At 54.4% G+C, this 57,671-nt stretch carries 40 protein-coding genes (2 of these 40 cut by a window edge); 13 read left to right on the forward strand and 27 right to left on the reverse strand.

What is annotated here, in order from left to right; all coding sequences use genetic code 11:
* Window positions 1-398, forward strand: partial view of a carbohydrate kinase family protein gene (locus tag RT644_RS16560; protein ID WP_313627353.1) — the final stretch only. Its footprint begins 595 nt before the window's first position; only the last 398 of its 993 coding nucleotides appear in the window; its start codon lies beyond the left edge, outside the window; its stop codon occupies window positions 396-398.
* Between the two features lie 3 nt (window positions 399-401).
* Here RT644_RS16560 and RT644_RS16565 read toward each other — a convergent pair whose 3' ends face one another.
* On the reverse strand, window positions 402-1,133 hold the full coding sequence (locus RT644_RS16565; RefSeq protein WP_020456173.1) for a response regulator: 732 nt from the start codon (window positions 1,131-1,133) through the stop codon (window positions 402-404).
* A 257-nt stretch (window positions 1,134-1,390) separates the two neighbouring features.
* On the opposite strand from RT644_RS16565, the gene fdhF reads away from it, so the two are divergent.
* The gene (fdhF, locus tag RT644_RS16570) at window positions 1,391-3,538 is read left to right on the forward strand and encodes a formate dehydrogenase subunit alpha (RefSeq protein WP_313627307.1); all 2,148 of its coding nucleotides are present in this window, start codon (window positions 1,391-1,393) and stop codon (window positions 3,536-3,538) included.
* Between the two features lie 36 nt (window positions 3,539-3,574).
* Here the strand turns inward: fdhF and RT644_RS16575 are convergent, their stop codons facing one another.
* From RT644_RS16575 to RT644_RS16590, 4 genes are read right to left on the reverse strand one after another with little or no spacing between them, the layout of a single operon-like run.
* Window positions 3,575-4,309, reverse strand: coding sequence for a class I SAM-dependent methyltransferase (locus RT644_RS16575; RefSeq protein WP_045511834.1), 735 nt, complete (start codon window positions 4,307-4,309; stop codon window positions 3,575-3,577).
* A complete protein-coding gene (locus tag RT644_RS16580) occupies window positions 4,287-4,997 on the reverse strand; it encodes a methyltransferase domain-containing protein (RefSeq protein ID WP_313627308.1) in 711 nt (236 codons plus the stop codon). Before RT644_RS16580 ends, RT644_RS16575 begins: the two co-directional genes overlap by 23 nt.
* Before the next feature lies 1 nt (window position 4,998).
* A complete protein-coding gene (locus RT644_RS16585) occupies window positions 4,999-5,892 on the reverse strand; it encodes a DMT family transporter (RefSeq protein WP_313627309.1) in 894 nt (297 codons plus the stop codon).
* A complete protein-coding gene (locus RT644_RS16590; protein ID WP_313627310.1) occupies window positions 5,889-6,869 on the reverse strand; it encodes a sulfite exporter TauE/SafE family protein in 981 nt (326 codons plus the stop codon). The genes RT644_RS16585 and RT644_RS16590 overlap by 4 nt, the downstream gene beginning before the upstream one ends.
* An 85-nt stretch (window positions 6,870-6,954) precedes the next feature.
* On the opposite strand from RT644_RS16590, the gene RT644_RS16595 reads away from it, so the two are divergent.
* A complete protein-coding gene (locus RT644_RS16595) occupies window positions 6,955-7,662 on the forward strand; it encodes an ArsR/SmtB family transcription factor (protein WP_240528427.1) in 708 nt (235 codons plus the stop codon).
* 307 nt (window positions 7,663-7,969) lie between these two features.
* Here the strand turns inward: RT644_RS16595 and gltP are convergent, their stop codons facing one another.
* Window positions 7,970-9,283, reverse strand: coding sequence for a glutamate/aspartate:proton symporter GltP (gene gltP, locus RT644_RS16600; RefSeq protein WP_020456165.1), 1,314 nt, complete (start codon window positions 9,281-9,283; stop codon window positions 7,970-7,972).
* Between the two features lie 684 nt (window positions 9,284-9,967).
* Between gltP and acs the strand changes: the two genes are divergently transcribed.
* The 4 genes from acs (at window position 9,968) to RT644_RS16620 (ending at window position 15,581) form a co-directional block, all read left to right on the forward strand.
* The gene (gene acs, locus RT644_RS16605; protein WP_313627311.1) at window positions 9,968-11,926 is read left to right on the forward strand and encodes an acetate--CoA ligase; all 1,959 of its coding nucleotides are present in this window, start codon (window positions 9,968-9,970) and stop codon (window positions 11,924-11,926) included.
* 247 nt (window positions 11,927-12,173) lie between these two features.
* Entirely contained in the window at window positions 12,174-12,488 is a 315-nt protein-coding gene (locus tag RT644_RS16610) for a DUF485 domain-containing protein (RefSeq protein ID WP_170956342.1), read from the forward strand.
* A complete protein-coding gene (gene actP, locus RT644_RS16615) occupies window positions 12,485-14,134 on the forward strand; it encodes a cation/acetate symporter ActP (protein ID WP_045511824.1) in 1,650 nt (549 codons plus the stop codon). The genes RT644_RS16610 and actP overlap by 4 nt, the downstream gene beginning before the upstream one ends.
* Window positions 14,135-14,285: 151 nt before the next feature.
* The gene (locus RT644_RS16620; RefSeq protein ID WP_313627312.1) at window positions 14,286-15,581 is read left to right on the forward strand and encodes a Gfo/Idh/MocA family oxidoreductase; all 1,296 of its coding nucleotides are present in this window, start codon (window positions 14,286-14,288) and stop codon (window positions 15,579-15,581) included.
* A 30-nt stretch (window positions 15,582-15,611) separates the two neighbouring features.
* Here RT644_RS16620 and RT644_RS16625 read toward each other — a convergent pair whose 3' ends face one another.
* Both RT644_RS16625 and RT644_RS16630 read right to left on the reverse strand, forming a co-directional pair.
* A complete protein-coding gene (locus RT644_RS16625; RefSeq protein ID WP_020456159.1) occupies window positions 15,612-16,301 on the reverse strand; it encodes an LrgB family protein in 690 nt (229 codons plus the stop codon).
* Window positions 16,294-16,704 (reverse strand): CidA/LrgA family protein, encoded by a 411-nt coding sequence (locus RT644_RS16630; protein ID WP_313627313.1) that lies wholly within the window; start codon window positions 16,702-16,704, stop codon window positions 16,294-16,296. Before RT644_RS16630 ends, RT644_RS16625 begins: the two co-directional genes overlap by 8 nt.
* 100 nt (window positions 16,705-16,804) lie before the next feature.
* On the opposite strand from RT644_RS16630, the gene RT644_RS16635 reads away from it, so the two are divergent.
* Window positions 16,805-17,698 (forward strand): LysR family transcriptional regulator, encoded by an 894-nt coding sequence (locus RT644_RS16635; RefSeq protein ID WP_313627314.1) that lies wholly within the window; start codon window positions 16,805-16,807, stop codon window positions 17,696-17,698.
* Window positions 17,699-17,746: 48 nt separating this feature from the next.
* Here the strand turns inward: RT644_RS16635 and RT644_RS16640 are convergent, their stop codons facing one another.
* The 4 genes from RT644_RS16640 to soxR form a co-directional block, all read right to left on the reverse strand.
* Window positions 17,747-19,393, reverse strand: coding sequence for a Na+/H+ antiporter (locus RT644_RS16640; RefSeq protein WP_020456156.1), 1,647 nt, complete (start codon window positions 19,391-19,393; stop codon window positions 17,747-17,749).
* A gap of 171 nt (window positions 19,394-19,564) precedes the next feature.
* Window positions 19,565-20,914, reverse strand: a complete 1,350-nt coding sequence (gene ghxP / locus RT644_RS16645; RefSeq protein WP_017459481.1) for a guanine/hypoxanthine transporter GhxP — start codon at window positions 20,912-20,914, stop codon at window positions 19,565-19,567.
* Window positions 20,915-21,213: 299 nt separating this feature from the next.
* Window positions 21,214-21,882, reverse strand: a complete 669-nt coding sequence (locus RT644_RS16650) for a glutathione S-transferase (RefSeq protein ID WP_313627315.1) — start codon at window positions 21,880-21,882, stop codon at window positions 21,214-21,216.
* A gap of 267 nt (window positions 21,883-22,149) precedes the next feature.
* Window positions 22,150-22,608, reverse strand: a complete 459-nt coding sequence (gene soxR, locus RT644_RS16655; protein ID WP_017459479.1) for a redox-sensitive transcriptional activator SoxR — start codon at window positions 22,606-22,608, stop codon at window positions 22,150-22,152.
* Between the two features lie 81 nt (window positions 22,609-22,689).
* Here soxR and soxS point away from each other — a divergent pair, with 81 nt between their 5' ends.
* Window positions 22,690-23,013 (forward strand): superoxide response transcriptional regulator SoxS, encoded by a 324-nt coding sequence (gene soxS / locus RT644_RS16660; protein WP_017459478.1) that lies wholly within the window; start codon window positions 22,690-22,692, stop codon window positions 23,011-23,013.
* 7 nt (window positions 23,014-23,020) lie between these two features.
* Here soxS and RT644_RS16665 read toward each other — a convergent pair whose 3' ends face one another.
* Together RT644_RS16665 and RT644_RS16670 are read right to left on the reverse strand one after the other, a co-directional pair.
* Window positions 23,021-24,592 carry an EAL domain-containing protein gene (locus RT644_RS16665; RefSeq protein WP_020456154.1) on the reverse strand — a complete coding sequence of 524 codons (1,572 nt, stop codon included), beginning with the start codon at window positions 24,590-24,592 and terminating at the stop codon, window positions 23,021-23,023.
* A gap of 342 nt (window positions 24,593-24,934) precedes the next feature.
* Complete coding sequence (locus tag RT644_RS16670) at window positions 24,935-26,338, reverse strand: sensor domain-containing diguanylate cyclase (protein WP_313627316.1); 1,404 nt, start codon at window positions 26,336-26,338, stop codon at window positions 24,935-24,937.
* 526 nt (window positions 26,339-26,864) lie between these two features.
* Here RT644_RS16670 and RT644_RS16675 point away from each other — a divergent pair.
* The gene (locus tag RT644_RS16675; RefSeq protein ID WP_160271335.1) at window positions 26,865-27,146 is read left to right on the forward strand and encodes a YjcB family protein; all 282 of its coding nucleotides are present in this window, start codon (window positions 26,865-26,867) and stop codon (window positions 27,144-27,146) included.
* A gap of 319 nt (window positions 27,147-27,465) precedes the next feature.
* Here the strand turns inward: RT644_RS16675 and RT644_RS16680 are convergent, their stop codons facing one another.
* The 5 genes from RT644_RS16680 to RT644_RS16700 all read right to left on the reverse strand — a co-directional run bounded on the left by RT644_RS16680 (window position 27,466) and on the right by RT644_RS16700 (window position 32,572).
* Window positions 27,466-28,593 (reverse strand): hypothetical protein, encoded by a 1,128-nt coding sequence (locus tag RT644_RS16680; RefSeq protein ID WP_313627317.1) that lies wholly within the window; start codon window positions 28,591-28,593, stop codon window positions 27,466-27,468.
* A gap of 104 nt (window positions 28,594-28,697) precedes the next feature.
* A complete protein-coding gene (locus RT644_RS16685; protein ID WP_313627318.1) occupies window positions 28,698-29,519 on the reverse strand; it encodes an ABC transporter permease in 822 nt (273 codons plus the stop codon).
* Entirely contained in the window at window positions 29,519-30,349 is an 831-nt protein-coding gene (locus tag RT644_RS16690; protein WP_045511793.1) for an ABC transporter permease, read from the reverse strand. The genes RT644_RS16685 and RT644_RS16690 overlap by 1 nt, the downstream gene beginning before the upstream one ends.
* Window positions 30,350-30,411: 62 nt before the next feature.
* Window positions 30,412-31,557, reverse strand: coding sequence for an extracellular solute-binding protein (locus RT644_RS16695; protein WP_020456147.1), 1,146 nt, complete (start codon window positions 31,555-31,557; stop codon window positions 30,412-30,414).
* Window positions 31,558-31,588: 31 nt separating this feature from the next.
* Entirely contained in the window at window positions 31,589-32,572 is a 984-nt protein-coding gene (locus RT644_RS16700) for an ABC transporter ATP-binding protein (protein WP_313627319.1), read from the reverse strand.
* Between the two features lie 152 nt (window positions 32,573-32,724).
* Here RT644_RS16700 and RT644_RS16705 point away from each other — a divergent pair, with 152 nt between their 5' ends.
* The 3 genes from RT644_RS16705 to RT644_RS16715 are packed head-to-tail and all read left to right on the forward strand — an operon-like array spanning window position 32,725 to window position 35,280.
* The gene (locus tag RT644_RS16705) at window positions 32,725-33,483 is read left to right on the forward strand and encodes a ribonuclease Z (RefSeq protein ID WP_313627320.1); all 759 of its coding nucleotides are present in this window, start codon (window positions 32,725-32,727) and stop codon (window positions 33,481-33,483) included.
* Window positions 33,480-34,502: a LacI family DNA-binding transcriptional regulator gene (locus RT644_RS16710; protein ID WP_313627321.1), complete on the forward strand. Its 1,023-nt coding sequence runs from the start codon at window positions 33,480-33,482 to the stop codon at window positions 34,500-34,502. Before RT644_RS16705 ends, RT644_RS16710 begins: the two co-directional genes overlap by 4 nt.
* A 10-nt stretch (window positions 34,503-34,512) precedes the next feature.
* Entirely contained in the window at window positions 34,513-35,280 is a 768-nt protein-coding gene (locus RT644_RS16715; protein WP_313627322.1) for an inositol monophosphatase, read from the forward strand.
* A 23-nt stretch (window positions 35,281-35,303) separates the two neighbouring features.
* Here RT644_RS16715 and RT644_RS16720 read toward each other — a convergent pair whose 3' ends face one another.
* The 8 genes from RT644_RS16720 to RT644_RS16755 all read right to left on the reverse strand — a co-directional run.
* Window positions 35,304-35,651, reverse strand: coding sequence for a cupin domain-containing protein (locus tag RT644_RS16720; protein ID WP_160271341.1), 348 nt, complete (start codon window positions 35,649-35,651; stop codon window positions 35,304-35,306).
* 219 nt (window positions 35,652-35,870) lie between these two features.
* Window positions 35,871-41,357, reverse strand: a complete 5,487-nt coding sequence (locus tag RT644_RS16725) for a SpvB/TcaC N-terminal domain-containing protein (protein WP_313627323.1) — start codon at window positions 41,355-41,357, stop codon at window positions 35,871-35,873.
* A gap of 51 nt (window positions 41,358-41,408) precedes the next feature.
* Window positions 41,409-48,959: a neuraminidase-like domain-containing protein gene (locus tag RT644_RS16730; RefSeq protein ID WP_313627324.1), complete on the reverse strand. Its 7,551-nt coding sequence runs from the start codon at window positions 48,957-48,959 to the stop codon at window positions 41,409-41,411.
* Between the two features lie 1,061 nt (window positions 48,960-50,020).
* Window positions 50,021-50,446 (reverse strand): immunity 26/phosphotriesterase HocA family protein, encoded by a 426-nt coding sequence (locus RT644_RS16735; protein ID WP_020456139.1) that lies wholly within the window; start codon window positions 50,444-50,446, stop codon window positions 50,021-50,023.
* Entirely contained in the window at window positions 50,443-54,585 is a 4,143-nt protein-coding gene (locus RT644_RS16740) for an RHS repeat-associated core domain-containing protein (protein ID WP_313627325.1), read from the reverse strand. Before RT644_RS16740 ends, RT644_RS16735 begins: the two co-directional genes overlap by 4 nt.
* A gap of 10 nt (window positions 54,586-54,595) precedes the next feature.
* Complete coding sequence (locus RT644_RS16745; protein ID WP_020456137.1) at window positions 54,596-54,724, reverse strand: hypothetical protein; 129 nt, start codon at window positions 54,722-54,724, stop codon at window positions 54,596-54,598.
* Window positions 54,721-56,274, reverse strand: a complete 1,554-nt coding sequence (locus RT644_RS16750) for a hypothetical protein (RefSeq protein WP_313627326.1) — start codon at window positions 56,272-56,274, stop codon at window positions 54,721-54,723. Before RT644_RS16750 ends, RT644_RS16745 begins: the two co-directional genes overlap by 4 nt.
* A gap of 12 nt (window positions 56,275-56,286) precedes the next feature.
* Window positions 56,287-57,671, reverse strand: partial view of a type VI secretion system Vgr family protein gene (locus RT644_RS16755; RefSeq protein WP_313627327.1) — the 3' portion only. 835 nt of this gene lie beyond the right edge of the window; the window shows 1,385 of its 2,220 coding nt (coding positions 836-2,220); the start codon falls outside the window, past its right edge — the gene reads right to left on this strand; the stop codon is at window positions 56,287-56,289.

Consider the following 57,671-nt stretch of genomic DNA (forward strand, 5'->3'; position numbering starts at 1 on the left):
TGGTGATCAACGAACTGGAAGCGGGCGAGTTCAGCGGACTGGCAATGCGCACAGCCGACGACGGGCCGCATATCGACAATATCGCTCTCGCCGCAGCAAAACTGCTGGCGGCGGGCGTAAAACAGCGGGTGGTGATCCACTGCCCGGAAGGTGCCTGGGGTGAAGCACCCGGCGAAGCGGGCAGCTGGGTACCTTCGCGGATGCTGAGCCAGGACGAAATTATTGGCAGCGTGGGGGCGGGAGACGCCTTTTGCGCCGGTTTTTTATATGGTTGCCACGAAAGCTGGCCGCTGCAAAAAAGCATTTTGCTGGCGCATGCCTGCGCCCGCGCCAGCCTGCTGTGCGCCAACGCCATTGACGGCGCGAAAACGCTGGACGCGTTATTACAAGAGTGCTGAGGCTCAGGCGGCTTTATCACCGTGAGAAACGTCTGCGGCAAACACGTAACCAAGCCCGCGCAAGGTTTTGATCAACGCGGGTTGGTGAGGATTGGTTTCGATTTTGCGGCGCAGGCGCATAATCAACACGTCAATGGTGCGATCAAACACATCGACGCTTTCGCTGTGCGTTAGCTCCAGCAACTGTTCGCGATTCAGTACCCGACGCGCGTTTTGCACCAGCGCCAGCAATAAGCTGTACTCCCCTTGCGTCAACGCCACGCTCTGCTGCTGCGGGTTAAACAGCTCACAGCGCTCAGGATCGAGATGCCAGCCGTTAAAGACAAACCCCGGCGTTTTTATCGCGGTGGCTTCCGCCGCCAGCACGCCGGTACGCCGTAATACCGCTTTGACGCGCGCGACCAGCACACGCGCGTTAAAAGGTTTGCCAATGTAGTCATCGGCGCCCATTTCCAGGCCGACCACCACATCCGATTCGCTGCCCAGCCCGGTCAGCATCACCACCGGCAGCGACGGGCGCAGTTTTTGCAACTGCTGTAATACCTGCAAGCCATTGATATCCGGCAACATCATATCCAACAGCACCAGCGCGATATCCGCATGCTGCGCACAAAGGTTTACCGCATCACGCCCGTTATGGCAGGCGTAGACCGTAAAGACGTGCTCGTTGAGCACATCTTCCAGCAGTGAACACACCGCCGTATCGTCATCCACAACCAGAATCGCAGGTTTCATTATCCGCTTCCGCCAGGCTTTATTTGCTCATTCTGGCTCATTCTGTTGGCTGCGATTGATAAATGCAGCGACTAAATGCCGGATTTTTAACCGGGGTCACATCCCCCTGGCCTTTCGACACGTCACTTTTGACGATGACCTGCGTTTCGTCAGTATTTTGACCAAATATCCGCCGTAATATCAGTGAATACCCCCAGCAACACTGTGGCATAGAAGATGCATAATCGGGGGCGATATTCTTAACTGGAGCGAAAGTGATGAAAAAAGTCGTCACGGTTTGCCCGTATTGCGCCTCAGGTTGCAAGATTCACCTGGTGGTCGATAACGGCAAAATCGTTCGGGCGGAGGCTGCGCAGGGCAAGACCAATCAGGGCACGCTCTGCCTGAAGGGTTATTACGGCTGGGATTTTATTAACGATACCCAGATTCTGACACCTCGCCTGAAAACCCCGATGATCCGTCGCCAGCGCGGCGGCAAACTGGAGTCGGTATCCTGGGATGAAGCGCTCGATTATGTCGCCGGTCGTCTGAGCGCCATCAAAGAGAAGTACGGTCCGGATGCAATCCAGACCACCGGCTCTTCCCGCGGTACGGGTAATGAAACCAACTACATAATGCAAAAATTCGCGCGCGCCGTTATTGGTACCAATAACGTCGACTGCTGCGCTCGCGTCTGACACGGCCCATCGGTTGCAGGTCTGCACCAGTCGGTCGGTAATGGCGCGATGAGTAATGCCATTAATGAAATTGATAACACAGATTTAGTGTTTATCTTTGGTTACAATCCGGCGGATTCTCACCCGATCGTCGCTAATCATGTGATTCGCGCGAAACAAAACGGGGCGAAAATCATCGTCTGCGATCCGCGCAAAATCGAAACCGCGCGCATTGCTGATATGCACGTTGCATTGAAAAACGGGTCGAACATCGCCCTGCTCAACGCAATGGGGCATGTCATTATTGAGGAAAAACTGTACGACGAAGCGTTTGTCGCCAATCGTACCGAAGGGTTTGAAGAGTACCGGAAAATCGTTGAAGGCTATACGCCGGAATCGGTCGAGGAGATCACAGGCGTCACTGCGCAGGAGATCCGCCAGGCCGCCCGTATGTATGCCGGTGCGAAAACCGCTGCCATTCTGTGGGGCATGGGCGTGACCCAGTTCTACCAGGGGGTGGAAACCGTGCGTTCGCTGACCAGCCTCGCGATGCTGACGGGCAACCTCGGCAAAGCGCACGTTGGGGTGAACCCGGTGCGTGGTCAGAACAACGTGCAGGGTGCCTGCGATATGGGCGCGTTACCGGATACCTACCCTGGTTACCAGTACGTGAAAGAGGAGGCGCACCGCGAGAAATTCGCCAAAGCCTGGGGCGTTGAAAGCCTGCCTGCGCATACCGGTTATCGCATCAGCGAACTGCCGCACCGCGTTGAGCATGGCGAAGTCCGCGCCGCCTACATCATGGGCGAAGATCCGCTTCAGACCGATGCCGAGCTTTCAGCGGTACGTAAGGCGTTTGAAGGGCTGGAACTGGTGATTGTGCAGGACATTTTCATGACCAAAACCGCAGCCGCGGCAGACGTCATCCTGCCGTCGACCTCCTGGGGTGAGCACGAAGGTGTGTATACCGCAGCGGATCGCGGCTTCCAGCGATTCTTTAAAGCGGTGGAACCGAAGTGGGATCTGAAAACGGACTGGCAAATCATCAGCGAGATTGCCACCCGGATGGGCTATCCGATGCATTACAACAACACGCAGGAAATCTGGGATGAATTGCGTCATCTCTGCCCGGACTTCTACGGCGCCACCTACGAAAAAATGGGGGAGCTGGGCTACATTCAGTGGCCGTGTCGTGACACGTCGGATACCGATCAAGGCACGTCGTATCTGTTCAAAGAAAAATTCGACACGCCGAATGGGCTGGCGAAGTTCTTCACCTGCGACTGGGTCGCGCCAATGGATAAACTCAACGAAGAGTATCCAATGGTGCTTTCCACCGTGCGTGAAGTGGGTCACTACTCCTGCCGTTCAATGACCGGTAACTGCGCCGCGCTCGCCGCGCTGGCGGATGAACCGGGTTATGCGCAAATCAACACGGCCGACGCTGCAAGGCTTGGCATTGAAGATGAAGCGCTGGTGTGGGTGAACTCGCGCAAAGGCAAAATCATTACGCGTGCGCAGGTCAGCGAGCGTCCTAATAAAGGCGCGGTATATATGACCTACCAGTGGTGGATTGGTGCCTGTAACGAGCTGGTGACGGAAAACCTCAGCCCGATTACCAAAACGCCGGAGTACAAATACTGCGCCGTGCGCGTGGAGCCGATCGCCGATCAGCGCGCCGCCGAGCAGTATGTAATAGATGAGTACAACAAACTGAAGACTCGCCTGCGCGAAAGCGCAATGGGTTAAGCGGTTAATGCGGGGTGTTCATCACCCCGCATTTTTTCAGATCTCTTTGGTAAAACAGCCAAACCAGAAGCCATTTTCGCGTTCGAACTTTTCATCGCCGAAAGCGCGAGTATGCTCGGAAACCACATCCAGACAGCAAACAGACAACCCCGCCAGATAGCGTTTCAGCTCATCCGCCGAATAGGCTTTTTCAATCATGTTGTCGAACTTACGTTTAAACAAGCCCGGCTCATCCAGCGTTACATCGACGACTTTATCGTTAACTACCGCCTGGTTACTGACTGCGAGGAAAAAATAAGCACCGCCCGGTTTCAGCAGCCTGACTACGTTGCTGAAATAAGCGACTCGTACCGCTTCATCGGGAATAAAGGTGATGGCGGACATAATATCGAAAATGCAATCAAAATGAGCATTCGGAAAGGGTAAATCCCCCGCCGCGTTGGCCTTGATAAGTTGTACAATACCTTTTTGTTGATAATCGCTTAGCAGCTCGGCTGTTTTATTAATTGCGACATCGGTCTGATCAATACCAACATAATTATCAGAAAAACCATGTGTAATCAGGTAATGAAGATTGCGGCCAAATCCACAACCAATTTCAAGCGTATTGACGGTAGTCGAGTCAGTTTGTATATATTCCAGACTTTCGTAAATTCGTCTTATTGCGTAACTGGGTGTGGTGCGCACACTTTGATCCGCCGATTTTTTATGTAACTCTTCCCATTTATTTTTATTTTGCTGGCTGCGCTTATTTGATGCAAAGATATCCATGGAATTCACCGTATTTCATGATCGTGGCAATTTGTTTAAACCCGACTTCCGCAAGGATTTTTCTATTTTCCCGCTCGGTGCAAGGCCGCATCACTCCTTCGAGGCTAAATTTCTTAGCGATAATCTCATCAATCGAAAAGCCTCGTGATAGCTTAAATTTTAGATAGCAAGACTCTATCATTTCATTTATTTTTGAATCGTCAATAACCTCTTTTTCAAAAATAATAAGCGCGCCTCCAGGAATTAATGCGTCGTATAATTTTTCATACGCTATTATGCGTTTAGTCAGGGGAATAAATTGCAAACAGTAATAAGAGGCGATAAAGTCGCACGCCTCCATATCGATATTTTCAATGGTGTCATGCACATATTCAATGGGTAAACTACCGGTTCTTTTTTTTGCCTGCGCGATCATATTCTGCACCGGCTCAACGCCAATAAACCGTGTCGCTGCTTTTTGACTATGACGGGTATAGATTTTATGAATCAGTGCGCCGGTGGAGCAGCCGATTTCATAAAAAACGGAACCTTCTTTAATAAAGAAATCGCTTAAAAAACCAATAAGCTCATGACCCTCCTGATAAACTGGCACCGACATTTGCACATGTTCATCAAAATGGCTGGCGACATCGTTATCAAAAGACCATTGTTTTCCGGTTGATATCGAAATACTGTTACCCACTTCCATGTTAATACTCCCGATTAAGAAGAAAGAGTGAAAGGACAATCAGGCATCCGCCGATAATAAGTTGGATGGAGAGACCATCATGCAAGGTGAAAATAGAAAAGATCGTTGAAAAGAGAGGGACCAGAAACAGAAAACCGCTGGCAAGGGTTGCGCCGCCCTGCCGTAGTGCTGAAAACCATAAACCGAACGAGCCAACGCTGGCCGGTAAAATAAGCCAAATAAACCACACCCAGCCCCAGGTTTGTAAATCACCGATATCATATTTTTCATGTCTTATCCAGGCGATGATCAACATAAACAGCGCGCCGAGAAAAAGCTGCCAGCCGGTAAATACCCAGCTATCTTTATCAAAAACAAATCGCTTACTCACGACCGTGCATACCGCCCAGCATATCGATCCTAAAAACGCATAAAATAAACCGGTTCCGCCTTTAACGCTCTCAAGCCCCAGGCAAACAATGACACCCGCAACACCGATGACCAGTGAGATAATTTTTCGCTGGTTTAATTTATCGTGCAGTAAATAATGCGCCAATATCGCAAGCCATAGTGGATTGGTAAAAAGAATAATAGAAGACATGGATGAGGTAACGCTCTCCAGCGCCAGATTGAGAAAACCCATTGTCCCTGTCGTTTGCAACGCACCGACGACCGCAGTTAAAAGCAGCCCCTTCGCGACAGAACCTTCACTGGTCGGGATGATAGCCTGAATGCCACGGGTAAATATGGGAATTAATAGCATAAAAAGCCCGGCCGCCATAAACCGCCAACCGCCCATTAAAAATGGCGGCATGTTTTCATAAGAGATTAAGTATTTCCCGGTTGGAAAAGAAGACCCCATACAGAGGGTCGCAATAACGACTTTTATCAGAAAGTTCATATTTCTCGTGGTCACACCGCTTTCCTTTTATCAATATAGCCAATGGCAAACAATAAAACGGATGAAAGAGCAATAACGAGCATGGAGAGAAAGACATAATCCAGCTGCCTGAAAAAAGCAGCAGCGGTAAACAGATACTGAATAATAACCAGCGCCAGCAGAAGTTTTCGGATAAATGCATCTCCATGCCGAACAGAAAAAAGAATACCTAAAGGTGCAAAAATAATGACCACCGGAATCGTTGCACTAAGATATTTTAACGTCTGCATATTCACATTACCGGCACTGATATTTAACGCTGTCGCAAAGATGGATATCAATGCCATCACAATAACCGCAGAAGGTGTTGCCACAGATTCGGTGCGGGAGAACATTAAAATCAAAACACAAAAAAAGACCACATCGATGCCATTACCAATCCATGACGTTACAATCCCCCCCGCAAAGCAAATAGCGATAAATAGCAGTAATCGCCAGCCTCTCGCGTGGGTAATTCCAACAGTCTGCGAAATGGTTTTTTTCCTTCGGACGACAAAAATCGCTGCGCCAAAAGCAAGCCAGAATGAGGAGAAGAAAACTTTTAAACCTGCGGATGAAAAGGGATTGGGAATATAAAATAACGCCAGCAGATAGCCTAAAAAGCTGGTTATTACACACCAGGTTATCAGAAATTTATCCACCGGTATCTTGCGGGTAAATATCGCTAAAGAGGACGCCGTCATGCCAAACGATTGCATAGCAAGGCAAAAAACAGCGGCCTCTTTCGCGGGGATCTGCTTGATAAATGTCAGTACCGGAAACGCCACCACACCACCGCCGACCGGTGTGGCACTGCCGACAAATGCGCCGACCATCATGGCGAGACTTAAAATATAATTCTCAACAATACTAACAAAGCCAGTAATATAAACCGTCAATAGAAGCCATAAAATTAAAGCAAAAAATCTGAAAAAGAGGAGGGAGTCCTTATATAGAGGTCGTTGTAAGAACATTATGACTGCCTTGTCTGTTCTGAATTGCGGTATTCTTTACGAACAAACACATAAATGTTTAATTCTTTAATGAACTATGAACGTCATGACAGAGCAACTTCCTAATTTTAGTCGATTGGCTTGTTTATTAGCAGATGCGAGCCGGGCAAGAATGCTCTGCGCGTTAATGGATAATAACCGGCTCACCGCATCGCAATTAGCTATCACCGCCGGGCTTTCCCCTCAATCGACGAGTAATCATCTGGCGAAACTCATCCATTGCCGCGTCGTTGCCTTTGATAAAATTGGCCGCAACCGTTATTACCGGCTTTATAACTCGCTGATTGCCCAGGCGATAGAATCAATGATGGTCGCCACCTATGCTGATAGCAATTTTCAGGAACGCATCAAACCCAGCGGGTTCAAGAAAATGTGTTATGCCAGAACCTGCTACGACCATATTGCCGGACATGTCGGCGTGACCATCTACGAGCACCTTTGCCAACAAAAAGTGCTCGAGGCCGCGGAGGGAAACCTTGCCATTAGCGCCGCTGGCGATACGTGGTTCAGCACACACTTAGACATTGATACTCACGCGCTTAGCCATTCACGCCGGGCGCTGGTGATCCCCTGCATGGACTGGAGCGAACAGAGTTACCATCTTTCGGGAGAGCTCGGCGCGCATCTCTTTAACGCGCTGCTCAGGAAGCGTTTTATCATCAAAACCAATGAGGCACGTATTTTGACCGTCACCCCTGCCGGGAAAGCGTTTTTGCAACGCAGCCTGGGTATTCATAACATTGATGACGAGTGATGTGCCGTTTGTCGGCCCTCACCGCCTGCGCCAGCCCGTCGCGAAATACCTTCACCGCCGGGCGCACAGGAGAAGCTGCATATGACCGATCACGTTTTGTCCCTGCACATAACGCACAATGACCCCGCCCTGCCCGCCCGTTACCATCAATGTTGAAACCCTGCTGAGCATCCGGCCGGATACATATAGAGGTAGCGTGATGGGATGTTCGATCAGAGCGTTAATGAGCGAGCGGCGTCGTTTGACAGGCAAGGCGGGTAAGCCCGCCTGATGTAAAAATCCCTCCATGAAGGAGGGATTGAGAAGGTTACTGATCGGCAGTCTTATCAAATTTGCCCAACATTTCGCGCTCGTAAGCGCGCGCTTTTTTGCGGTCAAACTTGTGTTCCCACTTGGCGATCACCAGCACCGCCAGCGCATTCCCCACCACATTCAGCGCGGTACGCGCCATATCGAGGATACGGTCAACACCAGCGATAAACGCCAGGCCTTCCAGCGGAATACCGACGCTACCCAGCGTTGCCAGCAGTACCACGAAGGAGACACCCGGCACACCCGCAATACCTTTCGAGGTGACCATCAGCGTCAGCACGAGGATGATTTCCTGCCACAGCGACAGGTCAATGCCATACAGCTGAGCAATAAAGATCGCCGCAATGCTCTGGTACAGCGTCGAACCATCGAGGTTAAAGGAGTAACCGGTCGGCACCACGAAGCTGGTGATCGACGCCGGCGCGCCATAGGCTTCCATTTTCTCGATAATGCGCGGCAGCACGCTTTCCGAGCTGGCGGTGGAGTACGCCAGGATCAGCTCATCTTTCAGGATGCGGATCAAAATCCAGATGCTCAGACCGCACACCCGCGCCACAATGCCCAGCACCACCAGCGCAAAGAACAGAATGGCGAAATAGACCAGGATAACCAGCTTTGCCAGCGGCCACAGCGAAGCGAAACCAAAGTTCGCCACCGTTACAGAGATCAGCGCAAACACGCCGACCGGCGCATAACGCATCACCATATGGGTGACTTTAAACATGGTTTCGGAAATAGAACGGAACACGGTGACCAGCGGCTCGCGGTGCGAAGCTGGCAGGGAAGAGAGCCCCAGACCAAACAGCACCGAGAAGAAGATGATCGGCAGCATATCGCCCTTCGCCATCGACGCGATGATATTGGTCGGCACCAACGATAAAATCGTCCCCATCAGGCCGTGGGCGTGGCTTTGCACATCCGCGGTGGTGCTTTGGTATTTCGAAATATCCACCGTCGCCAGCTGCGACATATCAATTCCCGCGCCTGGCTGGAACACATTCGCCATCGTGATGCCGAGAATAATCGCCACCGTAGTGATCACTTCGAAATAGATGATGGTCTTCGCGCCGATACGGCCAAGCTGTTTCGCGTCACCAACGCCTGCAATGCCGACAATCAGCGTCGAGATAACAATCGGCACGACAATCATTTTGATCAAATGGATAAAGATATCGCCCGCCGGAGACAGGAGATTCGCAATCAGCCATTCGCGGCTGTCGCTGTGGTAGTGCAGATAACTACCCAGAAGAATACCCAGCACAAGGGCTAGCAGAATCTGCCAGGCCAGGCTGATTTTCATGTTTTTCATAACTACAGACATCCTCAATGAAGCGCCATTCCAGGCAAGGAACGACACATACTGAAAGGGTATGATTAGCGTCGCACAGTATTGCGGGGTTTTTTAACGCGCATTATCAGTATCATTTGCAGGGTGTAACGCGCAACCCTATACCGGGAGGGGGTTTGACTGAATTTTTACTCAAAAACCGTCTTTTATTTCAGTTATGACAAATAACTCTTTGTTATGAAAAACTTTTCACTATCGGCAAATCCAATATTTACCATCGGAAATTATTGTGGGTAATTCGTTTATCTGCGCATTTTTTAATCACGAAAAATGTCTCATAAGCCAATTTCTAACGTTATTTCGTCTGCGATTCCTTGTTAATGCAGTGAATAATTCATCATCGTAACCATTATCACCCTACTGGTTACGTGATGGATTTTCATAGGCTTGCAACAGCCTGCTTTTTTACGCCGGTAGTAAGCGTAATCGAATTGTCACCTTCCATAACTTGCTGTTATGAAGCGTCTTTCTTACCGTTCCACCTTTTTGCGTTCTTTCGCGCGCCAGCACATTTATTTTGCTCGCTTTTTGCACAATTCATTTAATGCGTGATCTATCGCGCAAATAGTAAACAAAGCTGGCAAAGGCCCTACAATTAACGTTCTTGTGACATATTATTAACATCTTACAAGGAGAGCAATCGCCATGAGCCAAATACATAAACACGATATTCCCGCCAATATTGCGGAACGTTGCCTGATAAATCCGGAGCAGTATGAGGCCAAATACCAGCAATCGGTAACTGACCCTGACACATTCTGGGGCGAGCAAGGCAAAATCCTCGACTGGATCAAGCCTTATAAGAAGGTGAAAAACACCTCCTTCGCGCCAGGCAATATTTCCATTAAATGGTATGAAGACGGCACGCTGAACCTGGCGGCCAACTGCCTCGACCGCCACCTCGCCGAACGCGGCGATCAAACGGCCATTATCTGGGAAGGTGATGACGCCAGCCAGAGCAAACTCATCACCTACCGTGAACTGCACCGCGATGTCTGCCGCTTCGCCAATGTGCTGGTGTCGCTCGGTATTAAGAAAGGCGATGTCGTCGCCATCTATATGCCGATGGTGCCGGAAGCCGCTGTGGCAATGCTCGCCTGTGCGCGTATTGGCGCGGTGCATTCGGTCATTTTCGGCGGCTTCTCGCCGGAAGCGGTCGCCGGGCGCATTATTGACTCCAGCTCACGGCTGGTGATCACCGCCGATGAAGGTGTGCGTGCCGGGCGCAACATTCCGCTGAAGAAAAACGTTGATGACGCGCTGAAAAACCCGAACGTCAGCAGCGTCGAGCATGTCGTGGTGTTCAAACGCACCGGCGGTAACATCGACTGGCAGGAAGGGCGCGATCTGTGGTGGAACGAGCTGACCGACAAGGCCAGCGACCAGCACCAGCCGGTAGAAGTGAGCGCAGAAGATCCGCTGTTTATCCTTTATACCTCCGGCTCCACCGGGAAACCGAAAGGCGTGCTGCACACCACCGGCGGCTACCTGGTCTATGCCGCGTCAACCTTTAAATATGTCTTCGATTATCACCAGGGCGATGTCTACTGGTGTACTGCCGACGTCGGTTGGGTAACCGGGCACAGCTACCTGCTGTACGGGCCGCTGGCCTGCGGCGCCATCACGCTGATGTTTGAGGGCGTGCCGAACTGGCCGACCCCGGCGCGCATGAGCCAGGTGGTGGACAAACATAACGTGAATATCCTTTATACCGCGCCAACCGCCATTCGTGCGCTGATGGCAGAAGGGGATAAAGCGATTGACGGCACCAGCCGGTCTTCGCTGCGGATCCTCGGTTCCGTCGGCGAGCCGATTAACCCGGAAGCATGGGAGTGGTACTGGTCAAAAATCGGTAACGGTAAATGCCCGGTCATGGATACCTGGTGGCAGACGGAAACCGGCGGCTTTATGATCACCCCGCTTCCCGGCGCAACCCAGTTGAAAGCCGGTTCCGCCACGCGTCCGTTCTTCGGCGTGCAGCCTGCACTGGTGGATAACGAAGGTAACGCGCTCGATGGCGCGACCGAGGGCAACCTGGTGATCACCGACTCCTGGCCGGGCCAGGCGCGGACGCTGTTTGGCGATCACGAACGCTTTGAGCAGACCTATTTTTCCACCTTCAAAAATATGTACTTCAGCGGTGACGGCGCGCGTCGTGACGAAGATGGCTACTACTGGATCACCGGTCGCGTGGATGACGTGCTGAACGTCTCCGGCCACCGTCTGGGAACGGCAGAGATCGAATCGGCGCTGGTATCACACCCGAAAATCGCCGAAGCGGCGGTCGTCGGCATTCCACACAACATTAAAGGCCAGGCTATTTACGCTTACGTCACGCTCAACCACGGTGAGGAACCGTCGCCGGAGCTGTACACCGAAGTGCGAAATTGGGTGCGTAAAGAGATTGGCCCGCTGGCGACGCCGGACGTGCTGCACTGGACAGACTCACTGCCAAAAACCCGCTCCGGCAAAATCATGCGCCGTATTCTGCGCAAAATCGCCGCTGGCGATACCAGCAATCTCGGCGATACCTCAACGCTCGCCGATCCTGGCGTAGTGGAAAAACTGCTCGAAGAGAAGCAGGCCATTACCATGCCATCGTAATAATCGTAAAACCCTGCCGGATAGCGGCGCGAAAGCGTGTTATCCGGCGGCAAACGCAACCATAACGCTCTCCTTCCAAGGAGAGGAAACAACCACCTCACCCTACAATTCCTAATGGATTTCGTGTTGCAGGAAAGCGGCAAACGCGCATATCCCAGGCGCAACGATAACGATGTGACTGGGGCGGGCGCGTGCGGCCAACTGACCGGCAGCGCGCAAGACAACGGGGAGACCTCTGGAGAATTCTGTGATGAATAACATTTATCAACAGATAGAAAACAGTGCGCATTTCAGGGAGTTAGTCGAAAGACGGCAACGGTTTGCCTTTATGCTTTCCATCATCATGCTGATTATCTACGTCGGCTTTATTTTGCTGATCGCGTTTGCCCCGCACTGGCTCGGTACGCCCTTGCATGAAGGCACCAGCGTCACGCGCGGTATTCCGATTGGTATCGGTGTGATTGTGATTTCGTTTGTGCTGACCGGCGTGTACGTCTGGCGGGCAAACGGCGAGTTTGATCGTCTGACCAAAGCGGTTCTGAGCGAGGTAAAAGCATCATGAAGAGAGTCCTGACGGCGCTGGCCGCCACACTTCCTTTTACGGCTCACGCCGCCGATGCCATCACCGGCGAGGTACAACGCCAGCCGACCAACTGGCAGGCGATCATTATGTTCGTCATTTTCGTCGCGCTGACCTTGTACATCACCTACTGGGCATCCAAACGGGTGCGTTCGCGCAGCGATTACTACACCGCCGGCGGTAATATCACCGGTTTTCAGAACGGCCTGGCAATAGCGGGTGACTTTATGTCAGCAGCCTCGTTCCTGGGGATTTCCGCGCTGGTGTACACCTCCGGCTACGACGGCCTGATCTACTCGCTCGGCTTCCTCGTCGGCTGGCCGATCATTCTGTTCTTAATCGCCGAGCGCTTGCGCAACCTGGGGCGTTACACCTTTGCTGATGTGGCCTCTTATCGCCTGAAACAAGGCCCAATCCGCACCCTTTCTGCCTGTGGTTCGCTGGTGGTTGTCGCGCTGTATTTGATTGCGCAAATGGTCGGCGCGGGCAAATTAATTGAGCTGCTGTTTGGCCTGAATTACCACGTCGCCGTGGTGCTGGTTGGCGTGCTGATGGTGCTGTATGTGCTGTTCGGCGGCATGCTCGCCACCACCTGGGTACAGATCATCAAAGCGGTGCTGTTACTGTTCGGCGCGAGTTTTATGGCCTTTATGGTAATGAAACACGTCGGTTTCAGCTTCAATAACCTGTTCACGGAAGCGATGGCTGTCCACCCGAAAGGGGTGGCAATCATGAGCCCTGGCGGGCTGGTGAAAGATCCGATCTCCGCCCTGTCGCTCGGGCTTGGGTTGATGTTCGGCACCGCCGGTTTACCGCATATTCTGATGCGTTTCTTCACCGTCAGCGACGCGCGCGAAGCGCGTAAAAGCGTGTTCTACGCCACCGGGTTTATGGGTTACTTCTACATTCTGACCTTTATCATCGGTTTCGGCGCCATCATGCTGGTGGGCGCAAACCCGGCGTTTAAAGACGCGGCGGGCGCGCTGATTGGCGGCAACAATATGGCGGCAGTGCATCTGGCAGATGCGGTTGGCGGCAACCTGTTCTTAGGCTTTATCTCCGCCGTGGCGTTTGCCACCATTCTGGCGGTGGTCGCCGGGTTAACGCTGGCGGGTGCCTCTGCGGTTTCCCACGATCTCTACGCCAACGTGTTCCGCAAAGGCGCGACCGAACGCCAGGAGCTGAAAGTGTCGAAAATCACCGTGTTGATACTGGGGATTGTCGCCATTCTGCTCGGCATCCTGTTCGAAAAACAGAACATCGCGTTCATGGTTGGGCTGGCCTTCTCGATCGCCGCCAGCTGTAACTTCCCCATCATTTTGCTCTCGATGTACTGGTCGAAGCTGACCACGCGCGGTGCGATGATTGGCGGCTGGCTGGGCCTGTTGACGGCAGTTGTCCTGATGATCCTCGGCCCGACAATTTGGGTGCAGATCCTTGGTCACGCCGCACCGGTGTTCCCGTATGAGTATCCGGCGCTGTTCTCCATCGCCGTGGCGTTTATCGGTATCTGGATCTTCTCCGCCACCGACAACACCGAAGCCGGCAAACTGGAGCGCGAACAGTTCCGTGCGCAGTTTATCCGTTCGCAAACCGGGATCGGTATCGAGCAGGGCCGCGCTCATTAACCCTCCTCCCCGGTCAGTAATGGCCGGGGATCACACTTTCCCGCCTTTTCGCTACCCCTCTCCCACCAGCGCGCTACAGTACCCTCAGTTTATTGAAACAATGTTTTTAATACATCAGCACGTTAATTCATTTATGACTGAAGAGGGTGTGATGAAAAAATATGCTTTAGTGGGAACCGGTGGGCGCGCCGGGCTGTATATTTCTGCCATTGGCGGGCAGTGGAAAGAGAATGCCCGCATGGTGGCGTTTTGCGACAGCAACCAGACGCGCATGGATTACGCCAACCAGCTGTTACAAAACGAAGACGCGCAGCCCGTTTCCACGTGGAAAGCGGCGCAGTTTGAGGCGATGATCCGCGAAACCCGGCCAGATGTTGTTATCGTCACCACCATGGACAGAACCCATGACGACTACATTGTGCGGGCGTTACACGCAGGCTGCGATGTGATCACCGAAAAGCCGATGACCATCGACGAGCAGCGCGCGCTGCGTATTCTCGATGCCATTGAGCAGACCGGCAAAACCGTGCGCGTGGCGTTTAATTATCGCTATGCGCCGCACCACAGTAAGGTGCGCGAGTTACTGATGAACAACACCATCGGTGACGTTTATTCGGTACATTTCGAATGGTTGTTGAACACCGAACACGGCGCCGATTATTTCCGTCGCTGGCACCGGGAAAAACGCAACAGCGGCGGGCTGCTGGTGCATAAATCGACCCACCATTTTGATCTGATGAACTTCTGGCTCAACAGCTACCCGCAGCGGGTGTATGCCGAAGGCGGGCTGCGTTTTTATGGCAAAGAGAACGCCGAAAAACGCGGCGTTAGCCAATTTTACCCGCGCACGCACGGCTATGCCGCCGCTCACGATGATCCTTTCGCGCTGCATATGGCGGACAATCCGCAATTAAAAGCGCTTTATCTCGACGCCGAACATGAAGATAACTACTGGCGCGATCAGAGCGTATTCAGCGACGGCATTACCATTGAAGACACGCTTTCAGTGCTGGTGAAATACCAGAACCAGTGCCAGCTCACTTATTCGCTAAATACTTATCTACCGTGGGAAGGGCTAAACGTGGTATTTAACGGCAGCCAGGGGCGGCTGGAGATGAAAATCGTCGAGAAATCCTACGTTAACGCCGGCGGCGAACGCGCCAATGAAGGCAGCCTTGAATCCTGCGACATCACCGTGTTTCCGATGTTTGCCGCACCGTGGAAAGCGGATTTTATCCTTGGCGAAGGCGGCCACGGCGGCGGCGATAACGCCATGCTGGCGGACTTGTTTGGCACGCCGGGCAATGACCCGCTGAAACGCGCCGCCGATCACCGCGCAGGTGCGATGTCGATTCTGACCGGCATTGCCGGGAACATTTCCATGCAGCAGCAACGCCCGGTTAACTTTAACGAGTTCGAACTGATCGCAAGGCTGAAAAAGCACTGACCTTCCGGCTCCCCGTTGCCAGGCGGGGAGCTAAAACATCACGCTGGCGATCAGCGGCGCTGCCAGCACCATCAATACGCCAGAAAGCATCATCACCAGACTTGCGACCACGCCCTCCTGCTGCCCCAGTTCATAAGAACGTGCGGTGCCCGCGCCGTGCGAGGCCGCGCCAAAACCGGCCCCTTTCGCCACACCTTCACGAATTGATAAGCGCAGAAACAGCACATCGCCAACCGCCATGCCAAATACGCCAGTGACCACTACAAACAGCGCCACCAGATCCGGCTGGCCACCAATCGGCCCGGCGGCCGCCAGCGCAAAAGGCGTAGTGATTGAACGCACCGCGAGGCTGCGCTGGATCTCATCCGGCAGAGTAAACAGCCGCGCCAGCCAGACCGAACTGGTCACCGCCACCACCGAAGCAGTGATTACGCCCGCTGATAGCGACATCCAGTGACGGCGAATAATCGCCAGGTTGTCATACACCGGCACGGCGAAGGCGATGGTCGCGGGTCCCAACAGCCACATCAGCCAGTGGGATTCACCAATGTAGTCCTGCCAGGAGATATGGCCGAACACCAGCATTAACACCAACAGCAGCGGCGTGAATACCAGTGGCATCAGCGGTAATTTACGAAAACGGCGGTAGAGCCGTTTATTGAGGAAATAGCACACCAGCGTCATCGCCAGGCACAGCAGGCTTAAAGCGAAATCACTCATTTTTCAGCCTGCTGAGTTCAAAGCGGTAGACTTTATCCACCACCCAGGCGGTAGCACCGAGCACCAACAGCGTGCTCAAACCGATCACCATAAAAATGCGCCAGCCTTCCACCATCAACAGTTGCGCGTAATTAACCACGGCGACCACCGCAGGCACGAAGAACAGCAGCATTTCCGCCAACAGCCAATGCGCGCCGGCACGCACCCAATTGAGCGGGATCACCCGACAAAGTATTAACCCCAGCAGCAGTATCATGCCCACCAGATTGGCAGGAAGCGGCAGATGCAGCCATTGAACCAGGTATTGCGCAAAGATAAACAGCCCGGCATAAAGCAATACCTGAAGCGGAACCTGTAAACGACGCACAAGGGCAGGCGTAACACGGCTTAACGCCACGTCCATAACGATTTTCCATCAAATAAGCAGGCGGCCAGTATAGAGAGCCCCAATGCGCTACTGAAATGAATTAAACTCATCGCATACATAGTTCTAAGGAATAATTATGGACATCAGAACGCTGCGCTATTTTGTGGAGGTGGTACGCCAGCAAAGTTTCACCCGCGCGGCGGAGCGCCTGTTTGTGACGCAACCAACCATCAGTAAGATGTTGAAAAATCTCGAAGACGAGCTGAACTGCACGCTGCTTATTCGTGACGGGCGCAAACTTTTACTCACCGATACCGGCCGCGTGGTGTATGAGCGCGGCATCGCCATCCTCGCGGAGTTTCGCCAGTTAGAAACCGAACTTGGCGACATCAATCACCTGAACAAAGGGATTTTGCGCCTCGGCATTCCGCCGATGGTCGGCATGCTGATGGCCGGGCCAATCAACCTCTTCAGCCAGCGCTATCCCGGTGTGGAACTGAAGATTGCCGAGTTTGGCGGTCTGACCGTACAGCAAGCCGTGAGCAACGGTGAACTGGATGTGGCGATGACGGCGCTACCGGTCGAAGAAGAGAGTGGCCTGGCTACCCTGCCGCTGTTCAGCCATGCAATGTGCGTGCTGGTGCCGCGCTCCGGCAGTTGGCTTGCGCGTGAAGTCGTGACGCCGGAGGAACTCGCCGGGCATCCGCTGCTGATCTACAACGAAGATTTCGCCTTAAGCCGCCAGCTCATGCTGCTGTTTCAACAGCATGGCGTGAAGCCGCGTATCGCCGTGCGCAGCGGTCAGTGGGATTTTCTCGCTGCGATGGTACAAGCGGGCGTGGGTATTGCCATTCTGCCGGAGCCGGTCTGCCAGCGGCTGGATAAAACCACGCTGCGCTGGATCCCGCTGCAGAGCGACCTGCGCTGGGAGTTAGGAATGATTTGGCGCGAAGGGGTTTATCTTTCCCGCAGTGCGCAGGCGTGGCTGCAATGTTGTAAAGGGTTCTGGCTTGATGAGAAAAGCGAGTAGCGGGGTTAACTGGCCGGGCAGCGCATAAACGGCCGCCCGGCGCAGGGTTTACTTATGCTCTAACAGCAGCGCTTCCAGCAGGTCGAGATCGTGCAGCAGTTTTTGCAGCGTCTCGTTACTGATCTGCCGGGTTGCGCGCAGATGGTAAAGCTCGGCGCGCTCTGAGCGCAGTGCCGCCAGGCGGAAACGGCGCTCCAGATTCTCTTCCTGCAGGGAACTCTCAACGTTATTACGTCCGTCTGCACGGCGGCGCAGATTTCCGATCACCCGCGAACTCACCTCCGTGAGTAACTGGTTATCAATGTTCTCTTCGGTGTCTGCCGCCAGCCGCTCTTCCATCTTCTGAATCGCGACAATCGCCACGTCTGCCGTTGCTGCGCGCGCCATCCGCTCCTCTTTGTACTGCTGCGCGTGGTCGCGTACTTCAACATGCTGCAACAATGCAGGCAGCGCGATTACGCCAACAAACAGCGAGAACAGGATCACCCCGGCGGCGAGGAACACCAGTTCATAGCGCGCCGGAAAGACATCGCCACTCGGCAACAACAGCGGAATGGAGAGCACACCAGCAAGCGTTATCGCCCCGCGCACCCCGGCAAAGGTGGCGATCAGCAGCTCGCGGTCGCTCCACGAGGCGAACTCCATCGGTTTTTTCACCAGGAAACGCTGGCTGAATCTCTTCATCGTCCACAACCAGCCAAAACGTACCAGCATCAGCGCGGCGTAAATCAGCACAATATCGGTAAACAACATCCAGGTTTCGACATTTGGATCGGCTTCTGCCGCCACCAGCGAAGACTCCAGAATGCCTGGCAACTGCAAGCCTAACAGCAAGAACACCATGCCGTTAAAGACGAACTCCAGCATCGCCCAGGTGCTGTTGGCGCGCAGACGCATGGCCAGCGGCGCGGTGCGCATCACGCCGGAACGGGTGATGGTCATCCCCGCCGCGACCGCCGCAAGAATGCCGGAAAAGCCGATGTGTTCCGCAATCAAATAGGAGGCGAACGGCAGCAGAAACAGCAGCACGATTTGCGTTGCCGGTTCATCGCCGCCCCAGCGGCTGAGAAAACGCAGCGAGCGGCCATACAACCAGCTGACCACAAACCCGGCCAGCAGACCGCCAATCGCCACTTTGAAAAATTCGAACGTCGCGCCGCCCACGGTGAACACCATGGTGCCCATCACTACCGCCACGGCGAATTTCAGCGACACCAGGCCCGAAGCGTCGTTCATCAGCGCCTCGCCCTGCAAAATACCCATGATTTTCTTGGGAATGCGCCCTTCCCCGACAATGCCGGAAAGCGCTACGGCATCGGTTGGCGACAGCACTGCCGCCAGCGCAAAGGCGGGCACCAGCGGAATGCCAGGCACCATCCAGTAAATTAAGAAACCGATCCCGACCACGGTGACCACCACCAGCGCCAGCGCCAGGCCAAAGATTTCGCGGCCATGCTCGAGGAACTCGCGCGTGGGCGTTTTCCAGCCGTCGGCGAAGAGCAGCGGCGGAATAAACAAAACCAGGAACAGTTCCGGGTCGAACTCCACATGCAGGCCAAAGGTGGGAAAGGCCAGCAGTGCGCCGATGGCGATCTGCATCAGCGGAAGCGGGATTTGAAATGGAAGAACACGAGTCACGACGCCAGAAAGCGAGACGACAAGGGTCATGATGAGAATGGTAAAAAATATTTCCATGCGTTCCCTGTTTGCGATGTGTTGTTATAAAGGCCTCAGACCTTGATGCCAGAGCCTTCAGCTTAACGCAAAGAAACCGGGCTGTGGGCAAAAAAATGGGCAACCGAAGTTGCCCATTGTGTAAAGGTTTATGCTCAACGCCCTCTGCCCACAGGAAGAGGAAAAGCGGTGTCAGATTGCCCAGCCGCCCGCATAGAAAGCCACCAGCGCGATGGCAATCACCACGGTGCCGATATTCAATTTGCGCCACTCACCGGATACCACGCGCCCAATTACCAGCGAAGCAAAACCGATCATGATGCCGGTTACGATGTTGCAGGTCAGCACGATAAACACGGCAGTAATCAGACCCGCCATCGCGTCGACGAAGTCGGCAAAATCGATTTTCGCCACGTTGCTCAACATCAGCAGACCAACGTACATCAGCGCCGGTGCCGTGGCATAAGCCGGGACCAGGTAAGAGAGCGGAGAGAGGAACAGGATCAGCAGGAACAACACGCCCACGGTGATCGCCGTCAGGCCGGTTTTACCGCCTGCCGCCGTACCCGCCGCAGATTCGATATACACTGCTGCCGGTGCCGCACCCACCAGGCCTGAGAAGACGCTGCTCAGGGAGTCGGTGGTCAGCGCTTTGCCGCCATCGATAATCTGGCCGTCTTTGCCCAGCAAGTTTGCCTGGCCCGCTACCGCACGGATAGTGCCGGTGGCGTCAAATACCGCTGTCATCACCAGCGCCAGCACGCTTGGCAGCACCACCGGGTTCAGCGCGCCGACGATATCCAGGCTGCCGATCAGCGAGTTGCCTTTGTCATCGCTGAGCGACGGCATGGCGAAAATGCCAGAAAAATGTACGTTCGGGTCGAAAATCAGCCCCACAATCGACACGCCGATAATGGTCAGCAGAATGCCGCCCGGCACTTTCAGTTTTTCCAGGCCGATAATCACCGCCAGACCAATCAGCGACATGATCACCGGGAAGCTGGCAAAGTGGCCGAGAGTCACCGGCAGGCCGTCCAGCGGGTTCTTAATAACCAGACCCACGCCGTTGGCGGCGATCAGCAGCAGAAACAGGCCAATACCGATACCGGTGCCATGCGCAACGCCCTGCGGCAGGTTGCGCAGGATCCAGCTACGGATGCCGGTGGCAGAGATAACGGTAAACAGCACACCCATCAGGAACACCGCGCCAAGGGCGACCGGTACGCTGATATGCTGGCCCAGCACCAGGCTGAACGCGGTAAAGGCGGTCAGAGAGATAGCGCAACCGATAGCCAGCGGCAGATTCGCCCACAGGCCCATCACGATGGAGCCGACACCGGCTACCAGGCAGGTGGCGACAAACACAGCCGCCGGTGGGAAACCGGCTTTACCCAGCATGCCAGGTACGACGATGACCGAATAGACCATCGCCAGGAAGGTGGTTAAACCGGCAACGATTTCCTGACGAACCGTGCTGCCACGGGCAGAAATTTTAAACAGTGCGTCAAGCGAACCGCCGGTACGCGCAGAAGGCGTAGACATAGAAACATCCCCTGAGAATTTTATTGTGCGTTGGCATGCGTGGTGGACAGTCCACTGCCGGTTAAACGTCATCTCCCTGGGCTGCGTTGTGACAAAGGGTCACAAAAAAGCAAACGTTTAACTCCGCGCATACAACGGTTGGTCAAAAAAAGGCAAACGATTATCCAGCGTTTATATGGCGCTTTTCAACTGAACTTTGCCGCTTTTCGCTAAATTTCGCGCGAAGCGGCGAAGAAGTGGGCGTCAGATGCGCAAACGTTATCGTCGGTGCGCAACTTTGCAACATTTGCCGATCATTTTTAGCTGCCAGGCAGATCAAATGGCCCACCCTGCACAATGGCGCGCTGCCATGCCGGACGCATCTCGACCCGTTTTTTCCACGCACGTAAGTTGGGCAAATCCTCCACGCCACCGCGAGCCAGCAGCGCAAACACCGGGAAACTCATCTGAATATCGGCCATGCTCAGCTGATGTCCTGCAAACCAGCTTTTCTGCGCCAGTTCGCCTTCAATAAAGCGCGCATGGTTTTCAATTTGCTGTTTCAGGAACGCTTTATCGACACCCTTAGCGAGGAGTTTGCCCACACTGCGTATCCCGAACGGCACCGGGGGTTTACCCAGGCTGTTCATCACCAGTTTCATTAATAGCACTGGCATTAGCGAACCTTCGGCGTAGTGCAGCCAGAAACGGTAATCCAGCTTCTGTTTTGTCTCCTGCGGTTTAAAGCGTTGCTCAGGGTCGTAAGTTTCCTGCAAATATTCGAGGATCGCCCCGGATTCGGCGAGGATCAGCCCTTCATCCTCCACCACCGGTGACTTGCCGAGCGGGTGCACTTTTTTCAGGGATGCCGGGGCCAGCATTGTTTTTTCTCGCTGGTAACGGACAATTTGATACGGCACGCCCAATTCTTCCAAAGCCCAGAGCACGCGCTGGGAGCGAGACTGATTAAGGTGATGCACCGTAAGCATATTTTTCTCCAGAGAATTCATACACATTAACTATAGAAAACCCGCACTTGCAGCGGTGAAAAAAAAGACAAAAATAATTGCTCAAAAAAGTAGCAATTATGCCGCTGTGGCCTACACTAAAAGTGTCAGCACAACCCGGAACCTCCAACATACTGAGGGGTGCTGGTGTCGGGGGAAACCCTCCCGTAACTGAGCGGGATAGAGAGAAAGACAAAGACCGGAAAACGACTAAAGCGCCCCAACGGGCGCTTTAGTTTTTTGTACGTTTCAGTCGTCTTCCAGCAAGCGCGCGCCGGTGCCCTGCTGTCCAAGTTGGTCGCCGGGGTTACGCAGCGGACAATCGCTGCGCGACAAACAGCCACAGCCGATGCAACCATCCAGCTCATCACGTAAGGCCACCAGCGTATGGATGCGCCTGTCCAGCTCTTCACGCCACTGTGACGACAGCTGTTTCCACTCTTTCTTGCTTAATGTATGCCCTTCCGGCAACACACCAAACGCGTCACCAATGGTCGCCAGCGGAATACCAATGCGCTGGGCAATCTTGATGATCGCCACATAGCGCAGCACATCACGCGTATAGCGCCGTTGATTGCCGGTATTACGGGTACTTTTGATTAAGCCTTTGCTCTCATAAAAGTGCAGCGCAGAGACGGCAACCCCGCTGCGCTTCGCCACTTCACCGGGGCTGAGTAAGGCTTTAATACGCGGCGTTTTCTTTTCCATAAAACCTCTTTACCTCAAGTTAACTTGAGGAATTATACTCGCTTCCAGACAAAACGACGAATCGGGAAATGAGGAAGCCATATGTCCCATCAGCAAATTATTCAGACACTTATTGAATGGATTGATGAACATATCGACCAACCAATGAACATTGATGTAGTCGCCAGAAAGTCAGGTTATTCGAAATGGTATTTACAGAGGATGTTCCGCACCGTGATGCATCAAACGCTGGGTGACTACATTCGCCAGCGCCGTTTACTGCTGGCAGCGGAAGCGCTGCGAACCACGCAGCGGCCTATTTTTGATATCGCGATGGATTTGGGATATGTCTCGCAACAAACATTTTCGCGCGTCTTTCGCCGGGAGTTTGATCGCACACCCAGCGATTACCGACACCAGGCCTGATGAGTTATCACTTTAACGAAGGTGGCTGCTGTACCCAGCGTTTAAACTCCTGTGACGGCAGCGCCTTTGCAAAGTGCCACCCCTGACAGAACTGCACACCGCGTTTTAACAACCACGTGACCTGCTCCGCCGTCTCGACCCCTTCCGCAATAATCTTCAGACGCAGGCTCTGCGCCATCTCAATAATGTGTTCAGCAATCAAATGGCTGGTGCTGTTCGTCGTTAGCGTATCAATAAACGATTTGTCGATTTTCAGGATATCGACATTCAGCGAGTACAGGTTGTGCAAATTAGAATAACCAGTACCGAAATCATCAATCGCCACTTCGTAACCCGCCTGGCGAAACGCCTGAATAACCGGCGTGGTTTTCGGCACATCAATAAACCCGCGCTCGGTCACTTCAATCTTAATCTGCTCGGCGCGTACCGCATGCATCTTGGCTTTATTGGCAATCAATGAAATCAGGCGCGAGGAGTGAAAATCGGAGGCGGAGAGGTTAATTGAAATATAAAGTTGCGGCACCATTGCCAGGAAATCGCCCAGATCGCTGAACAATTCGTCGACGACATAATCGGTAATACGCTCAATCATGCCCTCTTTTTCTGCCAGCGGAATAAACTCCGCCGGGCTCATGACCGGTCCATTAAACCCCGGCCAGCGCAACAACGCTTCCGCACCAACGCAGGTGCCATTTTTGATATCGATAATAGGTTGGTAATGAAGGCGAAGCTGGCGTCGGGTTAACGCCCGGTGGAGCATACGGCGTGGAGAGTTAAACTCCTGCCGTGTTCGCGACCATATTAATAGCAGAATAACGCTACCAATCACGCCCAGCGGCAGCGTTAAAGTGGCCTGGTGATAAAGCGCCTGAAAATAGTGGTCACTCGATGTCGAAACAATAATCGCGATCGGACGATTCTCCGAACGCGCAATGGTATAAAAGCGCTGATCCTGCTGGAATGTTAAATCGTCGGTGCGTAACAGCGTAGCTAACTTACTAAGGTGGGCATTCTGGCTGACGGAAAAAAACTGGTGCGTAACGGTGTCGTAAATACCGTAAGCCAGATCAGGATTGTCTGATGCCACATCGCTGTAAGTGAGCGGATTAATCACCGCGACATAATTTCCGCGCTGCATGTACACCATCTTGTAGCCTGCGTAAAACGGCGTATCACGATAGTAATAAATAGCGATATCGGGCGCGCGTTTATAATCCGCTGGTGAAATAGCATACGATTGCGTGGGCGTTATTACGCTCGAACATAAAAAGTGGTCGCCACGGGCATAAATTAAATCCGAAACATACATACTGCTGCGGACGATATTGAGCATGGCCGCGCGATGTTCCGGCGCACAAATTTGTCCGTGGTATTTTTCCGCGGCGCTGCGAACCGTATCCACTTGCTGGATAACGCGCTCCGTTTTATTTAGCGCTAATTGGGCAAACGATTGAAGCTGGGCACTCGTTTCTTTCACCGCACGAATATGCGCAAACCATAGCGACAACATCAGCGGCAGAAGAACTACCGTGATGAGCACGACGACGCTGAGCATCTTGCGACGCACGCTATGATTCATGTCCGCCTATATCCATGCATTTAAAGCGCCTTTTTAATGTTTGGCAGGATGCTTTGATAAACAGGTGATTACGTTGCATGAATCAAACGACATTAGCAACTGACTTTTCTCATTAAAAACCTAATATTTGGTTATGACCGAAACAGGCGACCATAAAGCAAACTCAGAGTGTGCCCAATGTTTATATTAAGGAAAATATTAATCCATTCGCATGGGGGTGTTTTAACTTAATACAACAGAGTATCGCTGATTAAGTTAAACTGGCCGCAGGATAAAAAAAAGGCACGCCATTCGCGTATTTTTTCATCTGTCGTTGCGAAGTCTTCATAATTTCTTCTTTATTTATAAAAAAGCGCCAACCACCACGGTTTGACTGCGGCCTGCGCGTTTCGCATCGTACAGGGCGTTATCCGCAAGCGTAAGTAAAACTGAAGTATCGGACTCTTCACCGGTGACGAATACTAAACCAGCGCTAAAGGATAAGGCTATCTTTTCACCATTGCTAAACAATGGATTTCGCGCCAGTGACGCGCGGATTTTTTGGCTAAAACGCAGCGCCATTTTACTGTGGGTATGCGGCATTAAAATCAGAAATTCCTCACCGCCTAAACGACCAAAAATATATGACGGATCGCAATGTTCACGGATCTGATCGCAAAAATGAATCAGTGCGGCGTCGCCTGTTAAATGCCCCCAGCGATCATTGATATTTTTAAAATAATCAAGATCCAGCATCAGCAGGCTAAAGTGGCTGCGCGGTTCGTCCGGGCGACAGGCCACCAGCGCCTCTTTTAACTTCCGCAACATAGAAAAACGATTATAACAACCGGTCAGATCGTCAATGGTGGCTTTCATTTCCAGCTGCCGCTCCGCTTTTTTACGCTCGGTAATATCAAGCCCAATACTCAGCACAGAGTGATCCGGTAGTTGAATATTTGACCAGAGTACCGTCAGCACCTGGCCATCACGTCGTACCGGGTGCCATTCATGCATGTCGACGGCCGGCGATGTATTAACCGAAGCGCGAACTTTTTGCCGTACCTCGGGATCGGGGAAAAATAACGCTAATGGATCGGCCTGCTGATTGAGCTCATTCATGCTCCAGCCAAATACGCGTTCGCACTCACCATTCCATAATATGCAGCGATTGCTTTTATCAAACGAGTTCATTAAAACCGGGGCGCGTTCAAATAACGCTTTATATTGCGTCACAATACGCTGCATCTCTTTCGCCGTACGTTCCCTGGCGACAATTTCAGCAAGATAATTTTTTAGTTTTTCGACCAAAACAATAACGACATTTTTCACGATGGATAAAGAGTGCAAGGACTGCGAAAATGCCAAAAAGAAATAACCGTCGACTCCAGACTCTTTATAATTCAATTTACATAAAATACCGCTGCGTAATTTTCTGGCCGCTATTTCATGATGCGGAAATAATAAATCACCGGCATGTCGCCGCCAGCAAATGACTCGCCAGGCGCGCTGATGTCGTTGCAGTTGAGACTGCTCAAGAAAGATTTGTACATCCTGCAACGTGCAGCCCGGCGACCCTGAGCTGACGAGCTGCCACGCGTCATCCTGCCGGATAACCACCCACGCAAGCGTGGATCCAAGTGCTGCATTGATCGCGCGTAATATCTCTTCCATTGAGCGTTGCGCAGTGAGCCAGGGCATCAGCCTGGCCAGAACCGACAACGCCGCATCAGCGTCCCCTGGCGGCACGGCGGAATTTTCTATTTTCATATTTTTTCATTCGCAGGTTATAAGACGCGAAACCAGCTTAAAATGATGTCATCAGGAAAAAAGAAGAGGCGGCCATCAATTCAGTTAGCGCAACTGCGCGCACAAATATCTTCCTCACGCATACAGGACGTGATGAAAAAGAATATATCGATAAAGATCAAAACCCTGAATCATCATTCACAGGCTAATAAGATTATCCTCAAAAGCATAATATATGCGACACAACCTGTAAACGTTGTGGCAATTAGGATGCTAAATATCACTCAAATGTATTAGATGAAAAAAACATTAATTCCCGTGCATACATAAATACATTGGCGATATATTTTCGGATAAAACACAACCAACACGATGCAAAAAGCACGCTTTTTGTACTGGCGAATAAATCAACAAATGTGATATAGTTCACACATTCTTGAAACGGGGAACGCCGTTTCAATTCGTTGTGTTATTCGCGGATCTTCAGCATTGCCACTCGCGCAACGTGCTTGTCCGCCCGGTATTCGGTCTTTCTGAGGATGGTTTGATGGCTACCTTTACCGCCAGCGTCGTGCTTCTCCGCTGGCAGTTACTGAGTGCAGTGTTGATGTTTATGGCCAGTACGCTGAACATTCGCTTCCGTCGTGCTGATTATATTGGCCTGGCAGTGATCAGCAGCGGCATGGGCTTAGCGGCGGCATGCTGGTTCGCTACCGGTTTGTTGGGTATTACGACGATAGATCTTTCCACGACCTGGCACAACCTGCTCGTCGTGATGGAAGAGATCGCGCAAAAAGCGCCACCCGAGTGGCCGATGATCGTAACGTGATTGCTTAAAGCGCCTGCGGGCGCTTTTTTATTTCCTCTGGGGGTCATTTTTCTATCCGACGCCCTTTCGCATAAATATAATCACAGGATCTGCGCCAGCGGCCGATCTTTACTGGCATTGGCATAATGGCTCACCGGTGCGTAAATCGGTACACATCTATTTGATTTAATAGAGGGATCGGGCGGATAAGCCGTCTTATTGCCAGCCAGGGGTGGTAAACGGGAATGCACATTCGCCGAAGCAGGACGTAAAAATACAAATGCCCACCAGGACTCAGCTTCGCGGGCATCTGCGCTTTCACTTCAGCACAACGATTGTTTTATTCAAGGATACGGGTTTCCCACGGTCGCCAGAGCGGGTGGAATTTCTGCGGTTGGTAATGCGTCGTTTCGCGCTTGCCGAAATAGAACAGCGCGTCCATCTCATTTTTTATCACGACCATATTTGAACCGTCCGCATGCCCGCCAACGGTGACCGAACCGTGATAACCTTTTACCGGCACGCCGGTGTAATTCGCCAGTTTTTGTGCGAAGGAATCAATGCCGCCTTCCGCCCCGTGACAACTAAAGCAACGGATGTTTTTAAACCTCACATCGCCAGCCAGTTCCAGCGTATCCAGCGCCACATCAAACGGCCCTTTAATACCACCAGCGACCTGCAGGCCGGTCGTGCTATCACCGTTTGGTGTAAAAATGCCATGACCAATGATATTCAGCCGCGGCTCGCCCTTATAGCTGTCGGTGAAAAACATATACATATTCGGATCATTTAAGGGGCCATCGCGACGCACGATATTGATTTCACCGGATAATGTCACCCTCCCCATCTCTTTCTCACCCACATCCGCGCCAACTTTAGCAATATCAGCGAATTGTTTGATGTTGAGTTTTGACGACGCCATGGCCTCGGAAAAATTTTTTCCTCCCGCTTGCGGTAATGAAACATGTAATACGTCCGGGCCAGAGGCGTCAGGTATGGCGTGGCTTAACGGCTTACTGCCGGAAACGTTCGCTTCCGTAGCGGGATTTAATGGCCTTGCCACCGCCATTTTCGACTCCGCAATAGCGACGTTGATTTCACCGTGCGGGCCTTTAGCTGTGCCAGAAGGTCGTTCAGCAAGCCGCGCCGCGCCGGCACCGGGAAGCGATCGCACTCCGCCCGGGAATTCCGGCAGCGGCCCGCCCAATACCGCGCCCAGGAAAATCTCTTGCAAACTTTCGCCCAGCGTGGGCAACGGTATCTTGCCTTCATCTTTGGGGACATGGGAAATATCGGCCTGTTTATCACCGGTTCGCCACGCATAATGCCGCTGCTGAAACGCCTGAAAAGACTCCTTTGCGGGCGTATAGGCAGGCTCCAGCTGAACCGCTCTGAGTGTTTTGTCTTCGTAAGGGGAAATATCATAAGGTTTAAATACATCAATCGCTGCCGGGCCTTTGATATCCATACTTTCTCCTCCGACTGTTGCCGTCTTGTTTTGGCTGGTAGCGTCGCGCCACAGCTACCTATTAAGTGGCCCGGCACACGCCTTTTTGTGACGTCGTCAGATAATTATTTCCCCAGTTTCGACAGCATCTCCGGGCGCATAAATTTATGGATAACCAGCATAAACAGCACCGATGGCACCAGCAGGATCAGCGCGGTAATGGATGACACCTGGTAGTTGCCCGACATACTGGCGGTATAGAGCAAAATGGGCAGCGTGGTGATATCCGGTGCGCCAACAAAAAAGGTGGCGGTAAACTCATCCAGCGATTCCAGGAAGACAAAAATGCTGGCGGCAATCAGCCCGGGCGCGGCCTGCGGCAAAATAATATGGATGAAGGTGTATACCGGCCCGGCGCCCAGGTTGCGCGAGGCGCGCGCCAGTAGCGGATCGAGTGAAGAGAACGCCGCCACGCTTATCCAGATCGAATACATCAAGCCGTGCACGCTATGCACCAGCACCACGCCCGCCACCGTACCGTTCAGTCCCCACTGATAAAACAGCCGCGCCACGTTCATATACACCGTCAGGTTAGGAAACGCCTGCGGGATGAGAAACAGCAGCATAAAGAAGGCGCGACACGGCATGGTTCGGTGCGACAATGCATAACCCGCCGGAACAGAAATCAGCAGGCAAACCAGCACCGACAGCACGGCGATCAGCACGCTAATGGAGAGCGATCCCGAGACATCGCTGTAAGGGCTAAACACCTGGCTCCAGTATTTCAATCCCCACTGGCTCGGCAAGGTGTGCGGGAAAAACCAGCTTTCCGCCACCGTCCAGATAAGCAGATTCAGCAGCGGGCCAAACAGCGCCACTACCAGAAAAGTGAGCAACAGAGTTTGCAGCAGAAAACTGCCGCGGAGTTTTTGTCGAAACGTGGTCATCACTGCGCTCCTTTCGCATGCAGGCTGTGGCGTAAATAGAACCAGGAGAGCGCCGCGCAAATCAGATAGGAGATCACCCCCATCGCATTCGCCACCGGGTAATCGCCGTACGAGTTCACGCGAAACGCCATATCGACGGTCATCATGGTTGGCGTGCCGGTGCCAATCATCAGCGGCACGGAAAGCACCGACATCATCGTCACCGTGGACAGCACCATCGCCACGCCAATCGTCGGCAGCACCTGCGGCAAAATGATGTCGAACAGGATGCGTAAACGCGACGCGCCGAGGTTTTTCGCCGCCAGAATATGCGACGGCTCCACCGCCGACATCGCGCCGCAAATCAGTAACGTCGAGAACGCCATCTGCTTCCAGACAAAGGTAATAATGATCCCGCTCCAGCCCAGCAGCGAGGTGGTGTCCATTGGCGTTAATAGCCCGCTCGCCACCAGCACATTGTTCATCAGCCCGTTTTTGGCGAGGAAGGTGCGCATCATCTGCGCGGTAACAATAAAGGGAATAAACAGCGGCAGGCGGTACAAAAACGCCAGCGCTTTCACGATGCCGCGAAACGGCGACAGCACGATAATGGCGGAAATTGTTATCGACAGCAGCGCCAGAATCACCAGTGAAACCAGCACGATAAGCACGGTAAAGAGAATATCGTTCGAGTAAAGCGCAAAGACTTTATCAAAGTGCGCCAGCGTGAAAGGCTGCGTATCGCTGGTAAACGCGGAAATCAGCGAAAAACCCAGCGGCCAGAGGAAAAAGACGGCGATCAGCAGCGTGGCCGGGCCTACCAGTAAGCAGTATTTAAAGGCGTGTCGCATGGTGAACCTGAATAATCACAGCAAAAAAATGCCCGGGCGAAATGCCCAGGCATGTCCGTCAGTCAGTTAGAAACCTGGCTCTCGTAGCCCTCTTTGATATCGTCAAAGTACGGCGTGATCGGGAAACTTTTGCCGTATTTCGCTAAATCATCCGGCGAGATTTCTGCAAACAGTTTCTGCCAGGTAGCTGCATCCAGTTTCTCTTTCACGTATTTCGCGTCAATTCCTGGATACCAGTTGAACTGCTTCACAATGCCCTGCGCCTGCACGTCCGGGCTGGTCGCCAGCGCAATAAACTCCTGCGCCAGTTTGGCCTGCGCTGCATGTGCCGGAACAACGTAATACATTGGCTGGCCCGGCATCCCCGGCGCGATTAACGCCAGTTTGATCGACGGTGGTACTTTGCCCTGATCTTTCCAGCTATAGAACATATCGACCCACACCGGCCCCATGGTGATTTCGCCCCGGCTGAGCATATCCAGCGTTCCGGCGTTACCCGGCGTGAAAGTGACGTTTTTATTGAACTCTTTCAGCCTGGCGAACGCCTGACTCCAGGTTTTTTCCACGCTTTTGTCATACGGCAGCGCGGAAAGACGCGCCGCATCAGTGCCGTAAGCGTAAATCCAGCCGACCACAAAGCTGACGCCGGACATGCCGTTTTTAATGCCGTTATAGCCAAAGGCTTTCGGGTTTTTCGCCGACCACTGCACCAGCTCGTCGTAGGATTTCGGTGGGGTTTTAATCAGCTCGCTGTTATACGCGATGGCCGTCTGGCTCAAAAACATCGGCATTACATAGCCATCAACGTTAACACCCAGCGCGTTTTTGGCGTTCTCTGCCGTCACCATCGAACCGGTGTTGATGGACGAGCGGTATTTCTCCAGCAGCCCTTTTTCCACCAGTTGCCCCCCCGCCGCCTGGTGCACAACCGCGACGTCGATATCCCAGCTTTTCGCGCCACTCTGCTGTTGCGCCGTCAGTTTTTCGACAATCTTGTTTGAACCCGCATCGCCCGGCCCGGTGCCGACCACCTGCACTTTTACGCCCGGATGCGCGGCTTCAAACTTTGGGCCCAGCCAGGTTTTAACGTAGTCGACCATGTTTTGATCGCCCGCCGTCGCCACATTGAGAACCGTTTCGGCGCTGGCGGTGTGAACTGCACCCAAACAGAGTGCGGCGATGACAGCAAGTTTCGGTTTTACTGACATGATAATCCCCAGGAAAAGTGTGTTGGTTGGCTTAAGAGGTTGCAAAAACATGCAGCGCCGTTTCCGACACGTGCAAAATCACCGGCGTTCGGGCAGGCCAGAACTGTGTGGAATCCGCGAGAAAAATCTGCCCCTCGCAGCGCACACTATGACGATACTGGTGGCCGAGAAACGCGCTCTCTTCCACCACACCATTCAGTACCAGGCCCGGCTGCTCCGGCGTCGTTAACGGGCGGTGCATGTTGACGTCCGAACTGCGAAAATAGAGCGTTTCCCCGCCCGCATCAGCCCGCGTCATGCAGTTATCCGCGCCCATAAAATCCGCGACAAACGGCGTTGCCGGGCGGTGATAAATATCTTCCGGCGTCCCCATTTGTTCGATGCGCCCGTTATTCAGCACCGCAATTCTGTCGGCCATCACCAGCGCCTCTTGCTGGTCATGCGTGACGATTAACGAGGTGAAACCGAGCTTTTTCTGCAGCGCTTTGATCTCGTGGCGCACATTGAGGCGCACTTTGGCGTCCAGGTTCGACAGCGGCTCATCGAGCACCAGCACATCCGGCTCAATGGCTAATGCGCGCGCCAGCGCCACGCGCTGACGCTGGCCGCCGGAAAGCGCCGTCACTTTTGTATCCGCATAATTTTCAAGGTTGACGATTTTTAATAATTCCTGCACGCGTTGCGCAATCGCCTCTTTTTTAACGCGGCGGACTTTTAAGCCATAACCAATATTTTGCGCGACGGTAAAATGCGGCCACAAGGCATAACTCTGAAACACCATGGTAATATTTCGCTGCTCTGGCGTGCTGTAAGTAATATCCCGACCATTAACGGCAATAACGCCGGTTCGCACCGGAATAAAACCACATAACGCGTTGAGCAACGTGGTTTTTCCGCAACCAGACGGCCCAAGCAGCGCAATCATTTCGCCCTTTTCCACAGCGAGATGAATATCGTGAAGAACGATATTTTCGCCATAGCCAATTTTCAGTTTTTCAATCTGTAAATAACTCACGGGCGTTCCTTTCTTCAGCTTTTCTTTCGCCGATGAACACGTGTTCATTTATTTGCAAAAAAAATGCAACGTTGCACCGACATTATGTGAGCCTACTTTGTCGTCTATTTGTGACAGTTTGATTAAGTGCGCAATAAATTTGGTGGGGCGAAATGAAAATAGATGTTCTGGGCTGCGGTAGCGCCTTCTCATTGCAGCAAAACACCTCGGCAATCCGCGTTATCGATAACGAAAATCGCCAGTTGCTGATCGATTGTGGCCCGACAATCCCGCGCGCGCTGTGGCAGCGCGGCGGCGACGTAAACGACATCGACGCCATTTACTTCACCCACGTTCACCCGGATCACTGCACCGGGCTAACTGCGCTGCTGAATTACTGGAAAAGTTTTCAGCGTCGTAAACCGCTGATCATCTGGTCGCAGCGCGAACAGCGCCCGGTACTGATAAAACTGGCGAGCCTCGCTAACTGGCCGGAAAGCACCCTCTGTTTCGACATTGACTGGCGCGACAGCGAAGCCGAATGGCAGTGGCAAGGCTGGCACATGCGCACCGCGTTTACGCACCATGAACTGCCCAATCTCGCCCTGCGAATCGAAGCGGATGGTCACACGCTGTTCTACAGCGGCGACGGACGCCCAACGCCAGAAAGCATCGCGCTGATGCACAACGCGACGCTGGCGTTTCAGGAGTGCGCTTCGGCAACGGCGCTGCCCAATGACGCCTCGCACGGCGATTTTCCCGGCTGCCTGGCGCTGTTCGGCCAACTGCGTTTACCGCGCCTGGGGTTGTACCACTGCAACGACGACGCCTTGCCCGCGATTGAGCAAGCCTGCACGGCGTATCCGGGTTTGTTTCTCAGCCACGATGGTTTCGCCACCGATCTCAGCCGCCGTGCGGAGGGGAAAGTGTGAGCCAGCGTTTACGCAAACAAGCAGTAACCGCCGAAGACGTGGCGAAGCGCGCGGGCGTGTCCCGCGCCGTGGTGTCGCGCGCGCTGAGCAGCAACGGCAGTATTTCGCCCGCCACCAAAGAGAAAGTGCTGCGCGCCGCGCAGGAGCTTGGCTATCAGGTCAATTTCCTCGCCCAGGGGCTTAACCGCCAGCGCAGCCACTTGATTGGCGTGATTGTCGCGCGCATTGGCGACCCGTTTCGCAGCAGCCTGCTGGAAGGCTTGCTGCATGAAATTCAGCGCCGTGGTTACCAGGCGCTGGTCACCGAGATCACCGGCGAGCAGGATCTGGTCACCACGCTGCGCCGTTTTACCCAGTTTCGCGTCTCCGGCGTGATCGTCACCTCCGGCCAACCGCCAGAAGCGATAGTGAACGAGTGCGTCAGCCAGCGCATTCCGGTGGTCGGCATCAACCGCCACCCGGATATTCCATTGGTCGATTTCGTCTGTTCCGACAACGTTTCCGGCGCACGTCAGGCCGCTGAACAGCTTTATCACTCCGGCTGTCGCCGTTTTGGCTGGCTCAACAATTGCGGATCAACCTGGGCGGGTATTCAGCGCGGCGAGGCGTTTTTCCAGGCGTTGCAGCAACTCGGCGTGGATACCCAGCAGCAAGTGCGTTGGTATGACGCGCGCGAAGAGGGTTACGACGGCGGTTTTCAGGCCGCGCAACAGAGTGATGAAGATCTGCCGGAGGGCATATTTTGCGCCAACGCGCAGTTAGCCTGCGGTTTTCTCGACGGCATGCGCCAGCGCGGAAAATTCGCGCCAGACGATTTTCACCTGATAGGTTTTGATAACACGCCGCAGAGCGGCCAGTTCAGCTACCAGTTAACCACGCTGCATCAGGACGTGGCGGAGATAGCCAACCGAACGCTGACGCGCCTGCTGGAGCGGGCGAAAAATCCTTTACAGCCTTCCCGCGTTGAGTGGGTTAAGGTGACACTGATTCACCGACAAACATCGCCACAAATTGGCTAAGAGTTCAGATATGAGAGAAGAGTTTACCCAGGCGCTGTGCGCACTGATTCGTCGTCTCGGTCAGCAGGCGAAACAGCTTCGTGATAACGGGCTGACCATTGAACAGAAAGGTCGTCAGGATTTTGTCTCCCAGGCGGATGTGTATGTCGAAACCGAACTGCGCGCCTGGCTGAAAGCTGAACGCCCGCAGGATGGTCTGCTCGGCGAAGAGCGCGGGCTGGAGCCAGGCAGCGATGGCGTATGGGTTATCGACCCGATTGATGGCACCACCAACTTTATTCTCGGCATGGATTACTGGTGCATTTCGGTTGCTTACGTGCGCAATGATACCATCCAACTTGGGGTGATTTACGCCCCGGATCGCGACGAGTTTTTCTTCGCTGAAAGCGGCAAAGGCGCGTTCTTAAACGGTAAACGTCTGAGTCTGAGCGAACCAGACGCCGACGCGGTAGTGCTCGGCATTGGCCGCTCCAGCCGCAGGCCGCCACGCGAATATACGCAAACCATCGAAACCCTGTTTGAACACGGCGTGGAACACCGCCGCTTTGGTGCGGGCGCGTTAATGCTGGCGCACGTAGCCGCCGGCCAGGTGCATGGTTATTTCGAAGCGCACCTGCACAGCTGGGATGCGCTGGCGGGGCTGGTGATTATTAAAGAAGCGGGCGGCATGCATAACGATTTTCTTGCCAATAATGGTCTGACGCAGGGCAATAACGCCTGGGCGGCAACGCCGCACGTGTGGCAGCGCCTGCAACCGATTTTACTGCCAAATGGTTAAACCCGCTTTCCAGGGAAAACGGCTCATTCGGGCCGTTCTTCTTCTGGGTATTCGTAGTGAACCGCCAGCCAGATGGTCGGCGGTTCAGCCTGTGTCCAGTTCACCCGATGGCGGCATTGCGCGGGGATATTGACGAAATCTCCCACCTGCAACACCCGCTCTTGCGCTTCGTCTTCAAGTTGCAAACCGGCGGCGCCCTGAAGAATCAATACCCACTCGCTTTGCGGCTGGCAGTACCAGAAATCAGGCGGGCTGGCCTGACCGGTAGAGACGATGCGCTCAATTTTCAGATCTTTTCGCGAAAGCAGATCGTCAAACGTCTCCGCGTCATTCGTGCTCGCGGGGAGGTCATGTAACAGGTTGGTCAGCATCGCTGGCGCTCCATTTGGTCATGTGCCTCAGCATGGCGGATTGCGAAGGTGAGTTAAGTGCTGAAGACCACATGACACATGACACATGACACATGATAAGCGAAAGGGAGTTCACCACGCAGAGAGCAAATTCTCCCAGTTGAGCTGATTTATATCTCTTACAACATTGCCGCGAGAGCAGTAAACAGCTCATTTGAGCTGTTTACTGAAGGGTAAAAGTTACACCGGCGTAACCGTAAGTGTGACAGGCTCTATTACAAAATCGTAACCGTTTACTGTTGCTCTTATCACAGCGATTCCAGGTTCAGTGCTGTCCCAGGTCCCTCGGTATATCCCAGTATCGTAATCCACAGTACCAATCGTTGTATTGTTCAAAGTCCATCTAAACATCACCCATTTACCGATAACAGGCGCGCCATGTTGATCTTTCAATGTGAGCGTAACGGTCGCTTGGTCCGTGCCGTTTGCGGGAATTGTATCTGGCGATATAGTAAACGTTGATAATACTGGGTCTGGCGTGCCGGGAGGGAGCACATCCCTGAAGATAACCGTTACAGGTGCGACGTCAAAAACCGCCCCGTTCACGCTGACCGTTATTGATGTGTTCCCGGTGATAGGGCTGCGCAGCGTCGCGACGTAAGTCCCATCATCGTTATCCACTACGCTACTCAGCGTAACACCTGACAAACTACTACTGAATGTCACAGCGCATCCTGTCACTGGCTCCCTTGCCTGATCCTGCAATGTAAGCGTAATGGTCGACGCATCGATATCATTTGCAGGAATATTGTCTGCTGACACCGTAAATGTTGATAATATGAGGTCTGGCGTGGCTGGAGGGAGCACGTCCCTGAATACGACGGTTACAGGTGCTACTGCAAAAACCGTCCCGTTCAAAACGACTGTTATCGAACTGCTCCCGGTAGTCGTACAGCGCAGCGTCGCGACATAAGTCCCGTCATGGTTATCTGTTGCGTCACTAAGCGTAACCCCTGGCAAACTGCTGCTGAAGGCCACAGGGCATCCTGACATCGGCTCTCCGTTTTGATCCTTCAATGTAAAGGTAAGGGTCGACCAATCTTTATTATTTGCAATAATATTGGTTGGGGATGCGGTCAACGATGACAGGGCGATGCTTGGCGTAGTTGAAGACGCTGTCGCTTCGAGAGTCACCATCACCGGGGTTATGGCAAAAGTGGAACCATTCACTGTTACCCCCACCTCCGTCTTCCCGGCAACTTTACTGTGCAGCAATACGGAGTAAGTCCCGTCATCATTATCTGTCACGCTATCAAACGCAGAACCCATCACACTGCTGGTAAATCTCACTGGCTGACGCCGCGCTGCTCCACCACGATCATCCTTCAGTGTGAGGGTGATCTCTGCAGTTTCCATGCCATCAGCCAGAATATTTCCCGGCACAGCTATTATTTTTGATAACGTCGGGCTTAATCCAGTATGGGTACTACCCGCTAAGTCATTTTCATCTTCACTCACCACAAACCACGGCGTGTAAAGCGTGCGCCGCAGGTAGCCTTTGGCGGTGAACACTTCCCTTTCTCGCCCAAGTGGATCGTAGTAATGCGAGTCCGCATAGAGATCTTCTCGCGCGCTGTCGTCTTTCACCCACTGCCAGCTATTCAGAAAATAGGGTTGATAGGTGCGAATGGCCTGGCCTTTGTTGTCATACTCCGTGCGGCCACTTACCGCCCAGCGGTTGCTGGTCTGCGCCATTTCAGTAATCAGCGTTCCATCGCCCGCGCGCTGCCAGGCCTCGCCCGCTTCAAAGCGAACCGAGGTTTGCAATTCACGACCGAAGCCATCGCTGAAGACCACCGTCTGGCGGATCTGTTGTTCCTCGCTGCCTTCCCCTCGATCATAACGATCGGTTGTCAGCACCAGCACATGGGAGGGTTGTTGTTGGAGGCTACTGCTCCCTGGGCTTGAATAAACCAGACACTGCGCCACCGGTAACGGTGGTTGCAGCGCCAGGGCTTCATTAATATCGTTCGGTGGGGAGAAGTCGGTATCGCTGTAACCCGCCTCCACACCGTTCTCGGTGCCGCTAAAGCGCTGGCTGTTCACGCGTCCCAGCCCATCCAGCGTGACTTGATGGATGTTATTGTTCACATCGGTAAGTTTGACCGGCGTTAAAAACCGCCAGTCATATTCGGCCTGCGTCGTAAGCCCCGCGGCATCCACCACTTTGGTCACCACACAGTCGTAAGCATCGCGGGTCAGGGTAATCGCGCCGGTCAGCGCCGAATCCCGCACCGTCTGCGGCAACCAGAAATGCTCTGCCGGGCCGTAGGTGGTGAGGTTACGCCGCACCACCCACGCGTTGAGAAACGAAAGCCAAATGTACCCTGCGTCGCTAAGCACACTGTCAGTCAGATCCTCTCTCAGCGTCGCCACCATTTCAGCGTCCAGCACCGCCGTTTCGATCAATCCGACACGCGGAGGGAAGGCTGGCAGCTCGGAAGTGGGATTGTTATTGCCGTCCAGATACCAGGGTTGATGCCAGCCGGCAAAAGCCTGTCTGGCTGGCGCCCCTAGCGGCGCGCCGGAAATACTCAGATCTTCGAGCGTTAACCCCGTTTCCGGGGCGGTGGAGTAGAGATAAACATCGCTCCTTATCGCATCCTCCAGGCCGTTAACCCATCTCCCGGCGGCCATATCATCAATGCTGTACCAGTGGTTTTCCTGGCGGGTCACCACCAACTGCTGCTGTTGGTCGTCGTAGCTGGAATCAAACAACGTATCCGGTAGCGTATACGGGTAGGGGCTGGTTGCCGGTTTGGCGCGGCGCGGATAATTGAGCGTCATGACATAAAGCGGCTGACCATACTGATCGCTACAAAGGGTGACTTGCTGGCTACACTGTGGATCGTTGCTTACCCGTTCATAGACATAAGATCGCGTTTCGGCGTTTATCGGCAAGACCACCGGATAACGGGCCTCGCCCGCTGCCACCACCAGGCGAACCTGCGGGCGCGATTCACTCACCTGATACGGAATGGGTTGCGAAGCACTGTCATCAAGGCCATACAACTCGCTGCGCAACAGCATGCCTTTCGTGGCGCGGCGTAACCAGAAAGCCTCGTTCTCATCCGGGGTATAAACCTGCTCATTATTGCCAAAACCCCGGGTATAACGGGTGGAATAGTGCTTAAACGCGCCACTATCGCCGGACCACCACGCTTGCGGCATACGATCATCAATGGCCGCCAGACCGGTGGCAAACCAGTTACGCGTCAAAGACGGCTGGCTAATTTCCGTCGTGGTTCCCTGGCTGGTCCGTGTATCGGTGTCCTGTATTTCGACATAGCCAAAACCCCGGAACTCACGCTCTTTACCATCCCACGCGCCGGAACGATAACGCGCCGTGCTGACCAGTTTATTTCCGGTGAAGAGGTCTGTTACGTCAGTGCGGGCAAGCAGATGAAGTGGAAACGGCAAATAGCTGGCCGGAACGGGTTCTCCTGCCGCCGCTGCCTCGTGTTTCTCATCCAGCCAGAACTGGGTTGAACTGCGGTAGGTGAAATCATGCTGCGCCCCAATAATGTTTTTCATTTTGTTCAACAACCAGGGTTTTACCGAGGTGATATTACACACATAGTGCCGCGGTTTCGGGTGAGGAACGGTCAGTATCAGGCTGGCGATACCCATGCCCTGAATATCCGCGACGTGCAATTCGCAGGTGTTATCGAAATGCACCCCATCCGGCAGTTTGAACTGAAAAGGCAATGCAAAGCTGTTCCCGGACTGATTGATTAAGATGATGAGATATTCTTTAACGGCAATGATTACATCTGTCGTGCCGGAGCCATCAACATCGGCCAGAAAAATATTCGAGGGAATAAACTGTACCCCCATCCACCATCCCTCCATCGTCACCGGTGCGCCAAACTGCCCATTGCCTAAATTGGGCCAGTAACGAAAGCTGGTTTCTTTTATCTCGACCAGATGCTGCTGCCCGCTGCCGGCCATATCGCTGAACGCCACCAGAACCCGTTCATTAGTCCCGGGAACTGGCAGTTGGACGCCGGTTGGTTGCAACACATCCTGCGCTTTTTCCCAGCCATCACCGGTTCCGGCATAAAGCCGCACGCTTTTCGGGCCGATAAGCGCCAAATCCGCCAGCCCCGCGCCGGTGATATCCACCAGCAGGCTGCGCGGGTGAAGGTACTCCACCGGGTAGGCCGAAAGCGGGGTGAAATTGAGCCATCCCCGTTCCGGCGTGCGTCCGTAGTAACCGTTGACGCCCGCCGAAGTGACGACCCACTCCATATAGCCATCGCCATTCAGATCCGCCAGAACACCGCCATCGCGGAGCGCGGGAATGGTCGATAACCGCTCAGGCTTATCCCAGGTGACAGCATTGGCATCACTGCCTTGCTGACGAATGGGCGCGCGATACCACCACGCCCCGCTATCCTGATACAAAATGCCGGCAATCCCCTCGCCATTGAGATCAACCATCTGATAGGGCTGGCGGCTATTCAAATTTCCCAGGTCTTCACGTTCTTGCCATGTGATGTCCCACTCCATGGAATACCCGTCATTCACAAATTTACTCCAGCCAAACTGCACCTCAGGTAAGAAGCTGAACGTACCATTGGCATTCAAACCTGACTGCAAGACGCTCACGAGCGTCGTGACTATCAGTGATGCTTCATAGCGCAACAGGAGGCGGGAAACCAGTTGAGGCAGGCTTTCGGCGGTGCTGCCGCCTAATGTGTCGGTAAAGTGATAACTCAATACCTGGCGGCAGAGACGGCGAGTACGGATTTCAAAACCATACTCCCAACTGGAGAAACAATCCTGGCGGCAAGCCCAGTCGCCAGTGCCTGGCGTGACCCAATCCGGCACCATATACATATCCACGTTACGCTCGCCATAATCAAACACCACCATAAACAACCAGTCCGTAAGCGCGGGTTCAGTCGTCAATCCGGGTAATACGCGCCCGGCAACACGGTTGCCATAGTAGACGGCCGCGAGATAGCGTTGCGCAGTGGCATTCGGATGCGCGGTGATTTCAGGTCCGGTACACCCCGTATTATCTTCACTGCGATACAGCCAGTAGATCTGTTCCCCGGTTGCCGAAACGGATGATTCCAGCAGCCAGATACCCGCCTTCTCTGCGGCTTCGGGATGACTAACGCGAGCCTGAGCGGTATTGCCATAGAGATACACCTGGCCATCGGGCGTGTAGAGGAGCCAAAAATCACGCGCGGCAGATCCGCTTTCGACCCAATATTCAAACCGACTAAAATCGCTCTCCACGCGGTAACGATAACGGTGAACGGTAAAGCCGCTGCCGAGATCGACGCCAAGCAGTGAACTGGCAGTGCGGGTGCTCGCCGTACCGTCATCAGCGAGAAACGGCACAATGACTTCGCCATTTGGCCCCAGAAACTCATCTGTATCGTTATAAGTTGGCACCCCTTTTTTCGTGCGACGACGAATGGCGGGTGCATCAACGTTCCATCCCATACCGAAGGGACCATTGCCAGAGCGGCTGTAATAGCTCAGCGCCAGCGAAGGCGCATACCCTCTCCCGGCATTAATGGGTAGCGGTAGCGTCAGAGAATTTGCGCCATCCGGACCGGCTCCCGCCACATCACCTTTTACACCAGAAATCGCGCCGCCACCTTTTGGCAACGACAGGGTTTCAGGCCTGACAATATCTGTGTTTTGCATGGCTGCGCTCCCACAGGCTCCCCGCAGGGAGCCTGAAATAAAAACATCGATTTAGCCGGTAATGGTGTAACGGATATGCAGAACGATATCCGCCAGGCCAAGCAGAAGTTCCTTTTGTTCCCCGCTGATATCCGGGAAGCTGAGGGTCAGCGTGCCGCTGTCATCCACCGGGATCCCTTCAAACGGCAGCCAGCGACCATCATTAAAATCAAGCTGGAACTGACCGCTGTCGTTCATGCCGTGCGAGACCACTACAGCCTTGCACCCCTGCGGTAACACCACGCTGCCGCCATAACTCAGCACAGCCTGAACATCCTCATAGGGTCCCACGGGCAGTGCCAGCGTGACGCTTATCTGTTTGATACGCCGCCGCGCGCCAAGCCCGGCGGGGTAATCATCAAGAATGCTCAGATCGGCGAGCCTGACGCTGGCTTTCAACTGCCCGTCGGCTATCGACAGTGTGTTACCCCCGCTACCTACACTGCCCGCCCCGTTGATGATCAGGGATGGTGCCTGATCGGTGAGGATGAACGACCCGCCAGCCCTCCCGCTGTAAAAATCTGCCAGCGAGACGGTTTTGTTCACCTCCAGCATCCGCGCATCCTGCTCGATCCACGCCTGCGACATCCGCTCCAGCTCCAGCATCAGCGTCTCCCCGGCCATAAAGCCCATCCAGCTTCCCTGCCACGCCCCCGGTTTGATAAAGGTCGTCGCCTCATCGGCAAAGTGCAGTTGCCACGCCCGCTGTGCCAGCAGGCAGCGCGTCAGCGCCGCGTCATAGAACTGGTAGTAAATCGATGACAGCGTACCGCGCAGCCAGCTGTACAGCGCCTGCCCGGTGAACTTGCCCTTCAGGTAATCAAGCTGCGCCTGCGTCTGCGCCAGTTGCGTTTCCACCTGTGCTTTCTGCAGCGCCAGGCCCTCGCGCCGGACACTCAGCGACGCCAGCTGCGCGTCCGCCAGTTTGATCTCCGACTCCGCGTTATTGCGCTGGATCTCCCACTCCTGGCGACGGCGGCGGTAGATTTCCGACTGGGTGATTTTATCGGCGGCGATGCGCTGTGCGTCGGAAGCGATCTGAACCCCGATCCCCACCGCTGACAGTATCGCGCCATAACGACTCCCCCCTACCGCGAGACCGTAGATGTTGGGCACCATATCCAGCGCTGCGGCCCCCATATGCAGGGCGTTGGCCCCTTCCGCCGTGACAGAGGAGGAGAGCTGAAGATCCATGGCCAGGTTTTCACCAGCATTGACGTTTTCGTCATACAGTTGCCGGTAGCTGTTGCGCCGCTGCTCGGCGGCGGCGCGGCTCACCAGCAGCGCTTCCCTGTCGGCATCCAGCTCCGTCAGCGCATGCTCCTGCACCTGAATGCTCTGGCCCAGCAGCGCCAGCCCCTGGTTCTGCAGCAGCACGGAGAGCGCTTCCGCGTCCTGGCGTTCGGTGATGGCCTGCATCGTGTTACCGAACTGGATAAGCTGGCTCACCACCCCGCGCGCACTCTCCAGCAGCGTCGGGAAGCGCAGCAGCGGCAGCGGAACCGCCGGCAGCGAATCGCCCCCGCTGGCTGACATCACCGCCGCGCTCAGCAGCGCCGACGGGCTGGCCGGTGCCGCGTATACCGGCAGGTACAGCGCCTGGCCGTCAATCGACAGGTTATGCCGCAGGTTGTAGAGCCGCTGGCGCAGCGTCTGCCAGTAGCCGCTCAGCTTGCTGTTAAACTGCGGGTAGAACAGCCCCAGCAGCGAGTTCGCCGTCCGCGTTTCCACAGCCGGTACTGTTTCAGCACGGGCCCTGAGCAGCTGCAACTGGTAAGCCTGCTGTAGCGTCTGGCTCGCCGCCGCGCCCAGCACCGGGCTGGACCAGCTTCCCTGGCCGTAGACCAGCGAGTCATACGGTTCTTGTCCCAGCAGGTTCAGCGCCTGCACGTACCACATTTTGGCTTCGTTCAGCGTGTCGCGCTCCAGCAACCGGAAGGCGGCGTCACCGCGCGCGATGAGCAGATCCAGCACGCGCATAAAGGTGGCGACCTTGTAGTGCATCGGGTCGGACTGGGCCACCGCGTCCGGGTCAACCGAATCCAGCGGGTCCGGGTTCCACGAGGTGTCCTCTTCCAGCGGGCGCACGTTCCACGACCACGGCGCTGGCGCACCATTGCTGCCGTAATAGCCAGCCGGGTTCCAGATATACTTCATCCAGGTGGTGGCCTCCTCGAACTTGCTCTCCTGCAGCAGGCGCTGGAACACCATCGACGGCACGTAGAAGAACATCTCCCAGAAATAGAGGGCGTTGGCACCGGTGAAATCCATCGGTTCGGTTTCATCCTCCAGAATAGTCACGCTCTGGAACATACTGATATCAGAACGGCTATCGATCGTTACGATGCTATTGGTGGAGTCGGTATAGACAAAGTGAGCGCCTCTCCAGGAACCATTGGCGCTGGCAAGAGGCAGTTTCTCGGTGACAAGGAAAACCTGAGCGAGGATACCGATGACGCTGAGTATATAATCCTCCAGCGGCACAAAAATCCTTACTGTCTGCGCATTGTCAGTAAACATCCCCCCATAAAGGGAGAACTTCGTTTCAGTATCCGTGACATTAATCAGACGAAGGGTAAATGCCCGGCTGTTGCCATGCACGTTGGCATCGTAGGGCGGCAGCACAAAATTAACGTAAAACCCTTTCCCCAGTTTCGGCTCCTGCAGCAACTGGGTTTCCATAGAAAGCACGGCGTCCAGCCCCAGATTCGCACGGGCCACCAGCTGGCGGGCAAACAGCGTGTTAATACGTACCCGGTAAGAGCCACGTTGCAGATATTGCACGCCGGTAGCGGTACGCAGAAATGACATTTTCCGTGATTCTGTCCCCTGATAAATTGTCAGGGTGGCGGTTTGAGCACCCAGTGATTGCCCCAGCGCATTGTTTGCATGAAAGCGAATAACCAGATCCATTCTTCCGTTCTTAAATTCAGATAGATTGAAGGTGGTATAATTATTAAAAGTATAAGTGGTATCCCAGTCTGGCGTGGCCATTCCTGCACTGCCATTGCTGTAAGCAGAATGTCCGCTGGGGCTTGTTACTCTATAGCCAACATCACCAGGATTAACCACGGTGGAATAATAAATAGGATCGCTAAAAGCACTTATGACATATAGGCCATAAACACCATCAGCTATATATTCTATATTATTCATATCACTTTCTGAGCCTTTTATAACCCAATAGTCAGCCGGGCCGCCATATTGATATAACCTTTCATGGCCAATCCAACCGCCACCTTTCAGGGCAATAGAAAAAGCATAGGTTGGGCTATTGGTATGCAGTAAGTAATTCGGCCCAAAATTATTGGACTGTTCAAGCGCACCGATAACAATCCCCTCACCGTTATATCCTTGGTAATTATATAAAAGTGGCTTTCTGTAAATTACATATTTGTGCCCCACCCCCTGCACTAACTTAATTAAATTAGTCCACTCCCGTCTATTATTGCCAAAGGTACCTCTATCATCACCGCCAAAGGAATAAGAAACATTCACGGTGTACCCAAGCGTAAAATAATCACCATCCTCATCTAACGTGAGGTATCTAACCCAGTAACTGCCGTTACGCATTATGGCCAGGTTTTCATAACCCCACTCATAATTCAGTGCTCCGGCTTTATACGTTAATGCGGGTACAATTAAAAAATTAACCCGTTTTTCACTCTGAGTATCATATTCCCGCCAGATATAGCCGTGGTAGTATTTCACATCTGCCATAATCGCCAGTTTATGCTCTGCAGAGATGGTTAACCCGGATACCGTAATATTCTGATTCACCGATTCGTTGGCACCTGGTGTATAAAACACCACAGCAATCTGTGCGTTGTCCTTATTCGTATTCGAACAATAGAGATGTTTTGTTGACAACTCGCTGATATCCCCGGAAGGCAGGTAATCCGACAGCTTACTGTTCAGCGGCGTGCTCCAGGTGCCGTCATGACGCAGGTACGAGAAGCTGAGAAAGTGATCTGAAGTCTCCGTCACCGTGCCACTGTTGTCCGTCGCCGTTGGCTGCTCCGTCACCCACACCACATACAGCCGGTCATTGAACACCACCGGATGCACCATATTGTTGTACGCCGCGATACCGGTGCCAATCTCCCGCCACTCGCTCCACGCCGTCGCCGGGTATTTCCCGTCCGTCAGCATGCTCTGCTGCAGCGTGCGCCAGTAGTATTTCTCCCCTTCGGCGCTGGCCCGGCCAAGAAACCAGGTTCTCCCCTCCTCCATGCTGGCGTTGTCGTGGTAGGCGCTCACCACCTCCAGGTTCGCCACCTTCTCAAACTGCGTCATGTACCCCCGGAACGCGTCCCCCACCGAGTCCGCACTCAGCTCACTCTGCCCGATGGTCGCCAGCATATTGTCCATCATGCTGGTCTGCCCGGTGCGCACCGTCGGATCGATATAGTTTTCCGGGTAATACACCAGTTCCGACACCCCCGCCCAGGTGCTGTAGCGCTTGTTATACCGGTCCCAGTCGGTGAAGAACTGCCGTGTCAGCACCGCCCGCTGCACCTCTGCCTCCTGAGCATTCTGGCAGCGGTTGACATACAACTGGATGCTGGCGATCGCTTCCGCCACCCGTGTGGTGGTCACCTGCGACGAGACCTGCCCGTCGATCAGCAGCCACGCGTACAGCTGCTCGCGGTTGTTCACTTCCGACTGACCGGCCGTCTGGATGTAATAGCTGCTCAGCGCCGCGCTGGTCAGTTCGTCCAGTTGCCGGTGCAGCGTCGCCGTATGCTCCGCGCTCAGCCCCGCCTGCAGCAGGTCACTCACCGCCAGCCAGTTGCTATACGCCTGCGGCGTATCCATCCCGGTGTTCGTGTACTTCTGCGCCACCACTGCCGCCACCGCCGCCGGCGTGCAGTTCAGCACTGCCGAGAAGTCCAGCCACTGCAGCGTCACGTCCAGCGTTTTCAGCGAACGGATAATTCCGCCCGCCCCGCTGTCCGCCAGCGCCAGCGCCTGCTCCACCGACTGCGGCGTCGCCCCCAGCGCCTGTGCCAGCAGCGCGGTGGTCAGCGTCCCCGCCTCCAGCGCCGCCAGCACCTGCTGCGCGTAATCCCCGGTCTGCAGGATGCGCCGGTTCATCCGCCCCAGCAGGCGCAGCGACTCAATATCCAGCGGAATGACGCTCACCCCGCCGGCAAACCGCGACGGGTCGCTTATCAGCATCGATAACAGGTAGTCACTGATGTCTGTTTTGCGCACCAGCAGCGCCAGCTGCGCCAGCGCCTGGCTGAACGCCACCAGTTGCGCCGTCTCCGCCTCACTGCGGGTGTCCTTCAGCACCAGCGCGATAAACGTTTTCACGTCCGTGCCGCCCGGTTTCCGCATATCCAGCCAGCGCAGAATGCTCTCCGCCCTGCCGGACTGGTTCAGTTGCCCGGCGGCGGCTATCACCGGCGCGATGTCACGGATTAGCGCCGGCGTGTCGGCGTCCGCCTGACCCACCGCCCCGCGCAGGGAGGCCACCAGGCTGCTGATTTCCGGGGTCAGCACCGGGCTGTAGTCAGTGGTGGTCATCAGGTACAGGTCACCCACCGTCCAGCCCAGCTGTTTCAGCCAGCGGGTGGTGCTGTAGACAAAGTTCACCGCCGCCGCGAAACCGGCGGTGTCCAGCGATGACAGCGGCACGTCCTGCCACGGCGATACCGCCAGCAGCAGGGCCAGCTCAGACGCAGAAAGGTGGTGAACCTCCGCCAGCAGCTGCGTGCGGTAGAGCAGCGCCAGGTTATCCGCCGTGGCGGTGAACGCCGTGTTTTCCCCCGCCGCAAGCTGCCACAGCACCTTCAGGTCGGCACCGCTGGTGTGAAAACCGCGCTTGATGACGCTGGCGCGGAACAGGTGGTCCGCGTCCTGTGAATCCCAGTCCACCGGCGCGCCGTCGGCGCTGAAGGACCGGTTACTGAGCGGCGGGGTGTTGAACAGCGTGGTGAAGTAGCTGTCCTGCCCTTTCACCCCGACGGCGCTGATGCGCCCCCCGGCCAGTACCAGCGCATCCTCAAAGCGCAGGCTGTAGCGCTGAAGGTAGTAATAGCTGAGGAAGCTCAGCCCCAGCATACCGGTCGCAAACGGCTCCGTGCCGGGGTGGTTGTAAATCAGCAGGTACATCTGCTCCGCCGTCAGGCGACAGGCCTTGTACAGGCGGATGATTTTGTTCAGGTAGAGCAGGTACTGCTCTGATGACAGGGTGTAGAGCCGGAAACCTACAGAATCATAACTGGATGTATTCGTTTCATTATCAATTCGGGTGATATAAATAATGACTTCATTGGCTAATCTGTCTGCCGGAATAGTCACCGGTACACTGTAATGTTGATTTGCCTGCGGGTTTATTTTTTCACGATATAAATCAGAAGACCCGGAGCCATTTGAACCAATCAACATTTCATCTGTAGGTTCCCAGACAAATTTAAAATTAAAATTCAGCAGATAATTATCGCCTTCCTGGGGCAGCAGCTCAAAATAATTGAAATGGACGTGTGTTCCGCGGCTGACAAGCTGAATGATTTCCCCCGTAGAATTGTCATCTGTCGTCACCATCGTGGTCAGCATATTGTTGACGTAATACGGCACCGGCTCGGAAAAATCGTGGTGCGTCAGCAGGCTGGTTAAGGCCGTCAGATCTTCAGCACTCACATCGTAATACCCGGCCAGCATATAGGTGTTCATCAGCGTGTCGGTGGTGATCGTGCCGAAGTTTTTGCTGTACAGATCGGCAGCACTACCGGTGCTGATCTCCTCGGTCAGGATGCGGAACAGCTCCGGCGACACGTCCGCCATGATCGCCAGCAGCGAGTTGAGATCCACCTGCTGCGCAATCGCCGGGCTATCCGTCAGCGCGTTCAGCATCGGATCCTGCAGCAGTACCGCCAGGCGCGCGCTTTCATATGGCAGGTGGTACGGCGTGTTGCCGGAGAAGCGCCAGGCGGCGAGTTTTGCCATTACCGCGTCGCCGTCCGTCCCTTCCCGGCTGGCAATGGCGTTCAGCACAATATCGTTGGCGATGGAGAGCGTGGTGACTTCCGCGTCCATATTGTCCTGGCTCAGCGCCAGGTGAGCCAGATCCGGGCGGCGGCTGTCCAGATGGCGCGCGTGGCCGGTGGTATGCAGGTCGCGGGCTTCACGGTAGAGCTCGGTCAGGTAACCGGCAGGCGAGAACATCGATGCCACCGAACCCGGCGAAACGTACATTTGCGCCCGGTTGCCGAACGCAGAGTTGTAATCCCGCGTGTTACGGTTCTGGCTGATCCCCAGGCTGACCGCCTGCGCCAGTTGCGGGTTGGCCCGGCTGAAGGTGCGCACTTCGGTTTCGGTGTTTTTTTTCTGCGCGTCGCTGATCGCCTGGCTGAGGTACTCCGCCTCGCCGAGCGTTAACACATCCTGATAGCTGGCCCAGATTTCGGCAAAGGAGTTGGGCATCAGTGAGGCGAGCTGGCTGTTTTCATCCAGTTCACTGCTTTGGGTGACCACGCCGCCGTCGTCTGTCCCGCGGGTGCGGGCAAGGCTGATTTTGTCCAGTATCGTTTTGGTATCGTAATAAGAGTCGTACATAAGGTATCCCCTCAACTTTTTTAAATAGGGAAGGTTGTATGTGACAGAAGAGCTTTTTAACGTGCAGGTAGCGGGGCCACCATTTATTCATGGTTGCCTGTTTCCATCAGCAAAAAACTGTCCACCAGCTCTCCTGGACAGGATCAGCCGCGTTTATTACCGCTATTTCTTCAGTAAGCGTTAAATGACCTCGCCATCATGCGAGCAGATAAGCAGCCCGATAAAAGGAAGTTGAAATACAGCGTAGGAGATCATTTTATATCGCTCCAGCGAAGGTTGATCATTGGCTAAAAGCGGAATAACAGCCATAAACGGGGGGAATTCAAAGAGATATAAAAGAGATTTTATAAAATTAAAATAATCTTTCAGAACTTTATCCTGGATATATCAAACAAAAATCCGCCAGAAACCGGATGTGGATTTTAACGTTGCATAATTACCTAGGATAATTCATAAGTTCATCGTAAAAAAAATAAGATTAATCACGTAAAAAGATAAAACCAGGAATTATCATGATCTTTTCGTGCGTAAATATATTTTTTAAAGCGAGTCGTTATTGACAAAGATAGTCGCCTGCAAGGGAATATATTCTTCCCCATAAAGGGGTTCTTTAGCAACATACTGATTACTCTCATTTAAAGTGTGCGAGAAGTGCTTTTTATCGGATAGAAATCAAAAGGCGATAATCTTCTTTTTTGGTCGAACTCAGCATTGAACAGGCTAATTTACTGATGTTTAAACGATATCATTCCTCACTCGCTTTGGTGATATATAATACTTGTCATTTTTTAAACTCATTAAAATCATTACTGGCTTTTAATATAAATAACCGCCAATTTTGTAACTTTGCCTATAATAAATCGACGACAGACCAACCTCTTTATTTTCCCTTAGCGACAATATACAAAAACAGAATTATGGGTCTTAACCAATATAAGACGCTGTACTCGCGGTAAAAAATTACGGAGGGGATGTTTAATTAATAATTAGATATAAGACATGCCTGGTAAGGTAAAAGTATTAACAAGAAGTGAAGCGCAACGTCTTCACTTCTTTATGCATCAATGTTGCGCCAGATATTGCTGTACCAGCTCGTTACCGGCAACGCCCATTACATTGAATTGCTTGTATTCGCTCTTATCAAGCACTCTGACGTACTCATCGCCATTGTACAAATGCCCGGCGCTATGGAATATTTTCAGCTCGTTTTTCCACTCCGTCAGCGGGATATGACCAATGATTTCCCACTCACCACTTTTGAGGCTATCAACCGCCGCAAAGATCACATTGGTCATGCCTCTTGAGTTTTTAAACTTCAGAAACTCATCGTGTTGCGGAATGGTTTTATCAGCCTGAATGCTCAGCACGCCAAATGCGAAAGCCTTTTTAAAGCGCCCTTTTAAGGCACAGACGATCTGACACACGGCAAACCGACCATCGGCAGTTGGGATCAGAAAGATATCACCTTCCTGGTACTTTTGACTCATATGCTACCCCTTATGATAGACAGCGCGTCTTGTAAGATTTCTTTACCCCATGCTGAGCTATCGCCAGCGATTTTATAGGTGGGTGCGTTTTTATTTCCGGGGCGGTAAGACCGGATATCATTCAATAAATTCGTTAATGGATTCATAGACTTAGCGCCACCATGCATACCAATCAGTTTTTCTTCCAGAAATTTAGCTTCAGCTTTGGTTAAGTTGTTGTCAAAAATGATCAGCTGTTCCAGATGCGATTTACCCGGCGTTTTCGCATGGGCGTTTAAACGGGTAGGTGCATCACCGCGCCCAACATAACGGATTTTGCCATTCTCGTGCAGAATATATAACCCTTGCCCTTTGGCGCGGTTGTACTTCTTCTTCGAGCCACCGGGCGGGCGCGTAGACGGCAGCCCCAGGCAGCGCTGCAAGCCGAGCGGATCGCTCCAGGCCAGTGGATTTGGCGCATATTGGTATACGCTAACCCCCGCCACCATCCCCACGGGATCCTGGCTGATATAGGCCGCAATGTTCGGGTCATAATAGCGATAGCGGTTATAGTGCAGCCCGGTTTCCGCGTCATAATACTGCCCCTGAAAACGCAGCGGATTGTCGATGAGGCTGGCGTAAACCTCTCCTTTCTCGCCCCAGATGCCGCTTTTCTCCGACCAGACAATCTCTCCCTGTGGCGAGGTCAATCTTACCGGCGCACCGTTGGGATCGCAGTGGTAGTGCCAGCTCTGCTTTTCACCCTCTTCTTGCGTCAGTAACGCCAGCGGCCAGAAACTGTCCGGGTAGTAGATATATTCCCGCATCTCACTGAACAGGTTAGCCTGTGCTTTCTGCCGTTTTAACCTGCCGCCGGTATCGAAAATACTCAGCGCGGCCAGCGGTTCCTGTAACCTGGTGACCGTTTCACCCGCCAGCACATCATCCTGCCAGTAAAACCAGCGGGTTTCGCTCGCCGTCTGCTTGAATACCCGTCGACCCAGGCCGTCATAGCCATAGCGCACCAGGCTGTCGCCTTTACGCACGGCGACCAACTGGCGATTGTCATCCCAGACAAAATCCTCTTTTTCGCCTTCGCACTGGCTATCCCGCCGCTGGCGTAGCTCACCGGCGCGGTCAAACACATAGCGCACACCGTGGTGAATGCCTTCGCGAAACCAACCGCCCGCGCTGTCATTCACCTCGCGCGTTTGCGTCTGCAATTGATTACCGGCGGCATCCTGCACAAATTGTCGCAGTGCGCCATCGGGTGTCGTATGCGCCGTCAACCGTCCCACCGGATCGTAGCTGTAGCGATCGCTGCCCCACAGGCTATCTTCCCGTAACGTCAGATTCCCGGCGCGATCGTAAGCAAACCCGCTGGCAAACAATGGTAAATCGTGTTGCAGCACCTGCTGGGTACTGAGCCGCCCCAGTCTGTCGAAAGTAAAGGTACGCAGGACATCGGCGGAGAGCTGTTCGCTCACGCATCGCCCGGCCTCGTCGTAGGTGAACAGAATAGGCGCATCGTTGTTAAGCTGTATCTGGCTGAACCGTTCATGCTCATCGAGGTGATAACGCACCTGGTGACCACTGTCGCTTTCACGTGTGATCAACACACCGCGTTCGTTGTAACCGTAGCGCAGTTGAAACCCATCCTGCTCTTCCAGCAGGACACGCCCGGCATCGTCATAGCGCCAGCTCAGCCGCCGCCACGGGTTTTCACACAGCACCATCCGCCCGCAGGGATCGTAATGGTATTTAACTTGTAACGTGTCGCCGCTGCGCCGCTCCGTCAGCCGTCCCCTTTTGTCATAGCCGTAGCGCACTTCGCGACCCAGCGGATCTTCACGACTTATCAACCGGCTGGCCTTATCCCAACCGTAACGCGTCACCTGCCCCCAATAATCATGCTCTTGTGTCACCCGCCCGAGCGCATCGCGCGTCAGTTGCCAGCGTTGGCCATTTTGATTCACCACCGTCACCAGGCGATCTTCCGCATCATAGAGAAAGCGCAGCGTCGCGCCGTCCGGGGTTTCGCAGGCCGTCAGCATGCCGCTGCCGTTATAGCGAAGCTGCGTAGTGCGCCCCTGCTCATCGGTGTAACTGACCGGGTCATCTTCTCGATCGTAGACAACACGTATTTCCCCGCCTGCCGGATCGGTGGTTGCCACCAGACGGTCTTTGCTGTCCCAGTGAAAACGGGTTATCCCCCCGCTTTCGTCAATACGCTCCAGCAGCGTTCCACGGGCCGCGTGGCGAAGCTGTATCGCGCCCGCGCCAGCCTGTTCAATCCGCTGCGGAAAGCCATAACGATCATACTGGTAGCGCGTGGGCGAAACACCGGGCACATGCGCCGCACAAAGCTGCCCAAACGCGTCGTACTGATAACTTGTGGTGACGCCGGTGGGATCGATTTCGCGGGTAAGATTACCGGCCTCACTGTATTCCGAGCGCCAGACCGCGCCTTTCTCATCGGTAAGCGCCAGTAATTGCCCGTCATCGTCATAAACCGCCTGAATCACGCAACCATCGGGCATCTGTTCAACAATCATGCGCCCCTGTTCGTCATACTCCCAGCGGTGCGTACTGCCGTCCGGCTCTGTCACTTCCACCGTGCGGCCAAAATCGTCATAGCGGAACACGGTGTTGCCACCCAACGGATCGATTTCCGAGACGGGCAGGCCATTTTCATCAAAGGTGATACGCGAAACAGCACCCTGCGAGTCGGTCACTTCCACTTCGTTGAGCAGCGCGTGGTACGCAAAGTGATAATCCCACACCCCGCCATCACCCCAGGCGTGGATAACCTGCCAGGCCTCGTTGTACTGGTAGTGAAACCCCTGCCCGTTGCGGTCAACATGGCTGACCATACGACGCTGCTGATACGCAAAACGGCGCGGATGGGACAGCGCATCGATCTCCGCGCTCAACTGGCCGTGGGTGTCATATTCGTAGCGGGTAAGCGGCGTTATCTCTCCGTCCAGCGCATTATGCAGACGCAGAGAATGCAGACGGTTTCGCTCCTGTGTGACGAGGATTTCGCGCCCGGTCATTCCCGCGTGGGTGTACTCGCGAATTTTCCGTAACTCGCCCTCTTCACGCTCGAATTTCCAGCCATTACCGCTACGATCGACAATATCGGAAATCGGCAGGGCGCCCTGTTTGCCGCTAAAGTGCAGCAGCGGGCCGCTTTCCTGATCCACCCGCCACACCACCTCGCCATCACGGGTTTCCCGCCACAGGCGGCTGCCCTCCGGCAAACCGTGAATGGCATGTTCGCGCCCGTCGCTTTGCGGCAACGCAGCAAATAATGTCATCCCTTCCGGCTGCGTCAGCAGCGCGACGCCCTCTTCTGCCAGCACATCGAGGCGGATATCTGCCGGGGTTGACCAGCCAAAGCCGCACCCCCCTTCGACCTCAACATCTGCCGACGAATAGGTCCGCGCCCACGCCAGCGGCAGACGACCCGCTAACAGGAAATCCTGCTGTTCCAGGCTGACGCTGCCGTCGCGAATATCCACCGGTTCGGCGCGCAACACGCGGCACTTGAGGAAGCCGGAGTCCATATTGCGAAACAGCTTTTGCCGCAGCTTACGAAAGCGGCGCATAAACAGCCGCCACTGCGGCGTTTTCTTCAGTTTCTTGAAGCCTTTACCCAGCCCGCTTAACCCGGCGCGCATCAGCAACGCCATCAGGTTGATGGTCGGCGGGCCGCCCACTACCACGTTATTGGGAATGGCGAGGTTAAAGGTGAGCGGGAGCGTGAGAGAGAGCGGTTTTGGCTTGGTGGCGCGCTTGAGGCGAAACGGCGGCACCAGACCAATAATATTGCAGCTCAACACCGGCATGCCGATGCGCGAGAAGGGTTCGCCGTCCACCGAGACGGTTTTGCTGCCCATAAACAGCTCGTCTTCAATTTGCGGCCCGCCCGGCGCGCGTAGCGGCGGCACCCATACGCCGCCGACCGGAATATGCACGGCGATGCCGCCCGTTCCTGCACTCGCACGCTTAATGCTGTTGACGTGCACCGTGGTGCCAATCAGCGGCAGGTAATCGAACACGTCAAAAACAATGCCGATATGCGGCGTTGGCAGCGGCCACGGGTAGGTATGAATATCCAGCCCGAGCTGCGGATCGAAGTGCGCGCCGGAGTGCATAAGTCTGGCCTCAGAACATGGCGCGCAGTAACGCGCGTAAGAACGTTCGAACCTCTGTCGCCAGCTCGCTATCGGAAAGGCTTAAAAACAGCAGCGCGAGCAGCGTGACGACAACAATAATAATGATGCGATTTTTCATAGCGGGTTGCTTCCTGCAGTGTCAGATAACGATGCGTCATGGTTGCCCCAGTCGGGCAGGTTTTGCCACTCGCCAGGGGGCGCATCAAAGGGGTGAGCAATCTCCGGCAGGCCGTTCCAGTGCGGGTGTAATTTCTCCCGCGCCAGCCGGATAACGCGGCGAAAACTGTCATCGCCGCGACGGATCAGATTTTCCCGCTCCTCGCGGATCACGGTAAACATGGCCTCAAGTTGTAACTGCAAGCGGCTTTCAGCCTGCTTAACCTGCGCAACGGTCGGCTCACTAGGCAGCGCCGCTTCCGCCTGCTGGATCAGCCGCTGTTTTTCACGTTGCCAGCGCGCGGCGCAAGCTTCGAGCGCCTCGGTGCGGCGCTTATCGTGCATACGGAGTAAATCCTGAAACACCAGCGGCAGCGTGGTCTGGCTGCGTTCGGGCAGCGCCACGCTTTCCGCCGCCTGTACGGCGCGCGCATACTCCTCCATCGCCGTCGGTCGGTGACCGGCAAGCCAGAGGCAAAACCCGGACATCCGCCAGCCTTCCATCTCAAATACCGGATGGGGAATGGCCTGTGCTTCCAGCGCCGCCTGGCGATAGCCTTTCGCCGCTTGCAGGTGATCTTTTTTCGCAAACCAGGCGCCCGCTTCACCGAAGGTGCTTTGCGTGCGTAACAGCCCTTTCAGCGCCGGATCAGGGATATCACCAGAGAGGGTTTGTGCCTGCCGGTAGTGGGTGACGGCCTGCGCATGGTCGCCGCCTTTTAGCCAGCCACCGGCCATCAGGTTGTGCATCATCGCTTGTTGATCCGTCCAGCCGCGCCGCTGCGCAATGCCCAGCGCCAGCTCGCCGCGTGCGGCGACTTGTGCGGCACTGCCTTTTTCCAGCAGCAGCATCGCGTCAGCAAGGTAGCGGCGAAACAGCAACCGGTCGGCATCGGTATCCGTCTGCTGCTGCGCGGTCTGGTGCATCACCCGCATGCCATCGACTTCATCGACAATCAACTGCACCTCGCGCGGATGCGCCTCATATAACGGCTGCCAGATCGGTTGTTCCAGCGTATCAATCAACAGCACACGCGGGGCACTCGCATCCTGCTCCAGCCAGCCTGTCAACCAGCGCGCCAGGGCGCTTTCGTCGCTGACACCGGCGGGTTTAAGCACCAGTACCAGGTAACGGAGATCGTCTGCAAAAGCCTGTGCGAAACTCTGTAATAAGCAGTTCAGTTGCGCCGGGGAGTAACAGGGCAGCCAGGGTTCCGCGTTCCAGGCGGCGGCATTTTCCGTGGCTTCGTACTGCTCGACAAACTCCCGCCCCAGCGCGTCGCTATAGCCATAACCGGTTTCGAAGGGGGTATTCAGCCCAAGAAACAGATCCGGCAGTGTGCGGCCTTCCGCGTGCTGTTGCAGGGCGATAAAGGCATCCAGCAGCGATTCGCCGCCCGCCGGAACGCGCCAGATAAACAGGCGGGTACGCGCAGCGTTCTCGCTGGCGTCCAGCCAGCTTAGCTCCAGCTCGCTCATCACTTTCTCTGTGGGATTCTTTGCCGCGCGCATTCCGTGTCCTTATCAGGCGTTAAGCTCGATTTTCTTGCCATTGACCATCACGCCCGCCGCGTTAATGGTGATGGTCGAGCCGCCCGCGGTGATCTCAACGCTGCCGTTGCCAATCAGAATGCCGCTTTCGCCGACGTTGATCTGGAAGGTATCCGTTGCGCTGTCCGCCACGCTACCCTGGGTAAAACGGGTGTCGCCGCCGGTAATGCTCAGCGTGCGTCCGGCACCAATATTTACCTCTTGCTTTCGCACCACCGTGCGCACTTCGTTGCTGCTGACGGTGACGTTGCGGTTACCGGTCACTTCCAGCGTCTGGTCGCCAGTGACCTGTACGGTGCGGTTTTGCTGCACGCTCACCTTTTCGTTGCCCTGCACGGTGCGGGTTCTGTCCTGCACCACGGTCAGCGTCTGGTTGCCTTGCACGGTGCCGGTGTTGTTGCTCTTCACCGTGGTGGTGTGATTGCCGGTAATGGTCTCATCGCGGTTTTGCTCGACACTGAGGGTTTCATTGCCTTTCACGCTTTCGGTGCGGTTCTGCTGCACGGTGGTGGTTTCGTTACCGTTGATGGTTTTGCTGCGATCCTGGCCGATAGTGACGGTTTCATTGCCGTCCACTGTGCGGGTACGGTTCTGTTTGATATGGCTGGTTTCGTCTTTGCCAACGGTTTTGGTGCGGTTGCTGCCAACATCATGGGTTTCGTCGTTTTCGACTTCGGTATCCATGTTGCGCTCGGCATGCAGCCAGAGTTGCTCCTCGCCGGGTTTGTCTTCAAAGCGCAGGGCGTTGGCGTTATCCGGCGAACCGTCTTTCGAACGGCTCATAAAGCCCATCTGCGTCGCCGCCGCCGGCAGCGCCCACGGCGGCATGCTGGCTTCGTTATAGACGCGACCAATGATTATCGGTCTGTCCGGCTCACCGTTAATAAAATCGACCACCACTTCGTCGCCCACACGCGGGATCTGCACACCGCCGTAGCCCTGCCCGGCCCACGCGCTGGAGACGCGCACCCAGCAAGAGCTGTTTTCATCGCCCTGGCTTTGCCGATCCCAGTGGAACTTCACCTTCACGCGGCCATATTTGTCCGTCCAGATCGACTCGCCCTGCGGCCCGACCACGCGCGCCGTTTGCGGGCCATAGGTGCGCGGCCAGTCGGTGACCGATGCCGGGCGATAAGGCGTTGTCGCCGGAATAACGGTAAAGGCGATGTTGTGCTGTGAACTGAATTGCCCGCCGGAGGCGTACTGATTCTCTTCAAACGCATACCGGGCGCCAATCACCAGCCACTGCGCGTTATCGGCGAAATTGGGTGCATTGGTAAGGCGAAAAAGATGGCCGGGCGCGATGCCGGTCGCGGTACCGGAGCCTTGCATTTGCTGCTGCTCCGCCTGCCAGGCCT

The organism is Kosakonia sp. (assembly GCF_032104925.1).
Classification (GTDB): Bacteria; Pseudomonadota; Gammaproteobacteria; order Enterobacterales; family Enterobacteriaceae; genus Kosakonia.

Coding starts and splice junctions, on each gene's coding strand:
- RT644_RS16590 (WP_313627310.1), bottom strand. CDS start 6,869: ATGTTCTTACAACGACCTCTATATAAGGACTCCCTCCTCTTTTTCAGA.
- RT644_RS16740 (WP_313627325.1), bottom strand. CDS start 54,585: ATGCACTCCGGCGCGCACTTCGATCCGCAGCTCGGGCTGGATATTCAT.
- RT644_RS16735 (WP_020456139.1), bottom strand. CDS start 50,446: ATGAGTCAAAAGTACCAGGAAGGTGATATCTTTCTGATCCCAACTGCC.
- RT644_RS16640 (WP_020456156.1), bottom strand. CDS start 19,393: ATGGAAATATTTTTTACCATTCTCATCATGACCCTTGTCGTCTCGCTT.
- RT644_RS16725 (WP_313627323.1), bottom strand. CDS start 41,357: ATGCAAAACACAGATATTGTCAGGCCTGAAACCCTGTCGTTGCCAAAA.
- RT644_RS16720 (WP_160271341.1), bottom strand. CDS start 35,651: ATGCTGACCAACCTGTTACATGACCTCCCCGCGAGCACGAATGACGCG.
- soxS (WP_017459478.1), top strand. CDS start 22,690: ATGTCCCATCAGCAAATTATTCAGACACTTATTGAATGGATTGATGAA.
- soxR (WP_017459479.1), bottom strand. CDS start 22,608: ATGGAAAAGAAAACGCCGCGTATTAAAGCCTTACTCAGCCCCGGTGAA.
- RT644_RS16650 (WP_313627315.1), bottom strand. CDS start 21,882: ATGCTTACGGTGCATCACCTTAATCAGTCTCGCTCCCAGCGCGTGCTC.
- RT644_RS16635 (WP_313627314.1), top strand. CDS start 16,805: ATGGACATCAGAACGCTGCGCTATTTTGTGGAGGTGGTACGCCAGCAA.
- RT644_RS16730 (WP_313627324.1), bottom strand. CDS start 48,959: ATGTACGACTCTTATTACGATACCAAAACGATACTGGACAAAATCAGC.
- RT644_RS16675 (WP_160271335.1), top strand. CDS start 26,865: ATGGCTACCTTTACCGCCAGCGTCGTGCTTCTCCGCTGGCAGTTACTG.
- ghxP (WP_017459481.1), bottom strand. CDS start 20,914: ATGTCTACGCCTTCTGCGCGTACCGGCGGTTCGCTTGACGCACTGTTT.
- RT644_RS16575 (WP_045511834.1), bottom strand. CDS start 4,309: ATGGATATCTTTGCATCAAATAAGCGCAGCCAGCAAAATAAAAATAAA.
- RT644_RS16695 (WP_020456147.1), bottom strand. CDS start 31,557: ATGTCAGTAAAACCGAAACTTGCTGTCATCGCCGCACTCTGTTTGGGT.
- RT644_RS16620 (WP_313627312.1), top strand. CDS start 14,286: ATGAAAAAATATGCTTTAGTGGGAACCGGTGGGCGCGCCGGGCTGTAT.
- RT644_RS16625 (WP_020456159.1), bottom strand. CDS start 16,301: ATGAGTGATTTCGCTTTAAGCCTGCTGTGCCTGGCGATGACGCTGGTG.
- RT644_RS16680 (WP_313627317.1), bottom strand. CDS start 28,593: ATGGATATCAAAGGCCCGGCAGCGATTGATGTATTTAAACCTTATGAT.
- actP (WP_045511824.1), top strand. CDS start 12,485: ATGAAGAGAGTCCTGACGGCGCTGGCCGCCACACTTCCTTTTACGGCT.
- RT644_RS16685 (WP_313627318.1), bottom strand. CDS start 29,519: ATGACCACGTTTCGACAAAAACTCCGCGGCAGTTTTCTGCTGCAAACT.
- gltP (WP_020456165.1), bottom strand. CDS start 9,283: ATGAAAAACATGAAAATCAGCCTGGCCTGGCAGATTCTGCTAGCCCTT.
- RT644_RS16670 (WP_313627316.1), bottom strand. CDS start 26,338: ATGAAAATAGAAAATTCCGCCGTGCCGCCAGGGGACGCTGATGCGGCG.
- RT644_RS16750 (WP_313627326.1), bottom strand. CDS start 56,274: ATGCGCGCGGCAAAGAATCCCACAGAGAAAGTGATGAGCGAGCTGGAG.
- RT644_RS16715 (WP_313627322.1), top strand. CDS start 34,513: ATGAGAGAAGAGTTTACCCAGGCGCTGTGCGCACTGATTCGTCGTCTC.
- RT644_RS16565 (WP_020456173.1), bottom strand. CDS start 1,133: ATGAAACCTGCGATTCTGGTTGTGGATGACGATACGGCGGTGTGTTCA.
- RT644_RS16665 (WP_020456154.1), bottom strand. CDS start 24,592: ATGAATCATAGCGTGCGTCGCAAGATGCTCAGCGTCGTCGTGCTCATC.
- acs (WP_313627311.1), top strand. CDS start 9,968: ATGAGCCAAATACATAAACACGATATTCCCGCCAATATTGCGGAACGT.
- RT644_RS16690 (WP_045511793.1), bottom strand. CDS start 30,349: ATGCGACACGCCTTTAAATACTGCTTACTGGTAGGCCCGGCCACGCTG.
- RT644_RS16630 (WP_313627313.1), bottom strand. CDS start 16,704: ATGGACGTGGCGTTAAGCCGTGTTACGCCTGCCCTTGTGCGTCGTTTA.
- RT644_RS16745 (WP_020456137.1), bottom strand. CDS start 54,724: ATGAAAAATCGCATCATTATTATTGTTGTCGTCACGCTGCTCGCGCTG.
- RT644_RS16580 (WP_313627308.1), bottom strand. CDS start 4,997: ATGGAAGTGGGTAACAGTATTTCGATATCAACCGGAAAACAATGGTCT.
- RT644_RS16705 (WP_313627320.1), top strand. CDS start 32,725: ATGAAAATAGATGTTCTGGGCTGCGGTAGCGCCTTCTCATTGCAGCAA.
- RT644_RS16595 (WP_240528427.1), top strand. CDS start 6,955: ATGACAGAGCAACTTCCTAATTTTAGTCGATTGGCTTGTTTATTAGCA.